41 protein-coding genes and 11 pseudogenes (2 of these 52 running past the window's edge) are annotated in these 57,671 nt (G+C 71.0%); 16 read left to right on the plus strand and 36 right to left on the minus strand.

Annotated elements, in window-relative coordinates:
• From sufU to Pflav_RS23415, 7 genes and pseudogenes are all read right to left on the minus strand, one after another.
• Window positions 1-245 (minus strand): annotated as a pseudogene (gene sufU, locus Pflav_RS23385) (Fe-S cluster assembly sulfur transfer protein SufU); it reaches 225 nt to the left of the window's first position.
• Window positions 245-1,537 (minus strand): cysteine desulfurase, encoded by a 1,293-nt coding sequence (locus Pflav_RS23390; protein WP_173038212.1) that lies wholly within the window; start codon window positions 1,535-1,537, stop codon window positions 245-247. The pseudogene sufU and the gene Pflav_RS23390 overlap by 1 nt, the downstream one beginning before the upstream one ends.
• An 11-nt stretch (window positions 1,538-1,548) precedes the next feature.
• Entirely contained in the window at window positions 1,549-2,322 is a 774-nt protein-coding gene (gene sufC, locus Pflav_RS23395; protein WP_173038214.1) for a Fe-S cluster assembly ATPase SufC, read from the minus strand.
• Window positions 2,319-2,648, minus strand: coding sequence for a non-heme iron oxygenase ferredoxin subunit (locus Pflav_RS23400; RefSeq protein WP_173038216.1), 330 nt, complete (start codon window positions 2,646-2,648; stop codon window positions 2,319-2,321). Before Pflav_RS23400 ends, sufC begins: the two co-directional genes overlap by 4 nt.
• A pseudogene (gene sufD, locus Pflav_RS23405) lies at window positions 2,645-3,818 on the minus strand (Fe-S cluster assembly protein SufD). The gene Pflav_RS23400 and the pseudogene sufD overlap by 4 nt, the downstream one beginning before the upstream one ends.
• Entirely contained in the window at window positions 3,819-5,285 is a 1,467-nt protein-coding gene (gene sufB / locus Pflav_RS23410) for a Fe-S cluster assembly protein SufB (RefSeq protein WP_415624332.1), read from the minus strand.
• Window positions 5,237-5,931, minus strand: a pseudogene (locus Pflav_RS23415) (helix-turn-helix transcriptional regulator). The gene sufB and the pseudogene Pflav_RS23415 overlap by 49 nt, the downstream one beginning before the upstream one ends.
• A 188-nt stretch (window positions 5,932-6,119) precedes the next feature.
• On the opposite strand from Pflav_RS23415, the gene Pflav_RS23420 reads away from it, so the two are divergent.
• Window positions 6,120-6,638, plus strand: coding sequence for a hypothetical protein (locus tag Pflav_RS23420; RefSeq protein ID WP_173038218.1), 519 nt, complete (start codon window positions 6,120-6,122; stop codon window positions 6,636-6,638).
• On the opposite strand, the gene Pflav_RS23425 is transcribed toward Pflav_RS23420, so the two are convergent.
• The 4 genes from Pflav_RS23425 to Pflav_RS23440 form a co-directional block, all read right to left on the minus strand.
• Window positions 6,603-7,526 (minus strand): COX15/CtaA family protein, encoded by a 924-nt coding sequence (locus tag Pflav_RS23425; RefSeq protein WP_232071808.1) that lies wholly within the window; start codon window positions 7,524-7,526, stop codon window positions 6,603-6,605. The two genes, Pflav_RS23420 and Pflav_RS23425, sit on opposite strands and share 36 nt — an antisense overlap.
• Before the next feature lie 44 nt (window positions 7,527-7,570).
• On the minus strand, window positions 7,571-8,482 hold the full coding sequence (locus tag Pflav_RS23430) for an ATP-grasp domain-containing protein (protein ID WP_173038222.1): 912 nt from the start codon (window positions 8,480-8,482) through the stop codon (window positions 7,571-7,573).
• An 8-nt stretch (window positions 8,483-8,490) separates the two neighbouring features.
• Window positions 8,491-8,826: a hypothetical protein gene (locus tag Pflav_RS23435; protein ID WP_173038224.1), complete on the minus strand. Its 336-nt coding sequence runs from the start codon at window positions 8,824-8,826 to the stop codon at window positions 8,491-8,493.
• Window positions 8,827-9,091: 265 nt separating this feature from the next.
• Complete coding sequence (locus Pflav_RS23440) at window positions 9,092-10,006, minus strand: heme o synthase (protein ID WP_232072727.1); 915 nt, start codon at window positions 10,004-10,006, stop codon at window positions 9,092-9,094.
• 413 nt (window positions 10,007-10,419) lie between these two features.
• Here Pflav_RS23440 and tkt point away from each other — a divergent pair.
• The 6 genes and pseudogenes from tkt (at window position 10,420) to pgl (ending at window position 18,586) form a co-directional block, all read left to right on the plus strand.
• Window positions 10,420-12,476, plus strand: a pseudogene (tkt, locus tag Pflav_RS23445) (transketolase).
• A 15-nt stretch (window positions 12,477-12,491) separates the two neighbouring features.
• Window positions 12,492-13,604: a transaldolase gene (gene tal / locus Pflav_RS23450; protein WP_173038228.1), complete on the plus strand. Its 1,113-nt coding sequence runs from the start codon at window positions 12,492-12,494 to the stop codon at window positions 13,602-13,604.
• A complete protein-coding gene (locus Pflav_RS23455) occupies window positions 13,597-15,210 on the plus strand; it encodes a glucose-6-phosphate isomerase (RefSeq protein ID WP_232071810.1) in 1,614 nt (537 codons plus the stop codon). The genes tal and Pflav_RS23455 overlap by 8 nt, the downstream gene beginning before the upstream one ends.
• Before the next feature lie 12 nt (window positions 15,211-15,222).
• Window positions 15,223-16,739: pseudogene (zwf, locus tag Pflav_RS23460) on the plus strand (glucose-6-phosphate dehydrogenase).
• Window positions 16,736-17,698, plus strand: a pseudogene (locus tag Pflav_RS23465) (glucose-6-phosphate dehydrogenase assembly protein OpcA); the annotation flags it as partial. The pseudogenes zwf and Pflav_RS23465, both read left to right, overlap by 4 nt.
• 117 nt (window positions 17,699-17,815) lie before the next feature.
• On the plus strand, window positions 17,816-18,586 hold the full coding sequence (gene pgl, locus Pflav_RS23470) for a 6-phosphogluconolactonase (RefSeq protein WP_173042598.1): 771 nt from the start codon (window positions 17,816-17,818) through the stop codon (window positions 18,584-18,586).
• A gap of 88 nt (window positions 18,587-18,674) precedes the next feature.
• On the opposite strand, the pseudogene Pflav_RS48080 reads toward pgl, so the two are convergent.
• Window positions 18,675-18,952, minus strand: a pseudogene (locus Pflav_RS48080) (RNA polymerase-binding protein RbpA).
• Window positions 18,953-19,180: 228 nt separating this feature from the next.
• Window positions 19,181-19,435: a preprotein translocase subunit SecG gene (gene secG, locus Pflav_RS23480; protein WP_173038233.1), complete on the minus strand. Its 255-nt coding sequence runs from the start codon at window positions 19,433-19,435 to the stop codon at window positions 19,181-19,183.
• Between the two features lie 345 nt (window positions 19,436-19,780).
• Between secG and Pflav_RS23485 the strand changes: the two genes are divergently transcribed.
• A complete protein-coding gene (locus Pflav_RS23485; protein WP_173038234.1) occupies window positions 19,781-22,816 on the plus strand; it encodes a tetratricopeptide repeat protein in 3,036 nt (1,011 codons plus the stop codon).
• 43 nt (window positions 22,817-22,859) lie between these two features.
• On the opposite strand, the gene tpiA is transcribed toward Pflav_RS23485, so the two are convergent.
• From tpiA to rsgA, 10 genes and pseudogenes are all read right to left on the minus strand, one after another.
• Complete coding sequence (gene tpiA / locus Pflav_RS23490) at window positions 22,860-23,660, minus strand: triose-phosphate isomerase (RefSeq protein ID WP_173038235.1); 801 nt, start codon at window positions 23,658-23,660, stop codon at window positions 22,860-22,862.
• Complete coding sequence (locus Pflav_RS23495; RefSeq protein ID WP_173038236.1) at window positions 23,660-24,847, minus strand: phosphoglycerate kinase; 1,188 nt, start codon at window positions 24,845-24,847, stop codon at window positions 23,660-23,662. Before Pflav_RS23495 ends, tpiA begins: the two co-directional genes overlap by 1 nt.
• Window positions 24,847-25,851, minus strand: a complete 1,005-nt coding sequence (gene gap, locus Pflav_RS23500) for a type I glyceraldehyde-3-phosphate dehydrogenase (protein WP_173038237.1) — start codon at window positions 25,849-25,851, stop codon at window positions 24,847-24,849. Before gap ends, Pflav_RS23495 begins: the two co-directional genes overlap by 1 nt.
• 204 nt (window positions 25,852-26,055) lie before the next feature.
• A complete protein-coding gene (whiA, locus tag Pflav_RS23505; RefSeq protein ID WP_173038238.1) occupies window positions 26,056-27,036 on the minus strand; it encodes a DNA-binding protein WhiA in 981 nt (326 codons plus the stop codon).
• Window positions 27,037-27,079: 43 nt separating this feature from the next.
• A pseudogene (locus Pflav_RS23510) lies at window positions 27,080-28,068 on the minus strand (gluconeogenesis factor YvcK family protein).
• On the minus strand, window positions 28,065-28,955 hold the full coding sequence (gene rapZ, locus Pflav_RS23515; RefSeq protein ID WP_232071812.1) for an RNase adapter RapZ: 891 nt from the start codon (window positions 28,953-28,955) through the stop codon (window positions 28,065-28,067). The pseudogene Pflav_RS23510 and the gene rapZ overlap by 4 nt, the downstream one beginning before the upstream one ends.
• Before the next feature lie 923 nt (window positions 28,956-29,878).
• Window positions 29,879-31,900: an excinuclease ABC subunit UvrC gene (uvrC, locus tag Pflav_RS23520; protein ID WP_173038239.1), complete on the minus strand. Its 2,022-nt coding sequence runs from the start codon at window positions 31,898-31,900 to the stop codon at window positions 29,879-29,881.
• Window positions 31,901-31,960: 60 nt separating this feature from the next.
• Window positions 31,961-32,452 (minus strand): Rieske (2Fe-2S) protein, encoded by a 492-nt coding sequence (locus Pflav_RS23525; RefSeq protein ID WP_173038240.1) that lies wholly within the window; start codon window positions 32,450-32,452, stop codon window positions 31,961-31,963.
• A 447-nt stretch (window positions 32,453-32,899) separates the two neighbouring features.
• Window positions 32,900-35,845, minus strand: a pseudogene (gene uvrA / locus Pflav_RS23530) (excinuclease ABC subunit UvrA); the annotation flags it as partial.
• A 99-nt stretch (window positions 35,846-35,944) separates the two neighbouring features.
• Complete coding sequence (gene rsgA, locus Pflav_RS23535; protein WP_173038244.1) at window positions 35,945-36,997, minus strand: ribosome small subunit-dependent GTPase A; 1,053 nt, start codon at window positions 36,995-36,997, stop codon at window positions 35,945-35,947.
• Window positions 36,998-37,170: 173 nt separating this feature from the next.
• Here rsgA and Pflav_RS23540 point away from each other — a divergent pair, with 173 nt between their 5' ends.
• From Pflav_RS23540 to Pflav_RS23565, 6 genes and pseudogenes are all read left to right on the plus strand, one after another.
• Window positions 37,171-37,893 carry a maleylpyruvate isomerase family mycothiol-dependent enzyme gene (locus tag Pflav_RS23540; protein WP_173038246.1) on the plus strand — a complete coding sequence of 241 codons (723 nt, stop codon included), beginning with the start codon at window positions 37,171-37,173 and terminating at the stop codon, window positions 37,891-37,893.
• An 8-nt stretch (window positions 37,894-37,901) separates the two neighbouring features.
• A pseudogene (locus Pflav_RS23545) lies at window positions 37,902-38,554 on the plus strand (MBL fold metallo-hydrolase).
• A gap of 43 nt (window positions 38,555-38,597) precedes the next feature.
• The gene (locus tag Pflav_RS23550; RefSeq protein WP_173038248.1) at window positions 38,598-38,846 is read left to right on the plus strand and encodes a hypothetical protein; all 249 of its coding nucleotides are present in this window, start codon (window positions 38,598-38,600) and stop codon (window positions 38,844-38,846) included.
• On the plus strand, window positions 38,843-39,256 hold the full coding sequence (locus Pflav_RS23555) for a type II toxin-antitoxin system VapC family toxin (RefSeq protein ID WP_173038249.1): 414 nt from the start codon (window positions 38,843-38,845) through the stop codon (window positions 39,254-39,256). Before Pflav_RS23550 ends, Pflav_RS23555 begins: the two co-directional genes overlap by 4 nt.
• A gap of 121 nt (window positions 39,257-39,377) precedes the next feature.
• On the plus strand, window positions 39,378-40,736 hold the full coding sequence (locus Pflav_RS23560) for a Fic family protein (protein WP_173038250.1): 1,359 nt from the start codon (window positions 39,378-39,380) through the stop codon (window positions 40,734-40,736).
• Between the two features lie 112 nt (window positions 40,737-40,848).
• A complete protein-coding gene (locus Pflav_RS23565; protein ID WP_173038251.1) occupies window positions 40,849-41,226 on the plus strand; it encodes a DUF4180 domain-containing protein in 378 nt (125 codons plus the stop codon).
• Here Pflav_RS23565 and Pflav_RS23570 read toward each other — a convergent pair.
• Window positions 41,164-42,384, minus strand: coding sequence for an MFS transporter (locus Pflav_RS23570; protein ID WP_173038252.1), 1,221 nt, complete (start codon window positions 42,382-42,384; stop codon window positions 41,164-41,166). The genes Pflav_RS23565 and Pflav_RS23570 overlap by 63 nt on opposite strands.
• 42 nt (window positions 42,385-42,426) lie before the next feature.
• On the opposite strand from Pflav_RS23570, the gene Pflav_RS23575 reads away from it, so the two are divergent.
• Window positions 42,427-43,077: a CGNR zinc finger domain-containing protein gene (locus Pflav_RS23575; RefSeq protein ID WP_173038253.1), complete on the plus strand. Its 651-nt coding sequence runs from the start codon at window positions 42,427-42,429 to the stop codon at window positions 43,075-43,077.
• A 348-nt stretch (window positions 43,078-43,425) separates the two neighbouring features.
• Window positions 43,426-44,460 (plus strand): LacI family DNA-binding transcriptional regulator, encoded by a 1,035-nt coding sequence (locus Pflav_RS23580; protein ID WP_173038254.1) that lies wholly within the window; start codon window positions 43,426-43,428, stop codon window positions 44,458-44,460.
• Window positions 44,461-44,482: 22 nt separating this feature from the next.
• Here Pflav_RS23580 and Pflav_RS23585 read toward each other — a convergent pair whose 3' ends face one another.
• The 12 genes and pseudogenes from Pflav_RS23585 to Pflav_RS23640 form a co-directional block, all read right to left on the minus strand.
• Entirely contained in the window at window positions 44,483-45,166 is a 684-nt protein-coding gene (locus Pflav_RS23585; RefSeq protein WP_173038256.1) for a putative quinol monooxygenase, read from the minus strand.
• Between the two features lie 469 nt (window positions 45,167-45,635).
• Window positions 45,636-46,502, minus strand: coding sequence for an FAD:protein FMN transferase (locus tag Pflav_RS23590; protein WP_173038258.1), 867 nt, complete (start codon window positions 46,500-46,502; stop codon window positions 45,636-45,638).
• A gap of 80 nt (window positions 46,503-46,582) precedes the next feature.
• Window positions 46,583-47,812, minus strand: coding sequence for a bifunctional glycosyltransferase family 2/GtrA family protein (locus Pflav_RS23595; protein ID WP_173038260.1), 1,230 nt, complete (start codon window positions 47,810-47,812; stop codon window positions 46,583-46,585).
• Window positions 47,813-47,838: 26 nt separating this feature from the next.
• The gene (locus Pflav_RS23600; protein WP_173038262.1) at window positions 47,839-49,905 is read right to left on the minus strand and encodes an ArnT family glycosyltransferase; all 2,067 of its coding nucleotides are present in this window, start codon (window positions 49,903-49,905) and stop codon (window positions 47,839-47,841) included.
• 90 nt (window positions 49,906-49,995) lie between these two features.
• Window positions 49,996-50,952 (minus strand): DNA topoisomerase IB, encoded by a 957-nt coding sequence (locus Pflav_RS23605; protein WP_173038264.1) that lies wholly within the window; start codon window positions 50,950-50,952, stop codon window positions 49,996-49,998.
• Window positions 50,936-51,823, minus strand: coding sequence for a glycosyltransferase family 9 protein (locus tag Pflav_RS23610; protein ID WP_173038266.1), 888 nt, complete (start codon window positions 51,821-51,823; stop codon window positions 50,936-50,938). Before Pflav_RS23610 ends, Pflav_RS23605 begins: the two co-directional genes overlap by 17 nt.
• Window positions 51,820-52,506, minus strand: a complete 687-nt coding sequence (locus Pflav_RS23615; protein ID WP_173038268.1) for an SDR family oxidoreductase — start codon at window positions 52,504-52,506, stop codon at window positions 51,820-51,822. Before Pflav_RS23615 ends, Pflav_RS23610 begins: the two co-directional genes overlap by 4 nt.
• Window positions 52,506-53,879, minus strand: coding sequence for a PfkB family carbohydrate kinase (locus Pflav_RS23620; protein WP_173038270.1), 1,374 nt, complete (start codon window positions 53,877-53,879; stop codon window positions 52,506-52,508). Before Pflav_RS23620 ends, Pflav_RS23615 begins: the two co-directional genes overlap by 1 nt.
• A complete protein-coding gene (locus Pflav_RS23625; protein ID WP_173038272.1) occupies window positions 53,876-54,499 on the minus strand; it encodes a D-sedoheptulose-7-phosphate isomerase in 624 nt (207 codons plus the stop codon). The genes Pflav_RS23620 and Pflav_RS23625 overlap by 4 nt, the downstream gene beginning before the upstream one ends.
• Window positions 54,499-55,711: pseudogene (locus Pflav_RS23630) on the minus strand (glycosyltransferase). The gene Pflav_RS23625 and the pseudogene Pflav_RS23630 overlap by 1 nt, the downstream one beginning before the upstream one ends.
• Window positions 55,712-55,721: 10 nt before the next feature.
• Window positions 55,722-56,669 (minus strand): glycosyltransferase, encoded by a 948-nt coding sequence (locus Pflav_RS23635; protein WP_173038274.1) that lies wholly within the window; start codon window positions 56,667-56,669, stop codon window positions 55,722-55,724.
• Window positions 56,666-57,671, minus strand: the 3' portion of a protein-coding gene (locus tag Pflav_RS23640; protein WP_232071816.1) for an HAD-IIIA family hydrolase. It continues 551 nt past the right edge of the window; the window shows 1,006 of its 1,557 coding nt (coding positions 552-1,557); the start codon falls outside the window, past its right edge; the stop codon is at window positions 56,666-56,668. The genes Pflav_RS23635 and Pflav_RS23640 overlap by 4 nt, the downstream gene beginning before the upstream one ends.

Below are 57,671 nucleotides of genomic sequence, written 5' to 3' on the forward strand. Positions count from 1 at the left end.
GGCATCCTGGCCGCGCAGCAGCTCGTGCAGCACGCTCGCCGAGGCCTGGCTGATCGAGCAGCCCATGCCGTCGTACGAGATGTCGGAGAGCACATCACCCTCGGCCTTCACCCGGATGGTGACTTCGTCCCGCAGGTGGGGTTGACGTGGTGCGCCTCGCCCGAGAAAGGCTCCCGCAGGCCGCGGCCGTGCGGGTGCTTGTAGTGGTCCAGGATGATCTCCTGGTACAACTGCTCGAACTCCATCAGCCGAAAACCTTCCGCACCTGATCGAGGCCGCGCACGAGCGCGTCGACCTCGCCAGGGGTCGTGTAGAGGTAGAACGATGCCCGGGTCATCGCCGGCACCCCGTACCGCACGCAGAGCGGGCGGGCGCAGTGGTGGCCAACCCTCACCTCAACGCCGAATGAGTCGAGGATCTGCCCGACGTCGTGGGGATGAATCCCGTCGAGCGCGAACGAAATCGTGCCGCCCCGGCCCACCGGCGTCGTGGGGCCGAAGATGCGCAGGCCGGGCACGGTGGTGAGGGCGTCCAGGGCGTACGCCGCCAGCTCCTTCTCGTGCCAGCGGATGGCCTCCATACCGATGCCGGTGAGGTAGTCGACAGCGGCACCCAGCCCCACGGCCTCGGCGATCGGCGGGGTACCCGCCTCGAACCGGGCCGGCGGCGCGGCGAACGTCGACCTCTCCATCGAGACCGTCTCGATCATCGAACCACCGCCGAGCACGGGCGGCATCTGCTCCAGCAGCTCGTACCGCCCCCACAGCACGCCGATGCCGGTCGGCCCGCACATCTTGTGCCCGGTGAACGCCAGGAAGTCGGCGTCGAGGTCGGCCACGTCGACCGGGATGTGCGGCGCGGCCTGGGACGCGTCGAGCAGTACCAGCGCGCCGACCTCGTGCGCCCGGGTGGTGATGGCCGAGGTGGGGTTGATGGTGCCGAGCACGTTGGAGACCAGCGCGTACGACACGAGCTTGGTGCGCTCGTTGACCAGCTCGTCGAGGTTTTCCAGGTCGAGGCGGCCGGCGTCGGTCACCCGGAACCACCGCAGCGTCGCGCCGGTGCGCTCGCAGAGCAGCTGCCACGGAACGATGTTGGAGTGGTGCTCCATCTCGGTGATGACGATCTCGTCGCCGGGGCCGAGCGCGAGGCGCGAACCGGCCGGCGAGTTCGAGATCGCGTACGCCACCAGGTTGATCGCCTCGGTGGCGTTCTTGACGAAGACGATCTCCTCGGGGCGGGCGGCGTTGACGAAGCGGGCGACCTTGTCGCGGGCCCCCTCGTACGCCTCCGTCGCCTCGGTGCCCACCTGGTGCACCGAGCGGGCCACGTTGCCGTTGTGCCGCTCGAAGTGCTCCCGCATCGCGTCGATTACCTGGCGCGGCTTCTGCGACGTGTTGCCGCTGTCCAGGTACACCATCGGGTGGCCGTTGACCTCCCGACCCAGGATCGGGAAGTCGGCACGCACCTTCTCCACGTCGAAGCGCGGCACGTCGCCGTACTGCGGCATGCCCTCCGGGATCGTGATCGTCGTCATCGGTTAACCCCTCAGGCGGTGGCCGGTCCGGCCCCTGCCAGGTAACGCTCATAGCCTTCGGCTTCGAGCTTTTCGGCGAGCTCCGGGCCGCCCTCCTCGACGATCCGCCCGGCCACGAAGACGTGGACGAAGTCGGGCTGGATGTACCGGAGGATGCGGGTGTAGTGGGTGATCAGCAGCAAGCCGGTCTCGCCGGTGGCGCGGACCCGGTTGACGCCCTCGCTCACCACGCGCAGCGCGTCGATGTCGAGGCCGGAGTCGGTCTCGTCGAGCACCGCCACCTTCGGCTTGAGCAGCTCCAGCTGGACGATCTCGTGGCGCTTCTTCTCACCGCCGGAGAAGCCCTCGTTGACGTTGCGCTGGGCGAACGCCGGGTCCATCTGGAGCCGCTCCATCGCGCCGCGCAGCTCGCCGGCCCAGGTGCGCAGCTTCGGCGCCTCGCCGTCGACCGCGGTCTTGGCGGTGCGCAGGAAGTTGGCCACCGAGACGCCCGGGACCTCCACCGGGTACTGCATCGCGAGGAAGAGCCCGGCGCGGGCCCGCTCGTCGACGGTCATGGACAGTACGTCGGCGCCGTCGAGCGTGACCGAGCCGTTGGTGACCTCGTACTTGGGGTGGCCGGCGATCGAGTACGCCAGCGTGGACTTGCCCGAGCCATTCGGCCCCATGATCGCGTGCGTCTCGCCCGCCCGCACGGTCAGGTTGACCCCGGCGAGGATCGGCTTGAGCTCACCCTCGGGCAGCTTGACCGACACCTGTAGGTCGCGGATCTCCAAGGTGCTCATGACGGCTGTACTCCATTGCTAGGCGTGAGCGAAATGTAGACGTCGCCGTCGCGGACCTCGACGGGGAAGACCGGTACGGGCTCGGTGGCCGGCAGGCCGGTGGGCTCGCCGGTACGCAGGTCGAAGCGGGAGCCGTGCAGCCAGCACTCGAGCGTGCAGCCGTCGACCTCGCCCTCCGACAGCGGCACCTCGGCGTGCGAGCACACGTCGTGTACCGCGTAGAAGTTGTCGTCCTCCGCGTGCACCACGGCGATCTCGGTGCCGTCGACGTCGGCGCTCAGGACGGTGCCCTTGGGGATGTCGTCCGCGGAGCAGACCCGGATCATGCGCCCGCCTTCGCCAACCGGTCCTCGATCGACGCGCCGAGCCGCTCGCGCAGCTCCTCGACCGGGATCTTGTTGATCAGCTCCGCGAAGAAGCCGCGCACGACGAGCTTGCGCGCCTCGCCCTCCGGGATACCCGGGCCATCAGGTAAAAGAGCTGCTCGTCATCGAAGCGGCCGGTCGCGCTCGCGTGGCCGGCGCCGGCGACCTCGCCGGTCTCGATCTCCAGATTGGGTACGGAGTCGGCCCGCGCGCCGTCGGTGAGGACGAGGTTGCGATTGATCTCGTACGTATCGGTGCCGGTCGCCTGGACCTGGATCAGCACGTCGCCGACCCACACGGTGTGCGCGCCCTCGCCCTGGAGCGCCCCTCGGTACCCCACGTAGCTGCGGCAGTCGGGCACGCTGTGATCGACAAGCTGGCGGTGCTCGAGGTGCTGGCCCGCGGGAGCCCGCTTGCGGGATCCGCCGGCAGCTCAGTCGCGAAGTACAGCCCGTAGAGCTCGGCCTCGCCGCCCCGCCCGGTGTACTCGACGCTGGTGAACTGCCGCACCAGGTCGCCGCCGAGCGTCACCTGGATGTGCGTGACGCGCGCGTCGCGGCCCAGCCGGAAGCGGATGTGCTGCGCCTGCACCGCGTCGGCCGCCCAGTCGGCGAGCGTGACGAGCGTGAGCTTGGCGCCGTCGGCGACCGCGACCTCGACGTTGTCGGCGAGCGTGACCGAACCGGTCTGCTCCAGCACGATCGTGGCCTCGGCGAACCGCCCGACCTCCAGGAACGTGTGCCCGAAGCTCGGCGTCTCCGCGCCGGTGCCGGCCAGCGTGAGCACCGCCGCCTGCTCCAGCACCGTCTCGGGCTCCACCGAGATCAGCGACGCTGCCGCGCTGCGGCCATACGCCAAGGCGCTGATCCGGTCGAACGGCGTGAGCACGCTGCCCACCCGAGGGTCACTCTTGTCCAGGGCGGACACTGCGACGCCGGCCGGCAGCTCGCGGTACCCGATGGTGGGAGCGGAACCACCGACCAGCTCGCCGGTCAGGCCGCGGAGGCGCTTGAGTGGCGTGAAGCGCCACTCCTCCTCGAGACCGGTGAGATTGGGAAAGTCGGCGACATCATACGACCGCAGCGCCTGGGACTTCGTCTTGGGAGGCGGTGCGGCGAGGGTGTCGGTCATTTAACCGACGGCTCCTTCCATCTGAAGTTCGATGAGGCGGTTGAGCTCCAGCGCGTACTCCATCGGGAGCTCCTTGGCGATCGGCTCGATGAAGCCGCGCACGATCATCGCCATCGCCTCGTCCTCGCTCAGGCCCCGGCTCATCAGGTAGAAGAGCTGGTCCTCGCTGACCTTGGAGACGGTCGCCTCGTGGCCCATCGCGACGTCGTCCTCGCGGATGTCCACGTACGGGTACGTGTCGGACCGCGAGATCGTGTCGACGAGCAGCGCGTCGCACTTCACCGTGCTCTTGCTGTGGTGCGAGCCCTCGAGCACCTGGACCAGGCCCCGGTACGAGGTGCGGCCGCCGCCCCGCGCGATCGACTTGCTGATGATGGTGGAGGAAGTGTTGGGCGCCGCGTGCACCATCTTGGCGCCGGCGTCCTGGTGCTGACCCTCGCCGGCCATCGCGACCGAGAGCACCTCGCCCTTGGCGTGGTCGCCGGTCATGTACACGGCGGGGTACTTCATCGTGACCTTGGAGCCGATGTTGCCGTCGATCCACTCCATGGTCGCGCCCTCGTGCGCCACCGCGCGCTTGGTGACCAGGTTGTAGACGTTGTTCGACCAGTTCTGGATCGTCGTGTACCGGCAGCGCGCGTTCTTCTTGACCACGATCTCGACGACCGCGCTGTGCAGCGAGTCGGAGGAGTAGATCGGCGCGGTGCAGCCCTCGACGTAGTGCACATACGCACCCTCGTCGACGATGATCAGCGTCCGCTCGAACTGGCCCATGTTTTCCGTGTTGATCCGGAAGTAGGCCTGGAGCGGGATCTCCACCTGCACGCCCTTCGGCACGTAGATGAACGAGCCACCGGACCACACAGAGGTGTTCAGCGCGGCGAACTTGTTGTCGCCGACCGGGATCACCGTGCCGAAGTACTCCTTGAAGAGGTCCTCGTGCTCCTTGAGCGCGGTGTCGGTGTCGAGGAAGACGACGCCCTGCTCCTCAAGGTCCTCGCGGATCTTGTGGTAGACCACCTCGGACTCGTACTGCGCGGCGACACCGGCCACGAGGCGCTGCTTCTCCGCCTCGGGGATGCCCAGCTTGTCGTACGTGTTCTTGATGTCGGCGGGCAGGTCGTCCCAGGTCGCGGCCTGCTTCTCGGTCGAACGCACGAAGTACTTGATGTTGTCGAAGTCGATGCCGGTGAGGTCGGCACCCCAGGCGGGCATCGGCTTGCGGCCGAACAGCCGCAGGCCCTTGAGCCGCAGGTCGAGCATCCACTCCGGCTCGTTCTTCTTCGCCGAGATGTCGCGGACGACCGCCTCGTTGAGACCCGCTGGGCGGCGGAACCGGCGACGTCTGAGTCGGCCCAGCCGTACTCGTAGTTGCCGAGGACGGCAAGCTGCTCCGCTTGGGTCATCTGCTCGGTCATCTATTCGGTCCTCACCGTGGTTGGTTGGGCCGGGATGTGCGTGGTGCACACCCCATCCCCGTGCGCGATGGTGGCTAGGCGCTGCACGTGGCTGCCGATCAGGCGGGAGATCACCGCGGTCTCGGCCTCGCACAGCTGGGGGAACTCGGCGGCCACGTGCGCCACCGGGCAGTGGTGCTGGCAGAGCTGGCCGCCGGACGCGATCGTCGACGCGTTGGCAGCGTAGCCCTCGGCGGTCAGGGCCGCGGCGAGCGCCTCCGACCGCGCGAGCGGGTCGTCACCGGCCCCTCCAGCGCGGCCTGGCAGCGCGCCTCCAGCCCGGAGACCTGCTCGGCGGCGAACTCCGCCACCGCGGCCGCCCCGGCGTTACGGGAGATCCAACGCAGTGCGGCGGTGGCGATGCCGTCGTAGAAGTGGGTGCCGCAGTCCTGCTTGCCGGCGTCGGTCAGCACGAACACTCGGGCGGGCCGCCCACGGCCCCGCTGGCCCTGGACCGGGCGCTCACGCGAGACCACGACGCCGTCGGCCACCATGGCGTCGAGATGCTTGCGGATCGCGGCGGAGCCGAGCCCCAGCTCGGCGCCGAGCTCGGCGGCGGTGGCGGAGCCGTGCGCCAGCAGCAGCCGGGCGACGCGGTCACGGGTGCGCCCGTCGACCGCGGCCGGCTGCTCAGGGAGCGCCGCCGCGTTTTTCACAACGCCCACGTTACGTATTTCGCGTACCGCCCGCAAACCCGGGTTTGAGTGATCCACCCCACCGGGGTGACCTGTTTTCGCCCGATCGTGCGGGGCCGTCACCCGCTCTGCGCCGGCAGCGATCCTACGTCGGAGCCGGTGCCGCCCACCGGCTGGGCTGCTGGCGGCCGGCCCGTACCCTCGGCGCCGTGCCCGACATCGATGGACCGCGACTGCTGCGGGTAGCCGGCGTCTTCCTGGCCGTGGGGAGCCTGGCCTGGTTTGTCGTCGGCCTGGTCTTGGCGATCACCTTCGACCCTCCCGACCAGCCGCACTGGCTGGCCCTGCTCGGTGTGTCGCTCGGGCTGGTTGTCGCGATCTTCGGCGGTGTCGTGGTGGCGATCGGCGAGCACCTTACGGTGGAGCGCCGGTGGCGCGAGGATGTCCGCCGCGGCATGGCCACCCTCAGCGACCTGCGCCCCGGTGACGCCAACGAGGCCGCGCAGGTCCTGACCTGCCGCCTGGAGATAGAGGTGGACGGGCAGGACTCCCGGCACGGCGAGCACCGCACCTCGGTCGGGCCACTGGACGCGGCCCGGATGGTCGAGGGCGCCACGTTTCCCTGCCAGACCAGCCCGTCGGTCCCGAAGCGCATCCGCGTCTGGCTCTACGCCGACCCGGAGGCGACCGAGCTAACCGGCCGCTACCTGGACTTCCGCCCGCTCTGAGGCGTCCGGCACGGCTGCCTCGGCCGCCGACGCGGGCGGGTCGGCGGGTGGTGCGGTGGGCCGCAGTGCCCAGACGACCGCGAGGGTAGCCAGCCAGACCAGGCAGGCGCCGAGCATGTGGGCGCCGACAAGCAACACCGGCAGGTCGGTGAAGTACTGGACGAAGCCGATCAGCCCCTGGCCCAGCTCGACCACGAGCAGCACCGCCGCCGCGCGTGCCGCCACCCGCAGGCCCATCGCGCGCAGGGCCAGCCAGGCGGCCAACGTCAGGCCGATCAGCAGGAACACGAGGTCGGCGTGGACCTGGGAGATGGTCTCCGGGTCGAGCCCGTTGCGGGCGGCGCCGTGGTCACCCGAGTGCGGGCCGCTGCCGGTGACCCACGTACCCACGACGAGGACAGCCGCGCTGGCCACGGCGAGCACCCAGCCCAGCAGCCGCAGGGGCGGCGGTGGCGAAAAGACGGCGGCCGGTGGTGGGCCGGTGGCTCGCCAGAAGGCATACGCCAGGGCGATCACCGCGATCGACGCGAGGAAGTGCAGGCCGACGACCCACGGGTTGAGGTCGGTCAGGACCGTGATGCCGCCGATCACGCCCTGCGCGGGGATGCCCAGGAAGACCGCGATCGAGAGCCACCGCAGGCGGCCTCGGTGCCGCCAGGCGGCCAGCACGCCGGCGACGGCCACCGCCGCGACCGCGAAGGTCAGCAGCCGGTTGCCGAACTCGATGACGCCGTGGATGCCCATCGCGGCGGTCGCCGTATACGACTCGTCGGTGCAGCGCGGCCACGTCGGGCAGCCCAGGCCGGAGTCGGTAAGCCGCACGGCGCCGCCCGTCACCACGATCGCGACGTTGGCGACGACGGAAGCCAGGGCTAGGCGGCGCAACACGACAACTATGTTACGTAGTAGCGGCGGCTCGGGAGACGGCGGGTTCACGAGAGGCGCTTGACGATGGCCTCGGCGAAGCGTTCCGGCGCTCCGCCGGCCGTGCCCAGGAAGAGCGACGGCTCGGTGAGCTCCAGCTCGACGAGTACCGGCAGGTCGTCCGGGCCGGGTATCAGGTCGACCCGGGCGTACAGCAGGCGGTCGGCGCCACCCGGTACGGCCGCGAGCGCCTTCCGTGCGATCTCAATCTCGGCGTCGAGCGGCGTGCGGGGCCGGATCGTCTCCTCTTTGTACAGCCCTTCGACGGCCTCGTCCGGCCCGGTCAGCATCGCGCCCTTGCGGATCGCGTGGCTGAACGCGAGATCTCCCTCGGCCGGAAAGAAGAGCAGCGCGGTCTCGCCGTACGTGTCGATGGCCGCCAGGTACGGCTGCACCATCACCAGCCGCCCGGCCAGCCCCAGCCGCGCCACGTGCGCGACGGCGAGCTCGCGGTGCTCGGCCCGGTCGAGGTCGTACCGCCCGGTGTCGAGGCTGCCCGCGCCGACGGCCTGCTTGACCACGAACTCACCGCCCGGCGGCGGCTCCCACACCTCGCCCGGCTCGACCCAGATGGTGGGCACGACGGGCACGCCGGCGGCGGCGAGCTCGCGCAGGTAGCGCTTGTCGGTGTTCCAGGCGACGACGTCGGCCGGGTTGGCCAGGCGGGGCACGTTGGCGGCCCACGCGATGAACTCCTCGCGCCGGGCCACGTAGTCCCACGGCGAGCGGATCACCGCGAGGGCGAACGAATCCCAGTCGACGGTTGGTGCGTCCCACACGACGGGCACTGCCTCGATGCCGCGCTCGCGCAGCGCCGGTACGACGAGCTTGTCGTCGGTGTCCAGCTCGGGGATCTGGTCGCAGGTAACGAGAGCGACCCGGGATCGCTCCCGGGTCGCTTGGACAGAATTTTCGTTCAACACAACTGTCAACGAGCGAGCGATCGCCGGCCCATCGACCTCCACAGGTCGTTGCTCGGGCGCATCTGGTCCATGAGATCGCGCTCCCACTCGTTTTCCACCTCGACGCCTGCCTTGGCGCACGCCTGGCGCGCCACGTCGGTGGCGTCGGCGAACTGGTCCGCCCACTCACCGTCCCCACCAACGAGGACGATGCGGGCACCCCGCTTGCCGACGTACTCGATGACCGCCTTCGCGCCGCCGTGGCCGGCGGCAAATGCCCGGATGCCCGCGACGAGGCCGTTGGAGGCCTGCGCCGTGGCTGTCGGGCCAGCGGTCATGTTGGTATCGGAACCATCTGCCATGCGACCGAGCGTAAGCAGAGTTGCGCGGCGTCAACGCCCCCCTCATGTTTTTTTGTGATGCCAATTACCCGACGTTTAACCTGCGTATCCCTGAGGTTTTGCCCGATTTATGGCATTAAATCAGCCCAATTGGTCTGGACAAAAGCGACACTATTCCGGCCTGGAATCGGGCACGCGACTATTCCGGCGTTTCACGGTCGAAACGGACGCTCGTGCTGTCCACGCTCCGCGACATTGTTCTTGGGCTTGTGCCCTCGGCGGAACGTCAGACGAGGGCGTCGACGGCGACCGCGACGAAGAGAATCGTCAGGTACGTGATGGTCCAGTGGAACAGCCGCATGGGGCGCATCTGCTCCCCACGCTTGGCCCGGCCCACGAGCGCGTACGCCTCGCGGAGCAGCAGCACGCCGGTGACCAGCGCGGTCAGCCCGTAGATGGGGCTGAGGCCGATCGCGCGGCCGAGCGGCCATGCGGCGAGCGACGCGGCCACGGTCAGCCAGGAGAAGAGCAGTATCTCCACGTTGACCCGGCGCTGCGAGGCGACCACCGGCAGCATCGGGATGCCGGCGCGGGCGTAGTCGGCCTTGAACCGGATCGCCAGCGCGTAGAAGTGCGGCATCTGCCAGAAGAACACGACGGCGAAGAGAGCCCACGCGGTTACGGAGAGTCCACCAGTCACCGCGGCCCAGCCGATCAGCACCGGCGCGGCGCCGCAGACGCCACCCCAGAACGTGTTCGCCGGGGTGCTCCGCTTGAGCCAGAGCGTGTAGATCACGTCGTAGTAGAAGATCGCGGCGAGCGTGAGCCCGGTGGCCAGCCAGTTGGTGAACGCGGCCATCAGCGACACCGACACCACACCGAGCACGAGGCCGAACGCCAGCGCGCTGCGCGGCGAGACCCGGTGCGCCGGCAGCGGGCGCCGGGACGTGCGCTTCATGACCTGGTCGATGTCGCGGTCGATGTAGCAGTTGAGCGCGTTCGCCGCGCCGGCCGCGAGCGAGCCGCCGACCAGCACCACGGCCACGAGCCACAGCGACGGGATGCCACCGGCCGCGAGCATCATCGCCGGCACGGTGGTGACGAGCAGCAGCTCGACGATGCGCGGCTTGGTCAGCGCCACATACGCCTTGATCACGGCGAGCACGTCGCCCCCGCGCAGGCGCTGCCGGGGCGGTACCAGGTCGCGCGGGGCGACCGGCACCAGCGGCCGGGCGGCGGCCGGCGGGTGTGGGCGCTCGGTGATCGTACTCACGTGATGGGTCACCTTCCGGGCGTCGGCGCTGTGGCGCGCGGCTGAGGCGGTCGGCTCGCGACGCGGCGATCCGGCAAGGTCAACGCGCCGAGCGTCAGGGTACGCGCTGGCAGAACGCGACCTACTACGACCCCACGTAGAAGAGCGGAGCGTGCCGCCGGTCACAGCTTGTTGTCCCACACGTCGGCCGGTCACCCGGCGCACGTTTAGCACGGGTAGATAGGGTCATCGCAAGAGGGTTGCCGCATTGCCGAGGAGCACACAACGTGACCGCGAACGAAGCTTCATTGCCCTGGTCTGACCTCGACCGTAAAGCGGTCGATACTGCCCGCATCCTGGCCATGGACGCGGTGGAGAAGGCCGGCAACGGCCACCCCGGCACGGCGATGAGCCTGGCGCCGGCGGCCTACCTGCTCTTCAACAAGCTCCTCCGGCACGACCCGACCGATCCACAGTGGCCTGGCCGGGACCGGTTCGTCCTGTCGATGGGACATTCCAGCCTCACCCTCTACGTCCAGCTGTACCTGTCCGGCTACGGGCTGAGCCTCGACGACCTCAAGTCGCTGCGGCAGTGGGGCTCCGCCACGCCGGGTCACCCCGAGCACGGGCACACGGTGGGTGTCGAGACCACCACCGGGCCGCTCGGGCAGGGCGTCGGCAACGCGGTCGGGATGGCTTTCGCGGCGCGGCGCGAGCGGGGTCTGTTCGACCCGGACGCCGAGCCCGGCCAGTCCCCGTTCGACCACTACATCTGGTCCTTCGCCTCGGACGGCGACCTCGAAGAGGGCATCAGCCACGAGGCGAGCGCGCTCGCCGGGCACCAGAAGCTGGGCAACCTCATCCTGCTGTGGGACGACAACGAGATCTCGATCGAAGACGACACCCGGATCGCGAAGAGCGAGGACATCGCCAAGCGGTACGAGGCGTACGGCTGGCACGTGCAGACCGTCGACTGGCGGGGCGGCCACCACGCCGACGAGGGTGAGTACCACGAGGACGTCGAGGCGCTGTACGCCGCGTTCGAGGCGGCGAAGGCGGAGACCGAGCGCCCCTCGTTCATCGCGCTCCGCACGATCATCGCGTGGCCCGCGCCGACCAAGCAGAACACCGGCAAGGCGCACGGCTCGGCCCTCGGTGCCGAGGAGGTCGGCGCGACCAAGAAGCTGCTCGGCTTCGACCCGGAGGGGTCGTTCGCCGTGGACGAGAAGGTGCTCGCCCACGCCCGCGAGGTGGTCGACCGCGGTCGGTCCGCGCGCGCCGACTGGCAGAAGGCGTTCGACGCCTGGGCCGCCGCCAACCCCGAGCGCAAGGCGCTCTTCGACCGGCTCGCCACCCGTTCGCTGCCGGCTGGCTGGACCGAGGCGCTGCCGGAGTTTCCGGCGGACTCCAAGGGGGTCGCGACCCGGGCCGCCTCTGGCAAGGTCCTCTCGGCGCTCGCGCCGGTGCTCCCCGAGCTGTGGGCGGCTCGGCCGACCTCGCGGAGAGCAACAACACGACGATGAAGGGCGAGCCGTCCTTCGTCCCGCCGGAGCACGCGACCAAGGAGTTCCCCGGCAACCTCTACGGCCGCACGCTGCACTTCGGCATCCGCGAGCACGCGATGGGCGCGATCCTCAACGGCATCCTGCTGCACGGCGGCACCCGGCCGTACGGCGGCACGTTCCTTGTCTTCAGCGATTACATGCGCCCGGCGGTCCGGCTGGCCGCGCTGATGAAGCTGCCGGCGATCTACGTCTGGACGCACGACTCGATCGGCCTCGGCGAGGACGGCCCGACGCACCAGCCGATCGAGCACCTCTCCGCGCTGCGCGCGATCCCCGGCCTCGACGTGGTGCGCCCGGCCGACGCCAACGAGACCTCGGTCGCGTGGCGCCTCGCGCTGGAGCACAAGGACCGCCCGACCGCGCTGGCGCTCACCCGGCAGGCGCTGCCGGTCCTGGACCGGAGCGAGGTGGCGAGCGCCGAGGGCGTGGCCAAGGGCGGGTACACGCTCGCCGACGCGGCCAACGGCCAGCCCAAGGTGATCATCATCGCCAGCGGCTCGGAGGTGCAGCTCGCGCTGACCGCCCGCGAGCGGCTGGAGGCCGAGGGCACCCCCACCCGCGTCGTCTCGATGCCTTGCCAGGAGTGGTACCGCGAGCAGGACGAGGCCTACCGCGAGTTGGTCATCCCGCGCGGCGTGCGGGCGCGGGTGAGCGTCGAGGCCGCGATCGCGATGTCCTGGCGCGACCTGATCGGTGACTGCGGCGAGGCCGTGAGCATCGAGCACTACGGAGCGAGCGCGCCGTACAAGGTGCTGTTCGAGCAGTTCGGCTTCACCGCCGACCGTGTGGTGGCTGCCGCGCACGCGTCGCTGGCGAGGGTCGGCGACATCACTGGGTCCACAACGGGTAACTGAGGGAGATTGGTACTCATGACTGACCGGCTTGGTGAGCTGTCGGCCGCCGGTGTGGCGGTGTGGCTCGACGACCTGTCCCGCCCGCGGCTGGAGTCCGGTGGACTCGACCAGCTGCGCCGCGAGAAGCACGTGGTGGGTGTGACCACCAACCCGACGATCTTCGCGAAGGCGCTCAGCGACGCCGCCTCGTACGACTGGCAGCTGCGCGACCTGGCCCTGCGCGGCGTCTCCGTCGAAGAGGCGGTACGCCTGCTGACCACGTACGACGTGCGGTGGGCGACCGACGTGATGAAGCCGGCGTACGACGCGTCGGCGGGTGTCGACGGGCGGGTGTCGATCGAGGTCGACCCGCGCCTGGCGCACGAGACCGAGAAGACGATCGCGGAGGCCAAGTCGCTGTGGTGGCTTGTCGACCGCCCCAACCTGTTCATCAAGATCCCGGCGACCCGGGCGGGCCTGCCGGCGATCACCGCGACCCTCGCGCAGGGCATCAGCGTCAACGTCACGCTGATCTTCTCGCTGGAGCGGTACGGCGAGGTCATGGAGGCGTTCCTGGCCGGCCTGGAGCAGGCGAAGCTCAACGGTCACGACCTCACCAAGATCGGTTCGGTGGCGTCGTTCTTCGTGTCGCGTGTGGACACCGAGGTCGACAAGCGCCTCGACAAGATCGGCAGCGAGGAGGCCAAGGCGCTCAAGGGCAAAGCGGCGATCGCCAACGCCCGCCTGGCCTACGAGCGGTACACCAAGGTCTTCAGCTCCGCCCGGTGGCAGGCGCTCGCCGACTCGGGCGCGCACCCGCAGCGTCCACTGTGGGCGTCCACTTCGACCAAGAACCCGGCCTTCCGCGACGTCATCTACGTCGAGGAGATGATCGCCCCGGGCGTGGTCAACACGATGCCCGAGCCGACCATCCACGCGTACGCCGACCACGGCGAGACCCGTGGTGACACGGTGACCGGCTACTACGACGACGCCCGCAAGGTGCTCGACGACCTCGCCGGGCTCGGCGTCGAGTACGACGACGTGGTCGAGACGCTGGAGCGCGAGGGCGTCGAGAAGTTCGAGGCGAGCTGGGTGGAGCTTCTGCAGACCGTGGAGAACCAGCTGTCAAATGCCACCAATGCGTGAAGTTGAGGCGGCCGCGGGACTTGCCGTCTGGGGCGCGGATGCCATTGGCTCCGCGGCCCGGGCGGCCCTCGTCAGAGACGGGATCCCGGGGCTCCTCGTGCGGAAGGACCCGACGCTCTGGGGTCCCGACGCGGAGGCCGAGGCCAAGATCCGGCTGGGCTGGATCGACACCCATCGGCGCAGCTGGGAGCTGCTCCCGCTGCTCGCCGAGCTGAAGGAGGAGCTGGCCGACCTCGACCGCGTGGTGCTCGCCGGCATGGGCGGCTCGTCGTTCGCCGCCGAGGTGATCGCGCGCACGCTCGGCCGGCCGCTGACCGTGCTCGACACGACCGATCCGGGCCAGATCGCGCGTGCCATCGCCGACCGCCTCCACCGCACTGTCGTCGTCGTGTCCAGCAAGTCGGGTACCACCATCGAGACCGACAGCGTGCGCCGGGCGTACCTGGGCGCGTTCCTCGACGCCGGGCTGACCCCGGCCGAGGCCGGGCGGCACTTCGTGATCGTGACCGACCCCGGCTCGCCGCTGGAAGATGTCGCCCGTGACATGGGCGCCACCGTGGTGCTCGCCGACCCCGAGGTGGGCGGGCGGTACGCGGCGCTGACCGCGTTCGGCCTCGTGCCCGCGGCGCTGGCCGGGGTCGACGTGGCCGAGCTGCTCGACCAGGCCGAGGAGCTGCTGCCCGCGCTCTCCGCCGGCGGCGACAACCCCGCGCTCGCGCTGGGGGCCGCGCTCGGCGCGGCGACGACCACGGGCAAGGACAAGATCGCGCTGGTACCGGACGGTACCGGCATCGTCGGCCTGGACGAGTGGGCCGAGCAGCTGCTCGCCGAGTCCACAGGCAAGGAGGGCACCGGCATGCTGCCGGTCGTGCTCGAGTCGCCGGACGCACCGGTCGACGGCGCCGACGTGCTCACCGTGACGCTCGGCGGCTCGCTGCCGGCCGGCGCGGTGCCCGGCGGCGGCGTACGCCCCGACGTCGCGGTCAACGGCCCGCTCGGCGCCCAGTTTCTGACCTGGGAGTTCGCCACAGCGCTGGCCGGCCGGGTGATCGGGATCGACCCACTCGGCATGCCCAGCAAGAGCGAATCCAAGGAGAACATGGCGGCGATCCTCGCCGCCGGCCCGCCCGCCGAGGAGCCGTCCTTTGTAGATGGCGCCATCGCGGTGTACGGCGCGGCCACTTCTACGCTCGCCGGCACGCTCAGCGCCGTCCTGCTGGAGGCGCGCCCGAATGGTTACCTCGCGGTGATGGCCTACCTCGACCGGCACGCCGACGCCGACGCCGCGGAGCTGCGGCCGATCCTCGCCGCGATCGCCCGCCGCCCGGTGACCTTCGGGTGGGGCCCGCGCTTCTTGCACTCCACGTCGCTCTACCACAAGGACGGGCCACCCCTCGGCGCGTTCCTCCAGATCACCGGCGCGGTCGCCACCGACCTGGCGGTGCCCGGCCGTCCATTCACGTTCGGCCAGCTCCAGGCCGCCCAAGCGGCCGGTGACCGGCAGGCGCTGGTGCGCCGGGGCCGCCCCGTGGTACGCCTGCACCTGACGGACCGGGCGTCGGGCATCGTTCAGCTGCTGGACGCTGCCCGGTCCCTAGGGAACTGAAAGGATAGTCCCGTGGGTAATGCGTTGCGCGATCCCCAGGACCGGCGGCTGCCGCGGATCCCCGAGCCCTGCGCTCTGGTGATCTTCGGAGTGACCGGCGACCTGGCTCGCAAGAAGCTTCTACCGGCCGTCTACGACCTGGCCAACCGTGGCCTCCTGCCGCCCGGTTTCGTGGTGCTCGGGTTCGCCCGCCGCGACTGGGACCACGGCACGTTCGAGCAGATGGCGTATGAGGCGGCGAAAGCACACGCGCGCACCCCGTGGCGCGAGGAGGTGTGGGCGCGGCTGTCCGGCAATCTGAAGTTCGTCGGTGGCGCGTTCGACGACGACGCGGCGTTCGACACGCTCGACCGCACGCTCGACGAGCTGCGCGACACGCACGGCATCGGCGGCAACGCGGCCTTCTACTTCTCCATCCCGCCATCCGCCTTCCCGACCGTGCTCAAGCAGCTCGCCCGCACCGGCATGGCCGACAACGAAAAGTGCGGCGGCTGGCGGCGCGTGGTCGTGGAGAAGCCCTTCGGCACCGATCTCTCCTCGGCCAAGGCGCTGAACGAGCTTGTCGACGACGTGTTCACCGGCCAGGACGTGTTCCGCATCGACCACTACCTGGGCAAGGAGACAGTGCAGAACATCATGGCGCTGCGCTTCGCCAACTCCCTGTTCGAGCCGGTGTGGAATTCCAAGTACGTCGACTCGGTGCAGATCACGATGGCCGAGGACGTGGGCATCGGCACCCGCGCGGGCTTCTACGACGCCACCGGTACCGCCCGCGACGTGCTTCAGAACCACCTGCTCCAGCTGCTCGCCCTGGTCGCGATGGAGGAGCCGACGAGCTTCGACGCCTCCGAGATCCGCGCCGAGAAGCTCAAGGTGCTGCGCGCGATCAGCCTGCCCAAGGACATCCACGAAGGTACGGTCCGGGGCCAGTACCTCCAGGGCTGGGTCGGCGGCGAGCGGGCCAAGGCGTACCTGGACGAGGATGGCGTGCCGCAGGACTCCAACACGGAGACGTACGTGGCGGTCCGCCTCGGCATCCAAAACAGGCGCTGGGCCGGTGTCCCCTTCTACATTCGGGCCGGCAAGCGGCTGCCGCGGCGGGTGACCGAGGTGGCGGTGCTGTTCAAGATGGCGCCGCACCTGCCGTTCTACCCGACCGACGTCGAGGCGCTCGGGCACAACCAGCTGGTGATCCGGGTGCAGCCGGACGAGGGCGTGGTGCTCAAGTTCGGCTCGAAGGTGCCCGGCACCACGATGGAGCTGCGCGACATCGCGATGGACTTCCAGTACGGCGAGGCGTTCACCGAGCAGAGCCCCGAGGCGTACGAGCGGCTGGTCCTCGACGTGTTGATCGGTGACCGCACCCTCTTCCCGGACGCCGCCGAGGTCGAGCAGAGCTGGCAGGTCATCGACCCGCTGGAGGAAGCCTGGCAGGGCCACAAGCCGGAGCCGTACCGCTCTGGCGAGTGGGGCCGCGGGCGTCCGACGAGATGCTGGCCCACGAGGGCCGTCACTGGAGGCGTGCATGATCGGCTTGTGGGACACCACAGGAAACGAGGTCGTCAAGGCTCTCGCCGCTGAGCGGCGCAGCGCCGGCGGCGTCGCCAGCGGCATGGCGCTGTCGCTCATCGTCGTGGTCGACGAGAAGCGGGTGCGCGAGGCCGAGGCGGCCGCCACGATCGCCACGTCCCAGCACCCGTGCCGCCTGCTGATGGTGGTCCGCTCCGACTTCGAGCGGCCGATCAACCGCCTCGACGCGGAGATCGTGGTCGGTGGCCGGCTCGGCCCGTGCGAGGCGGTGGTCATGCGCATGTATGGCCGGCTCGCGCTGCACGCCGAGTCGGTGGTGATGCCGCTGCTCGTACCGGACGTGCCGGTGGTCACCTGGTGGCACGGCGAGCCGCCGGAGCTGATCGCCAACGACTTCCTCGGTGTCGTGGCCGACCGCCGGATCACCGACACCGGGCAGGCCGACGACCGGATCGCGGCGCTGCGGCAGCGGGCCAGCGACTACGCGCCGGGCGACACCGACCTGGCGTGGACCCGCATCACCCCGTGGCGCACGCTGCTGGCCGGTGCCTTCGACACGATCGACGCGCAGGTCACCGGGGCGACGATCGTGGCGCCCGCCTCCGACCCGACGGCTGCGCTGATGAGCGGCTGGCTCACCGCCCGCCTGGGGATCCAGCCCAAGCTGGAGGCGACCGAGGACTTCCCGCGCATGCGCTCGGTCACGCTCCACTGCTCCACCGGCGACGTGCTGTCGCTGACCCGCGAGGACAGCATGGCCACGTTCTCCCGTACCGGCCACGCGGTGCGCAACCTGCCGCTGGTCCGCCGCCCCACCGGTGAGGAGCTCGCGGAGGAGCTGCGCCGCCTGGACGCCGACCAGATCTACGGTGACGCGTTGGGCGCGTACGCCGGTGTGTCTGGTCTGGAAGGTCGGGCGCACAAGCGGGTGCACATCTGGAAGGACCCGGTGTTGGCCCCCGCCAGGAGGTTACGTCCGTCCCCGCTCCCGCGCCGGCCGCCGTCTCGGCCGCGGCTCCCACCAGCGAGAGCGTGCCCTCGGCCCCGGCCGCAGCTACCGAGAGTGAGTCCATTGATGGGTGAGACAAGCGTCATCGTCCACTCGGACGCGAAGGTGCTCGCCCAGGCCGCCGCGGCGAGGCTTGTCGTCAAGCTCATCGACGCCCAGGCCGCCCGCGGCTTCGCCAGCGTCGTGCTGACCGGCGGTCGGATGGCGGCGACGGTCTACGAGGCCGTCGCCGGCATGCCCGCCCGCGACGCCGTCGACTGGTCGCGCGTCGACCTGTGGTGGGGCGACGAGCGCTTCGTCCCCTCCGGCGACCCGGAGCGCAATGAGGTCCTCGCCCGCGAGGCCCTGCTCGACGCGCTTCCGCTCGACCCGGCCCGGGTGCACCCGATGCCACCCTCGGACGGCCCGGACGGCGACGACCCGGAGGCTGCCGCCGCCCGGTACGCCCAGATGCTCGCCGCCGCCGCCAAGCCCGGCACCGCCCAGCTCCCCCACTTCGACGTGCTGATCCTCGGCGTGGGCGAAGACGGGCACGTGGCGTCGATCTTCCCGGAGCACCCGAGCGCGTATGAGACCCGCCCGGTCAGCGCCGTACGCGGCTCGCCCAAGCCCCCACCGGTCCGCATCACGCTCACCCTCCCGACGATCAACACCGCCGAAGAGGTCTGGCTGATGGCCGCCGGCCCGGAAAAGTCCAGCGCCGTGGGCATGGCCATGGCCGGCGGTGGCCCGGTGCAGGTGCCGGCGTCGGGGGTGCATGGCGTGGAGCGCACGCTGTGGCTCCTGGACCGCGCCGCGGCGGCCGAGGTCGCGCCGAAGCTCCGCAGTCTCCGATAACGCGGTCAGTCGGCCGCCTTCACCGGTAACACTCGGTGGAGGCGGCCTTCGGCTTATCGCGAGCGGAAAACTGTGGCCTTCGCGGCGGTCAGAACTCGCCGCGGCGGCGACGAAGGGCCGCCAGCGCCTCGGCGAGCAACGCCTCGCCGTCAGCGTCGCTGCGCCGCTCCTTCACATACGCCAAGTGGGACTTGTAGGGCTCGGCGCGCGCCGGGCCGGGCGGGTTGAGCTGGTCCAAGCCCCCGGCTGGCCGCAGCGGGGGCAGTCCCACGTGGCCGGCGGCGCGACCTCGGCCGCCAGCAGGACTTCGATCGAGTGGCCCTTGGCGCACCAGTACGTCACGGGCCTGCGGGGGCGGGGTCGCACCGCTCGGTGGGCCGGACAGGGCCCGATCCGACGCGAGTGCCGCGGATGGCGCTGCCATGTGGCACGGCTCTTCGCTCCTGTCGTCGAGTGAGGGTTCGACGTCGCGATTGACGTTCATCCGGCCCGGAGCACCGCCTGGCGGCGCGAAGGGCCGAACTGTCGTCACTTGGGAACCACTGGGTACATCAGACCGCGCAGAGTCTATGACTACGTACGGTGCAGAGGGCCCTAAGAGTTCATCGCGAGTTTGAGCCAAAGGCCCAGGCCGACAATGCAGGCAAACCAGACGATACCCACCAGAATGGTGTAGCGGTCCAGGTTTTTCTCCGCCACCGACGAACCGGCGAGGCTGGTGCTCACACCGCCACCGAACATGCTCGACAGACCACCGCCCTTGCCGCGGTGCAGCAGGATCAGCAGCATCAGCAGGAAGCTGGTGATGACAAGCAACACGATCAACGTGTACGCGAACGCGATCGGCATGGTGGCGGTCAGTCCTCTCGACGCAAAGCCCGTCGTCGTGCCAAACCCGCTGGCGGGCTGTATCGACGGTGGACACCGTAGGCTCACCAAGGATAGCGGAAGCGGATCCGGCAGGGCCGGCCCGTACCGCCCCCATATCCGGTGCGAACCGGCCCCGACCGGCCAGCATGACGATATGAATCACCGCCCGCCGTTGACACAACGCGCAACAACCGGTTGGGCGGGCGCCCCCACCTCGCTGACCAGCGCAAACGTCCTCAGGCCGAAAAACGTTTTGCGCGGCCGGCAGGAAGCGGCAGGATGGCGCGAGTACCGGCCAGGACCCCTGTGAGGAACAAGTCGGATATGGCGCCCCAGAACGCCGAGGCCACGGTGGGTTCCCTGCTACGCCGGTACCGTCTGGCGGCCGGCCTCTCCCAGCAGGAACTCGCGACCGGCGCGGCGGTAAGCGTCCGGACGATTCGGGACATCGAGCGCGAACGGGTCGACAGCCCACGCGCTCCCTCGTTGCGCCGGCTCGCGCAGGCGCTGGCGCTGGCGCCGTCCGACCGTGACCGGCTGCTCGCCGCGCTGCCCGGCCCTCGGCCCGTGACCCGCACCGACCGGCGGCTGCGGGTGGAGGTGCTGGGACCGCTCTCGGTGCGTACCGGTCCGGCGGAGGTCGACCTCGGTCCTGCACCCCAACGTGATCTCCTCGCGCTGCTCGCGATCCAGCCGGGGCGGGTGGTCAGCCGCGACGAGATCGTCGACGTGCTCTGGGGTGATCAGCCGCCGAAGACCTGCCTGAGCATGGTCCAGACGTACGTGGGGCGGCTGCGCGGGCGCCTCGACCCCGACCGCGAGCCGCGCTCCCCCGGCGACGTCATCCGGCTGGCCGGCGACGGGTACGCGATCGACCTGGACGCCGCGCAGCTCGACCTGGCGCAGTTCCAGGACCTTGTCGAGCTGGGCACCGGTACACCCGACCCGTCCACCGCGGTCGACCTGCTCGACCACGCGCTGCGCTGCTGGCGCGGCCCGGTGCTGGGCAACGCGAGCCCCCGCCTGCGCTCCCACCCGGCCGCCGTGGCCGTGGGCCGGCAGCGGCTGCGGGCCGCCCTGGCGTACGCGGACCTGGCCGCCGACCTCGGACTCCACGAGGCCACCGTGGCCCGGCTCCAGGAGCTGGCGCCCGACGAGCCGCTGCACGAGGGCCTGACCGCCAAGCTCATGGTCGCGCTGGCCGGCTCCGGCGAGCGGGCCGCCGCCCTGTCGCTCTTCGCCGAGGTCAGCCGCCGCCTCGGCGACGAGCTGGGCGTCGAGCCCTCCGCCGAGCTGGGCGACACCCACCTGCGCATCCTCCGGCAGGAGCAGGTCGTCCGGCGTGCGGACCCGCGGCCGCGCCAGCTCCCGGCGGCGGTACCGAGCTTCACCGGACGGGCCACCCAGCTGGAACGGCTCGACGCGCTGCTCGCCCGCGAGCGCTCCGGGCATGGCACCGCCGTGGTGATCGCGACGATCGACGGCAGCGCCGGGGTGGGCAAGACCGCACTAGCCGTGCACTGGGCGCACCGGGCCGCCCACCGCTTCCCCGACGGCCAGCTCTACGTCAACCTGCGGGGATTCGACCCGGCCGGACCGGTGCCGGCGGGCGAGGCGGTACGCGGCTTCCTCGAAGCCCTGCACGTGCCGGCACAGCGGATGCCGGTGGGGCTGGACGCTCAGACCGCGCTCTACCGCAGCCTCCTCGCCGGCCGCCGCATGCTTGTGGTGCTCGACAACGCGCGCGACGCCGACCACGTACGCCCGCTGCTGCCTGGCTCCCCCGGCTGCCTGGTGATCGTGACCAGCCGCGACCAGCTCGCCGGCCTCGTCGCCGCCGAGGGCGCGTACCCCGTACCGCTTGATCTGCTGGACCCCGACGACGCCGCGCAGCTCCTCGCGCGCCGCCTTGGCGCGGACCGTGTGGCCGCCGAGCCGGAGGCGCTGGCCGAGATCACGCGGGCCTGCGCCGGCCTCCCCCTGGCCCTGGTGATCGTGGCCGCGCGGGCCGCGACGCGGCCCATCTCCCTCGCCGCGCTCGCCGACGAGCTACGGAAAGCGCGCGGCGGGCTGGACGCGTTCTCCGGCGCCGACCCGGCCACCGACCTGCGGGCGGTCTTCTCCTGGTCGTACCGGTCGCTGAGCGAGCCCGCCAGCCGCCTCTTCCGGCTGCTCGGCCTGCACCCCGGCGCCGACCTGGCCGTGCCCGCCGCGGCCAGCCTCGCCGGCGTACCGGCCACCGAGGTGCCGCCGCTCCTGGCCGAGCTGGGCCGGGCCCGGCTGCTGGCCGAGCACGCGCCCGGGCGGTACGCGTTCCACGACCTGCTCCGCGCGTACGCCGCCGAACTCGCCGCGGAGACCAACCCGCCGGCGGAACGGCACGCGGCGCTGCACCGCCTGCTTGACCACTACCTGCACACCGCGTACGCGGCGGACGCCCAGCTCAACCCGCACCGCGACAAGATCGCCCGCACGCCGGCCCAGCCCGGATTGACGCTCGACGAGGTGGGCGACCAGCGGCAGGCGCTGGCCTGGTTCACCGCCGAGCACGCCACGCTGCTGGCCGTCATCGAGCGGACCGCCACGGCCGGCTGTGACACCCACACCTGGCAGCTGGCCTGGGCGGTCACCACGTACCTCGAGCGGCAGGGGCACTGGCACGACTGGGTTGGTGTGCAGGACCTCGCGCTCCAGGCCACCCGCCGCCTCGGCCGCCGAGGGGACGTGGCCGACGCCTACCGAAGGCTGGCCCGGGCGTACGCGCGGGTGGGCCGGTACATCGACGCGCACGTGCACTACTGGCGGGCACTCGACATCTTCGGCGAGGTCGGCGATCTGCTGGGCCTGGCCAACACCCACCGCAACCTCGCCTACATGTGCGGCACCCAGGGCCACCAGCGGGACGCGCTCTACCACGCGCGCAAGGCGCTCGACCTCTTCCGCGCCGCCGGTCACCGGGTCGGCGAGGCGAACGCGCTCAACAACGTCGGCTGGTACCACGCGCGCAACGGCGAGTACGTGGAGGCGCTGGAGCACTGCGAGCAGGCGCTCGAGCTGCTCCGGGAAATCAACGACCGGCCCGGCGTGGCGGCGACGCTGGACAGCATCGGGTACGCGTACCACCACCTGGGCAGGCCGCCCGAGGCGGTAGCGAGCTTCGAGCGGGCGCTGGCGATGTTTCGGACGGCGGGTGACCGGTCACACGAGGCCGGCACGCTCACCCACCTCGGCGACGCGTACCGCGCGGCCGGTGAACGCGAACGGGCCCGCCGCGCGTGGCGGCAGGCCCTCGTACTGCTGGAGGAGCTTGACCAACCCGAGGCGGACGAGGTCCGCGCCAAGCTGGCCGGCCTGGGATGAGCCGTCGCCAGCGCCGCTCTCGCGGCGCTGGCAATAACAAAACTCAGCGGGCGATGTGCTCCGGGAAGCGGCAGATCTGCACGAACTCCTCGGCGTCGATGCTCGCCCCACCGACCAGGGCGCCGTCCACGTCGGGCTGCGCCATGATGCTGGCGACATTGGCCGCCTTGACCGAGCCGCCGTACAGCACGCGCACGACCTCGGCCGTGGACTCGCCGAACTTCTCGGCGATCCGCTGCCGGATGGCCCCGCAGACCTCCTGCGCGTCCTGCGGCGTGGCGGTCTTGCCGGTGCCGATCGCCCACACCGGCTCGTACGCCACCACGACCTTCTCCACCTGCGCGGGAGTGAGGCCGGCCAGACCCGCGTCGAGCTGAGCGATCACGAACGGCACGTGCTCGCCCGCCTCGCGGATCTCCAGCCCTTCACCGATGCACATGATGGGCGCGAGCTCGTGCGTGAACGCGGCCTTCACCTTGATGTTGACCAGCGCGTCGTCCTCGTTGTGGTACTGCCTGCGCTCCGAGTGCCCCACGACCACGTACTGGCAGCCGAGCTTGGCCAGCATCGTCCCGGAGATGTCGCCGGTGTAGGCGCCCTTCGGGTGCGGTGAGAGGTCCTGCGCGCCGTACCCGAGCAGGAGCTTGTCGCCGTCGACAAGCGTCTGCACCGTGCGGATGTCGGTGAACGGCGGGAGCACCACCACCTCGACGTCGCTCAGCTGCTGCTCGTTGAGGCTCGCGGCGAGCTTCTGGACGAGCAGGTTGGCCTCGAGGTGGTTGAGGTTCATCTTCCAGTTGCCGGCCATCAGCGGCCGGCGCGCGGGCTGCGCCTTCCCTGCCATCACTGCTCCAACGCGGCGACACCGGGGAGGGTCTTGCCCTCCAGGTACTCCAGCGAGGCGCCCCCGCCGGTCGAGATGTGCCCGAACGCCGCCTCGTCGAGGCCGAGCGTGCGCACAGCAGCGGCCGAGTCGCCGCCACCCACCACGGTGAAGCCGTCGACCTTGGTGATCGCCTCGGCCACGCCCCGGGTCCCGGCCGCGAACGGCGCGAGCTCGAAGACGCCCATCGGACCATTCCAGAACACGGTCCTGGCCGAGGCGAGCGCCTCGGTGAAGAGCGCGACGCTGGCCGGGCCGATGTCGAGGCCGAGCCGGTCGGCCGGGATCGCGCCCGCCTCGACCACCTCGTGCTCGGCGTCGGCCGCGAACGCCGTCGCCGCCACCACGTCGACCGGCAGGACGATCCGGCCGGCGGCGCGGTCGAGCAGGTCACGGCAGGTGTCGACCATGTCCTCTTCGAGCAGCGACTTGCCGACCTCGTGGCCCTGGGCCTTGAGGAACGTGAAGCACATGCCGCCGCCGACGAGCAGCTTGTCGACCTTGGGCAGCAGCGCCTCGATCACCGCGAGCTTGTCGGAGACCTTCGAACCGCCGAGGACCACAACGTACGGCCGCTCGGTCTGCCCAGTCAGCTTGCTGAGCACCTCGACCTCGCGCAGCACCAGCCCACCGGCGAAGTGCGGCAGGCGGGCCGGCACGTCATACACACTGGCGTGCTTGCGGTGGACGGCGCCGAACGCGTCGTCGACATACGCCTCGGCGAGCGCGGCCAGCTCGTCCGCGAACGCGCCCCGCTCGGCCGTGTCCTTGCTCGTCTCGCCGGCGTTGAAGCGCAGGTTTTCCAGCAGCGCCACGTCGCCGGAGGCCAGGCTCGCGGTCACCGACTTCGCCGACTCGCCGACCGTGTCGGTGGCGAACGCGATGGGCCGGTCGAGCAGCTCACCCAGACGCTGGGCGACCGGCTCGAGCGAGTACTTGGGGTCGGGCGCGCCCTTGGGGCGGCCCAGGTGGGAGGCGACGACGACCCGGGCGCCCGCGTCGCTGAGCGCGCGCACCGTCGGCAGCACCGCGCGGATGCGGCCGTCGTCCGTGATCGTCGTGCCATCCAGAGGGACGTTGAGGTCGGCGCGCACGAACACGCGCCGACCCTCGACTCCCTCGGCGAGGAGGTCGTCCAGCGTCTTCATCAGAGCGAGGAACCCACCAGCTTGACGAGGTCCACGAGCCGGTTGGAGTAGCCCCACTCGTTGTCGTACCAACCGACGACCTTGACCTGGTTGCCGATCACCTTGGTGAGGCCCGAGTCGAAGATGCACGAGGCCGGGTCGGTGACGATGTCCGACGAGACGATGGCGTCCTCGGTGTAGGTGAGGATGCCCTTGAGCGGGCCCTCGGCGGCCGCCTTGAGCAGGCCGTTGACCTCGTCGACCGAGGTCTCGCGGCCGGCGGTGAAGGTCAGGTCGGTGGCCGAGCCGGTCGGGATCGGCACGCGCAGCGCAAACCCGTCGAGCTTGCCCTTGAGGTCCGGCAGCACCAGGCCGATCGCCTTGGCGGCGCCGGTCGAGGTCGGCACGATGTTGAGCGCGGCGGCGCGGGCCCGGCGGAGGTCCTTGTGCGGGCCGTCCTGGAGGTTCTGGTCCTGCGTGTACGCGTGGATGGTGGTCATCAGACCGCGCTCGATCGTGAGCTCGTCGTGCAGCACCTTGGCCATCGGAGCGAGACAGTTGGTGGTGCAGGACGCGTTCGAGATGACCGTGTGCTGGGCCGGGTCGTACTGGTCGTGGTTGACGCCCATGACGATGGTCACGTCTTCGTTCTTCGCCGGGGCGGAGATGATGACCTTCTTGGCGCCGGCCTCGACGTGGGCCTTGGCCTTGGTCGCGTCGGTGAAGAAGCCGGTCGACTCGATCACGACGTCGGCACCGAGGTCGCCCCACGGCAGCTTGGCCGGGTCGCGCTCGGCGAGCGCCTTGAACGTCTTGCCGTTGACGGTGATCTCGTCGCCGGTGGCCTTGACCTCGAACGGCAGGCGGCCCAGGATGCTGTCGTACTTCAGCAGGTGGGCGAGCGTCGCGTTGTCGGTGAGGTCGTTGGCGCCGACAAGCTCGATGTCGGCATCGGACGCCAGCACCGCCCGGAAGAAGTTGCGGCCGATCCGGCCGAAGCCGTTAATCCCAACGCGGATGGTCACGGTCCATCTCCTCGTTTTTTGTGATTTTGTCTCTTATCGGCCTCGTCGCCGTAGCTCTCTGACAGTAGCTGAGTAGGTGTTTCGGATTTGGCCCGGGGTGACCGGCTCGGGGCCGTCATCCTGACCTGTCCGCCTGCGTGCGGACACGTTCCGCCGGGTGTCGTCACACCCAGCGATTGGTTACCCGCTTTTCGGCTCTTGTGGTTACCCGACGAGCATTTCGGGTGTGACGGCCGCCTCAGTATCCGGAATTCCGAGGTCTCTCGCGCGCTTGTCGGCCAATGCGAGGAGGCGACGGATTCGTCCCGCGATCGCGTCCTTTGTCAGGGGCGGGTCGGCGAGCGCGCCCAGCTCCTCCAGGCTGGCCTGGCGGTGCTCCAAGCGGAGGTGGCCAGCGCTGGTGAGGTGGTTTGGCGCGTCGTCGGCCAGGATTTCCAGCGCGCGGGTCACCCTCGCCGCGGCGGCCACCGCGGCCCGGGCGCTGCGCCGCAGGTTGGCGTCGTCGAAGTTGGCCAGGCGGTTGGCGGTGGCGCGCACCTCCCGGCGTACCCGCCGCTCCTCCCACGCGAGCACGCTGGAGTGCGCGCCGATGCGGGTGAGCAGCGCGGCGATCGCGTCGCCGTCCTTGACCACGACCCGGTCGACGCCACGGACCTCGCGCTGCTTGGCGCTGACCCCGATCCGCCGCGCGGCGCCGACCAGCGCGAGCGCCGACTCCGGCCCGGGGCTGGTGATCTCCAGGGCGCACGAGCGGCCGGGCTCGGTCAGCGAGCCGTGTGCCATGAACGCCCCCCGCCACGCGGAGACCGCGCAGCACACGCCGGCCGAGACCACGTGCGGCGGGAGGCCGCGGACCGGGCGTCCGCGCACGTCGAGCAGGCCCGTCTGGCGGGCCAGCGCCTCGCCCTCCCTGGCTATCCGGACGATGTAGTGGCTGCCCTTGCGCAGCCCGCCCGAGGCCAGAATGTGCACCTCGCTCGCATACCCGTACACCTCTGCCACGTCCCGCCGCAGGCGCCGGGCGACCGCGCCGGTGTCCAGCTCGGCCTCCACCACGACCCGGCCGGAGGCGATGTGCAGGCCGCCCGCGAAACGGAGCAGCGCGGCCATCTCCGATCGGCGGCAGCAAGGCTTCGGCACGTCGACCCGGCTCAGCTCGTCCTTGACCGCCGCCGTCATAGCCATCTCGTAGTCATCTCCTGGACAGTTGCGGGTGCTTCAGTTGTGACTAACGACCGGCGCCCAAGACAGGCACCAGTGCGGCGCCAAGCGCCGCCGGATCGTGTCGAGCGCTGCCGTCAGACATCGCCACTGGGGCGAGAGTGAGCCGTGCACCCAGCGATTCTGCCGCATGCCGCACGGGTTCGGGGTCGCCTACGGCCTTCTCGTCCGCGATGACCGTGTCGATTTTCAGTTCGGGCAGGTACCAGCGCAGGGCCGCCAGGTGGCCGGCCACCGACAGCCCGAGGGTCTCCTTCTCCTCCGCGAGGTTGAGGGTCACCAGGCGGCGGGCGGGGCTGGCGACGATCGCGGCGGCCAAGCCGGGCATGAGCAGGTGCGGGATCACGCTCGTGTACCAGCTGCCCGGCCCGAAGATCAACCAGTCGGCCTCGGCGATGGCGGCGACCGCCTCGTCGCACGCCGCCGCGCGCGCCGGCGTCAACCGCACCGACAGGACGCGACCCCGGGTCACCGCGACCGCGTGCTGTCCGCGGACCGTCAGCACATCATCGGGTACCGCCGGGTCGGCGCCCTGCACCTCGGCCTCGATGCCGAGCGGCTCGCACGACATGGGCAGCACCCGCCCTGCCGCGCCCACCATCCTGGCGGCGTTGTCGAGGGCGGCCACCGGGTCGCCGAGCAGCTCCATCAGGCCGAGCAGCACGAGGTTGCCCACGGTGTGCCCGGTCAGCGGCCCCGGCGGGCGGAAGCGGTGCTGGAAGAGGTCGGCCGTGGCCACCGAGTCGGGCGCGGCGAGCGCGGCCAGCGCCTGCCGCAGGTCGCCCGGGGCAGCGCCCCGCGCTCCGCCCGCAGCCGCCCGCTGGAGCCGCCGTCGTCACCTACGGTCACGATCGCGGTGATGTCCAGGTCGAGTTCGGCCTGGCAGTGGCGCAAAGCCCGAAGAGAGGCGGCGAGCCCGTGGCCCCCGCCGAACGCGACAACCCGCTGAGGCCGCTTGGCGCCGCTGGCGCCAACTGCCGAGTCGAGCTCGCTCACTCGCGCCCCAGGTCCCGGTGCTGGGCGTGAGCCGAGATGCGTGCCTGTCGCAACCGGTCGGCCAGCTCCTCGGCGATCGCGACGCTGCGGTGCTTCCCACCCGTACAGCCGACGGCCACGGTGAGATAGCGCTTGCCCTCGCGCTCGAAGCCGGGCGCGGTGGTCCCGATCAGGTTTGCGTACGTACCGACGAACTCACCGGCGCCCGGCTGCCCCAGCACGTAGCTGCTGACGCCTTCCTCCTGGCCGTTGTGCTCGCGCAGCTCGGGCACCCAGTACGGGTTGGGCAGGAAGCGCGCGTCCAGCACGAAGTCGGCGTCCTGGGGCAGCCCGTACTTGAAGCCGAACGAGAGCACCGTCACCCGCAGCCGCCGCGCGTCCTCGCCGCCGAAGAGCTCCTCCACCCGGCGCCGCAGCTGGTTGACGTTGAGGTGGCTGGTGTCGATGATCACATCGGCGTGGTCACGCGCCTCTTCGAGCAGCTTGCGCTCGGCCGCGATGCCGTCCGCGAGCCGCCCGTCACCCTGGAGCGGGTGCGACCGCCGCACGCTCTCGAAGCGCCGGATCAGCACCTCGTCATCCGCGTCGACGAAGACCACCCGCGGGTGGAAGCCGCGGTCCTTGAGCGCCTTGATCGCTCCCACCAGGTCCGTCGAGAACGCACGGCTGCGCACGTCGAGCACCATCGCGGTGTGCTGGGCCGCGCCGCCCGCTTTCTGCGCCAGCTCAGCCATGTCGAGCATGAGCGCCTGGGGCAGGTTGTCGACCACGTAGAAGCCGACGTTTTCCAGGGCCCGGGCCACGGTGCTGCGGCCGCCGCCAGAGACGCCGGTCACCACCACCAGGTCGGTATCGTCTTCGGGCGGCGCGCTGGAATCGTCGTGCACCAGAGAATCCTAGGCGCTCCGGCCGCCGTCTGCCCCGCCGGCATGGCCGGCACTGCCCACCCGATCGTCACCTTCCGCACCTTGGCACTCTTTGTTCCAGGCCAGCACCAATCGGGCCGCGCTGGGAGATCCTGGGGCCTCCGCCCCATCCCCGGCGCCTCGGAAATGAGAGAAGAAACGCCTAGATGCTCTAAGGGCGGCCGCCCTCCCCGCGTCCCGACCCGTGGTGCCCCGCGATCTTGCTCTGGAGACCAGATCCGTCCAGATTGGTGGCCGCAGATCGACGCCGGATGGAGATTTTGAGCTACCGCGATGTCCACGGTGGTCCGGACCGCTGCTCCCGCGGCCTCACCCTCCGCTGTTCACAACCCGAAGGCCCCCTCGGCCAGCATCCGCCGGCGCAGCGGCTACGGCCCGCCCATCCCGCACGCTGATCCAAGCTGGCCGCATCATGAAGCCCTCGACATGCGGCTAAATCACCCAAAGCACCCTGGCCGGGTGCCGTTGTCGCCAAGCCCGAGAGATCTAGTCGACTTTTTGTCGTCCTGACGGCAGAAAGTCGACTAGATCCAGCATTCTTCCGGATCTGCCCGCGCGACTCGGCCGCGAGGCCGGTGGTGGAGCGGCGGTCCGGAACCAATGCCCACTCGGCCCAATTTGATCAAGGCTCAGAGCTGGGCATGCTCTGAGGCCGCGCCGAGCGCCGGGTCCGCCGATTCCCTGGGCGCGGCGTCGATTTCCCTGCTCGAGTAGGGCAGCCCAGGATGGGCCTGACTTCATGATCAAGTGGCGTTGGGGCTGGACCACCGCGGACATCGCGGTAGCTCAGATCGATCTATGTCCTGGAAGTGTGCATGCGGGTCGAGGGGCTTAGCGCGACGAATACGCCGCTGCGAAAGCCGGTCGAGTCCCGTCCTGTATCTCTACTCCGGAGGGCCAGACCCGCCCGCCTGCCCGTCCGGGGCCGAGCCGACAGCGGCCGTCGAACCCGCGACGGTGGCCGTAGCGGGGCCGGGATCTGGGGAATCGGAGCCGCCGAGCGCCTCTACGATGGCCTCCGCCGTGCGGCGGCCGATGCCGGGCACCTCGGCGATCTCTTCGGCGCTCGCCCCGCCAAGCCGCTTCAGGGAGCCGAAGTGGCGCAGCAGTGCCTTGCGGCGTACCTCGCCCAGACCGGGGATCGCGTCCAAACTGGACACTGTCATCCGCTTTGATCGGCGCTCCCGGTGGAACGCGATCGCGAACCGGTGAGCCTCGTCGCGCAGGCGCTGCAACATATACAAGCCCTCGGAGGCGCGCGGCATGATGACCGGGAAGTTGTCGGCGGGCAGCCACACCTCCTCCAGCCGCTTCGCCAGGCCGCACAGTGCCACGTCGTCGATGCCCAGGTCGGCCAGGACGGCGGCAGCGGCATTCACCTGGGGCTGGCCGCCGTCGACGACGACAAGCTGCGGCGGATACGCGAACTTGCGCGGCCGCCCCGTCGTCGGGTCGATGCCCGGCCGCTCCGGGTCCTCCGCCTCCTCGGCGTCGAGCTCGCCGACCGACGCACGCGCCTCCAGGTACCGTGCGAATCTCCGCCGCAGCACCTCCGACAAGGCCGACAGGTCGTCGGTCGCGCCGCGCACCGCGAAACGTCGATATTCGCTCTTGCGCGGCAGCCCGTCCTCGAAGACCACCATGCTGGCCACCACGTCCGTGCCCTGGATCTGCGAGACGTCGTAGCACTCGACGCGCAGCGGCGCGGTCTCCATCCCCAGCGCCTCGGCGATCTCCTCCAGCGCCTTGCTGCGCATGGTGAGGTCGCCCGAGCGCCGCAGCTTGTGGCGGGTAAGCGCCTCGGCGGCGTTGCGCGCGACGGTCTCCAGCAGCGCCTTCTTGTCGCCCCGCTGCGGCACCCGCAGGTGCACCCGGCTCCCGCGGTGCTGGCTCAGCCAGTCGGCGAGCGCGTCCTCGTCCGGCGGGAGTGCGGGCACGAGCAGCTCGCGGGGGACGTCGCCCTCGCCCTGCTCACCGCCATAGACCTGGCTACAGAAGTGGTGCACGAGGTCGCCGGTGGTCAGGTCCTCGGTCTTCTCGACCACCCAGCCGCGCTGGCCGCGCACCCGCCCGCCGCGCACGTGGAAGACCTGGACCGCGGCCTCCAGCGGGTCCTCGGCGAACGCCACCACGTCCGCGTCCGTCCCGTCGCCGAACACCACGGCCTGCTTCTCCAGCGCGCGCCGCAGCGCCACCACGTCGTCCCGCAGGCGGGCGGCGAGCTCGAACTCCAGCCGCTCCGACGCGGCCATCATCTCCCGCTCCAGCCGCTTGACCATCATCTCGGTGCGGCCGGCCATGAAGTCGCAGAACTCCTCGACGGTCGCCCGGTGCTCGTCCGCGCTCACCCGTCCCACACAGGGCGCCGAGCACTTGCCGATGTCGCCGAGCAGGCAGGGGCGGCCGATCTGGCCGGCCCGCTTGAAAACCCCGGAAGAACAGGTCCGCGCCGGGAAGACGCGCAAGAGAAGGTCGAGCGTCTCGCGGATCGCCCAGGCATGCGAATACGGCCCGAAGTAGCGCACGCCCTTGCGCTTGGCACCCCGCATGACCTGAAGTCGGGGGTACTCCTCGTCGAGCGTGACGGCAAGATAGGGGTACGACTTGTCGTCGCGGTACTTCACGTTGAAGCGCGGGTCGTACTCCTTGATCCAGGAATACTCCAGCTGGAGCGCCTCGACCTCGCTCCCCACCGTGACCCAGTCGACGGCCGCCGCCGTGGTGACCATCTGCTGGGTGCGCTGGTGCAGGTGCCACAGGTCGCCAAAGTACGAATTCAGCCGGCTGCGGAGGCTCTTCGCCTTGCCGACGTAGACGACCCGACCACTCGCGTCGCGAAAACGGTAGACCCCCGGGGCGTCCGGGATCGTGCCCGGCGCCGGACGGTAAGTAGAGGGGTCTGCCACTCCGAAAGCCTAGCCCGCGCCTCTGTCAATAACGGGAGGCGCGGGCCGGCCGGCGCCGTGTCAGGCGAGCGTGATGCTGTCCCCGTCGACCTTGACCTGCTTCTCGCTCAGCGGCTTGGTGGCCGGACCACCCTTCACCGAGCCATCCGTGATCGAAAACTTACTGCCGTGGCAGCTGCAGTTGATCGTCCCGCCCTCGACGCCCGTCACCGGGCACCCCTGGTGGGTACATTGCGAATCGAAGCACTTGAACTCACCCGCGGTCGGCTGGGTCACCACGACACTGGACGCCGCGATGATCGTCCCGCCCCCGACCGGCACCTCGCTGGTCTTGATCAGCGCGCCGCCGCCCGAGCCGTTGCCCGTGTCACCGGCGCCCGCGGAGGGGTCGGTCCCGCCGTTCGACTGGGTGCCGCCGGAGGAAGAGGAGTCCTCGTCGGGGTCCGTGCCGCACGCGACCAGCACCGCGGTCGTGCCGATGGCTCCCGCGCCCGCCAGTAGCGCCCGTCGGGTGGTCACCCCCGAGTGCGTCACCGCCTGTTCCTCGCTCATGCCTCACCTTTTCTGTCTCGGCCAGCCACGGTCGGGGCGACCACGGCCACGTCTGTACACACGAAGCGGCAGCGCATCCGGTTCACCCGTGGGCCGATGGCGTCCCCTCCGCAGGCCGCGCGTACCCACGTTGCGGCTGTTCAGAGTGGGTGGACACCACTGGTCAAAAGCTCAACATCCGCCGCGAAGGAAGCCACGCCCTTCGATACAAGGGCGCCGCCGCAGATTGGCACTTAAGCGCAGCGATGATCGAAACGGCGCGGTAACTCTACGTGACGCTACGTCAGCCGCGCGACTTGGCCGTGGCGCGCGGTGCCTTGGCCGGGGCGGCCTTCGCCGTCTCCTTGGCGGGGCGGCCTTCGCCGTGCGTGCCGAGCTCGTCGCCTTGGTGGCCTTGGTCGCCTTCGCACCCTTGCTCGCGGGAGCAGCCGGCGCCTCCGCGCCACGCTTGGCGGGTGCCGCGCGCTTGGCGGCCGTGCCGGAGCCCGCCCGCCCGTTTCCATTGGCGATCGCCGCTCGGGAGGTCGCCGCCGCGGCCCCGGCCGCCTCGCCCTCCAGCCCCAGCACGTGCCGCAGGAAGTAGCCGGTCGCGCTCTCCGCCACCTCGGCGATCTCCTCGGGCGTGCCGGTGGCCACCACCGTGCCGCCCTTGTGACCGCCGTCGGGTCCCATCTCGATCAGCCAGTCGGCGGTCTTGATGAGGTCGAGGTTGTGCTCGATCACGATGACCGTATTGCCCTTGTCGACCAGGCTCTCCAGCACCCGCAGCAGCTTGCGGATGTCTTCGAAGTGGAGGCCGGTGGTCGGCTCGTCCAGCACATACACCGTCCTGCCGGTCGAGCGCTTCTGCAGCTCGGACGCGAGCTTCACGCGCTGCGCCTCGCCACCGGAGAGGGTGGGTGCCGGCTGCCCCAGGCGCACATACCCCAAGCCGACGTCGACGAGCGTCTTGAGGTGGCGGTGGATCGCCGGGATCGCCTCGAAGAAGGTGGACGCCTCCTCGATCGGCATCTCCAGCACCTCGGAGATCGTGCGCCCCTTGTAGTGCACCTCGAGCGTCTCCCGGTTGTACCGCGCGCCCTTGCACACCTCACACGGGACATACACGTCCGGCAGGAAGTTCATCTCGATCTTGATGGTGCCGTCGCCCGCGCAGTTTTCGCAGCGGCCGCCCTTCACGTTGAACGAGAACCGGCCCGGCCCATACCCCCGGACCTTGGCCTCGGTCGTCTCCGCGAAGAGCTTCCGGACGTGGTCGAACACCCCCGTGTACGTAGCCGGGTTTGACCGCGGGGTACGGCCGATGGGCGACTGGTCGACGCCCACTACCTTGTCGACCTCGTCGATGCCGGTGACCCGCGTGTGTCGCCCCGGCACCATCCGGGCGCCGTTGATCTGGTTGGCCAGCACCGCGTACAGGATGTCGTTGACAAGCGTCGACTTGCCCGAGCCCGAGACCCCGGTGACCGCGACGAACTGCCCCAGCGGGAAGGACACCGTAAGGTTTTTCAGGTTGTGCTCGCGCGCGCCCTGCACCACAAGCTCGCGCCCGGGGATCTGCATCCGCCGCACACCCGGCGTGGGGATCTGCCGGCGGCCGGAGAGGTAGGCGCCGGTCAGCGACTCCTTGTTTTTCAGCAGCCCATCGACCGAGCCGCTGTGCACGATGCGGCCACCGTGCTCGCCCGCGCCCGGGCCGATGTCGACCACCCAGTCGGCGGTACGGATGGTGTCCTCGTCGTGCTCGACGACGATCAGCGTGTTGCCGAGGTTCTTAAGGCGGACCAGTGTCTCGATCAGCCGGTGGTTGTCGCGCTGGTGGAGGCCGATCGACGGCTCGTCCAGCACATACAGCACGCCGACAAGCCCCGAGCCGATCTGCGTGGCGAGCCGGATCCGCTGTGCCTCACCGCCGGACAGCGTGCCCGCGGGCCGGTCGAGCGACAGGTAGTCGAGCCCCACGTCGACAAGGAAGCGCAGCCGAGCGTTGATCTCCTTGAGCACCCGCTCGGCGATCATCTTCTGCCGGTCGTTGAGCGTCATCGCGCCCAGCAGGTCGGCGCACTCCCCCACCGACAGGCCACACACCTCGGCGATGCTCCGGCCGTCGATCGTGACCGCCAGCACCTCGGGCTTGAGCCGCGCGCCGCCGCAGGTGGGGCAGGGCACGTCCCGCATGTACCCCTCGTACTTGTCCCGCGACCAGTCGGACTCGGTGTCGGAGTGCCGCCGCTCGATCCACTGCACCACGCCCTCGAAGCCGGTGTAGTAGGAGCGCTCCCGCCCGTACTTATTCCGGTAGCGGACGTGCACCTGGTCTTCCGCGCCGTGCAGGATCGTCTTCTGCGCCCGCGAGGGCAGCGCCCGCCACGGCGTGTCGATGTCGAAGTGCTCCTGGTCGCCGAGTGCCTCGAGCAGCCGTATGAAGTACTCCAGGGTGGTGCCGCCGGCCCAGGGCTGGATCGCGCCCTCCCGCAGCGTGCGCTCCGGGTCGGGCACGACGAGCTCGGGGTCGACCTCCTTCTTGGTGCCGAGGCCGGTGCAGTCGGGGCAGGCGCCGTAGGGCGAGTTGAAGGAGAAGGAGCGCGGCTCCATCGCCTCGAACGACAGATCGTCATAGGGACACGCGAGGTGCTCCGAGAACGTCCGCTCGCGGTGCTCGTCATCCTCCGGCAGGTCGACGAAGTCGAGCAGCACCACGCCGGCCGCGAGCCGCAGCGCGGTCTCCACCGAGTCGGTGAGCCGCTGCTTGGCGCTGGCCTTGACGGTGAGGCGGTCGACGACCACCTCGATCGTGTGCTTCTCCTGCTTCTTCAGCTTGGGCGGCTCGGTCAGCGGGTAGACCACCCCGTCGATGCGGACCCGCGCATACCCTTTCGCCTGGAGCTCGGCGAACAGGTCGACATACTCACCCTTGCGCCCCCGCACCACCGGCGCGAGCACCTGGAAGCGGGTGCCCTCGTCCATCGCGAGCACCCGGTCGACGATCTGCTGCGGCGTCTGTCGGGAGATCGGCCGGCCGCACTTGGGGCAGTGCGGCTCACCCACCCGGGCGAAGAGGAGCCGCAGGTAGTCGTAGACCTCGGTGATCGTGCCGACCGTGGAGCGCGGGTTGCGGGACGTCGACTTCTGGTCGATCGAGACGGCTGGGCTGAGGCCCTCGATGAAGTCGACGTCGGGCTTGTCCATCTGCCCGAGGAACTGCCGCGCATACGACGACAGCGACTCCACGTACCTCCGCTGGCCCTCGGCGAAGATCGTGTCGAACGCGAGGCTGGACTTGCCCGAGCCGGAGAGCCCGGTGAAGACGATCATGGCGTCGCGAGGCAGGTCGAGGCTGACGTCGCGCAGGTTGTGCTCGCGCGCGCCACGAATGATCAAACGATCCGCCACTCTTGCCCCCGGGGATAACGTCCAGACTGCCGCAACGACTCTAGACCCCCGGTATGACACTTTGCCGCGCCGCCGCATTCCCGCAGCTCAAGACCACAATCAAGGGCGGTTGCGACCGCGTACCTCCTTGTGGATCCGCTTCCACATCGCCCGCTGTTCGGCCTGCAGCCGCGCGTCCTTGCGCCGCGTCTCGTACGCGATCTCGCGCTGCAGCCGCTGCCAGCTCTCGTACCGCCGCGGTGTCAGGTCCCCGGCCTCCAACGCCGCGCGTACCGCGCAGCCCGGCTCGCCGTCGTGCCGGCAGTCCCCGAACCGGCAGGTCGCGGCCAGGTCGGCGACGTCGGCGAAGGCCCGGTCCAACCCCTCCTCCGCGTCCAGGAGGCCGACCGCCCGGATGCCCGGCGTGTCCAGTACCGCACCGCCGTCCGGAATCGGAATCAACGCCCGGTAGGTGGTCGTGTGCCGCCCCTTGCCGTCCACCCGCCGGATCGCCTGCGTGCCCATCACGACCGCCCCGGCGAGCGCGTTGACCAGCGTCGACTTGCCCGCGCCGGACGGCCCGAGCAGCGCCAGCGTGCGCCCCGGCGCCACGAACGGCGCGAGCGCCGCCAGCCCGTCCCCGCGCTCCGCGCTGACCGCGAAGACATCCACACCGGGCGCGACCTGCGCGATCTCCGCGACGACCGCGTCCGGCTGTGGCACGAGGTCACATTTCGTCAGTACGACCACGGGTTGCGCGCCGGACTCCCAGGCGAGCGCCAGCAGCCGTTCGATGCGGCCCACCTCGGTCTCCGGGTGCATCGGCTCGACCACGGCGGCCGCGTCGACGTTGGCGGCGAGCACCTGGCCCACCGAGTCCTTGTCCGAGGTACGGCGCACGATCGCCGTACGCCGAGGCAGCACCGCCTCGACCGTGACCCGGTCGTCGGGCCAGGTCCGTACGGACACCCAGTCGCCCGCGCAGGGCAGGCTTACCGGGTCGGCGGCTGCCGCCACCAGGATGGCACCGGCGAGGCTGGCCCGTACGGTGCCGCCGGCGCACAGCACCGTGCAGACCCCACGATCGACCCGCACCACCCGGCCGGGCTCGCACTCGTCGTCGGGCAGCGTGTAGCTGGCGTCCCACCCAAGAGACGCAAGATTGAACGTCATCGGTATAACCCTTTGTGAGGAAGAAAGAATGAGGCTGGCTTAGAAATCCGCGCAGCGTGAGGCGGGGACAGTCATAACTCCCCACCTCCTCCTCGGGCCGTTAATGACGCGTCTGTCCCAGACCGTAAGGTCAAAGCCCGTGCGGCGAAAGCCATTTCTGTAGGGTCAGGAGTGTGACGGCTGACCCGCTCGTACTGCTGCCCGAGCTCGACCGCGCCACCGAGCGCCTGATTCGCACAGCGGAGGCCTTGGACGACGCCGCCCTCGCCGGCCCGTCCCTGCTGCCCAGCTGGACCCGCGGCCACGTGCTCACCCACCTGGCGCGCAATGCCGACTCGTACCGCAACCTGCTCACCTGGGCACGCACCGGAGAGCGCACCCCCGGGTACGCGAACGCCGAGGCCCGCGAGGCCGGCATCCAGGAAGGCGCCGCCCGCCCGCTGGCCGAGCAGCTGGAGGACCTGCGCGCGGCGTCCGCCCGACTCGCCGAGGCGGCCGCGGCGATGCCCACCGACGCCTGGGGCGCCATTATCGAACGCACCGGCGGTCGCAAGACCCCGGCGGCCACCTGCGTCTGGGGCAGGCTGCGCGAGGTCGAGGTGCACCACGTGGACCTCAACGCCGGGTACCACCCGAACGACTGGCCCGACGCGTTCAGCCAGCACCTCCTGCGCGAGGTGGTGAGCGACCTGAACGCCGCGACCGGCATCACCCCGCTCGTGCTCCGCCCCACCGAGCTTGAGCACGACCTCACGATCGGCGAGACCGACACTGATACACCGGTGGTCGCCGGCCCCGCGTTCGAGCTGGCCGCCTGGCTGGCCGGTCGATCGTCCGGTGTGGACCTCAACGCCACGCCCGAAGGCCCGCTGCCCACACCGCCCGACTGGATGTGAGGACCGCCATGCCCTACAGCGGAGACGTAACCCCCGGCGGCCCACCCGACGTCCGCGAGCTTGACGCACTCACCATCACGAAGGTGTCGGTGGGCCCGATGGACAACAACGCGTACGTGCTGCGCTGCACGGCGACCGGCTCGCTCCTGCTTATCGACGCCGCCAACGAGGCCCCACGCCTGCTCCAGCTTGCCAGCATCGGGCGATTGTCCACTGTGGTCACCACCCACCGGCACATGGACCACTGGGTGGCACTGGAGGAAGTGGTAGCGGCGACCGGCGCCAGGTCGGTAGCCCACGCGGCCGACGCGGGCGAGCTCCCCGTCAAGTCCGACACCGTCCACGGTGGAGACGTCATCACCGTGGGCGCCTGCCCGCTGGAGGTCATCCACCTGGTCGGCCACACGCCCGGGTCGATCGCCCTGCTCTACAACGACCCGGCGGGCATCCCCCACTTGTTCACCGGCGACTCGCTCTTTCCGGGCGGCGTCGGCAACACGAGGGCAACAAGGAAAACTTCACCTCGCTGATCGACGACGTCGAGCGCAAGCTCTTCGACCGCCTGCCGGACGAGACCTGGTTCTATCCCGGCCACGGCAAGGACTCAACGCTAGGCACCGAACGCGGGTCACTCCCGGAGTGGCGCGCCCGCGGCTGGTAACGCAGGCAACACGTGTCCGCAGGCAGGCGATAAGATGACCGGTATGACCGCCGCCTTCGGCAACGAGTACGAGGAGCTGCACCGGCTGGTTGACCAGCTCCCGGTCGAGCGCGTTCGCGCCCTTCGGGCAGTGGTCATTCACCTGCTGGAAGGTGCCCCGCGGGTGTCCCCTGACAGCGACGATGATCGGCCACGTCGCTTGTCTTTCGTTGGGATCATGGATGCAGAGCCCGACCTCGCTGCTCGGTCCGAGGAGATCCTGCGCGAGGAGCTGAGGCGACGGGCCGCGTGATTATCTGCGACACAGGGCCCCTCGTCGCGGCGCTGAACCGTAAAGACGCCGATCACACCCGCTGTGTCGACCTTCTGGAGAAACATCCTGGCCCGCTTCTCGTGCCCGGTCCGGTTCTGACCGAAGTTTGCTACCTCTTGGAGAGCCGGGTCGGGGCGCATGGTGAGGCGGCCTTCTTAGCCGCCGTCGCCGACGGTGAGTTGCAGCTCGTCGGGCTAACGCAACCTGATCTTCGTCGGATGGTCGAGCTGGTAAAGGCGTACGCGGACTTCCCGCTTGGAGCCGTCGACGCCTCTGTGGTAGCCATCGCCGAGCGCTACGGCTGCGCGGATATCGCCACTCTCGACATCCGCCACTTCTCGACCGTACGCCCTCGCCACGTCCCCAACCTCAACCTGCTGCCGACCTAGATTCCCCACAGGGCATGCTGCCGAGTGCTCGGCAGGCACTAAAGATCCGCCGATCGGAGCCAGCCAAGCGCATGGTTGCCCACCTGTATTGATAACCACCGGTCTCATCGATCCAAACGAGTTGAGCTTCAGCGCGGCTACCGCAGCCGATATCGCGGAGGCCGAGGCTGCGATCGCGGTGGCCGATCACGGGCAGCGCCTCGTCGCGATGGAGACCCTGGCGCGCCTGCTGCTGCGAAGCGAGTCGGTGGCATCCAGCCGGATCGAGGGTCTGGAGTGCAGCCAGCGCCGCCTCGCCGAGGCCGCCTTCGCGCCGGAGCACGCCGGCGAGACCGCCCGCCAGGTGCTTGCCAACATCGACGCGATGCGACAAGCCATCCAGCTCGGCGCCGGCGGACACGAGCTGACGGTCGACGGCATCAAGAGCATGCATGAGTTGCTCATGCGGGAAGACCGCGCCACGGGCCGTTTCGCCGGCGCGTTTCGTACACAGCAGAACTGGATCGGTGGGCGGAGCGACAGCCCCCGCGACGCCGTCTTCGTCCCACCACCGCCCGAGCACGTCGAGCCGCTCATGGCCGACCTGGTGTCGTTCGTCAACCGGGACGACCTGCCCACGCTGGCGCAGGCCGCGATCGCGCACGCACAGTTCGAGACGATCCATCCGTTCCTCGACGGCAACGGTCGGGTGGGACGCTGCCTGATCCACACCGTGCTCGCCCGGCGTGGCCTCGCCTCCCGCATGTTGGTGCCGGTGAGCCTGGTCCTCGCGGCGTACGGCGACCACTACATCCAGGGGCTTGTCGACTTCAGGGAGGGTGCGGTCGACCAGTGGTGCGGCACCTTCGCATCGGCATCCCGCTTGGCGATCGAGGGCGCCGGGCAGTTCGAGGAGCATCTCGCCACGATGATCAGTCGCTGGCGGCTGGAGACGGAGGCAAGGCCTGACTCGCACCTTTGGCACGCATGCGAGCAGACCACCATCACGCCGGTCTTCACCGTCACCTCGTTGCGCGATGCGCTCGGCGCCTCCACCACGGCCGCGACCGAGGTCATCGAGCGGCTGGAGGGCATCGGCGTCGTGGCCCAGGTCAGCCTGGGCCGGCGCAACCGCGTGTATCTCAACCGCGCCGTGCTGCGCCTGCTGGACGACTTCGAGCGCGACCTGCTCTCCTCGGTCGACGGCGCGCCCGGACGCCTGCGGACCTCGGCACGGGCAAGGACGGCGATCCCGCCAGCCGTGCTCCCCTCGGTCGAGCACGCGCTACTGGAGTCGTTCCCGCTTGGCACCGATTCGCCGCCGACCGCCACCACGCTCGCGGCCGTCTCCGGGTACCGCCCCGACCAGGTCCGCCAGGTGCTCGATCGCCTCGCGGCCGAAGGTGTGGTGGAGAAGGCCGACGCACACGGTTGGACGCTTACGGCAAAGGGGCGCCGCCTGCGCGCGATGCTCCGGGCCAACGAGGATCTCCAAAGCTGAGGCTCAGTGGCCCACCGCCGCCCGGTGGATGACCTCTTCCGGTGAGAGGGGAGCCTTCGGGTGGTACGAGAGGCACAGTGGCGTTCGTACCTTCACGCCGTACGATCGGCGCATGGTCGAAGAGGTCCACGGCGTGCGCGTGCTCACCGTCCCCGGCGCGGGTCCGGCTCTGCGGAGCGGCGATGATGCCCTCGATCTCATCGCCGCCACCTACGAGCACCAGGCAGACTTCATCGCCATCCCGGTCGAGCGGTTCGACCCCGAGTTCTTCACGCTCAGCAATGGCCTTGCCGGCGAGTTTCTCCAGAAGCTGGCCAACTACCGCCTGCGGGTGGCCATCATCGGCGACCTGTCCGAGCGGACCTCGGCCAGCAACGCGCTGCGTGACTTCGTCTGGGAGAGCAACCGCCGCAGGCAGAGCTGGTTTCTAGCCACGCGGGCCGAGCTCGACGACCGGCTCGCGAGCGAGGGCGCCAGCGCCGGGGCCTGACCGCGCGGAGCGCGTCAAGCGTGGCTCGGCCAGCAGCAGGGCGAGAGCGGCAGCCGCGAGCCCGGCACCGGCGAGCGCGACACTTCGTACCCCCTCGGTTTGGATCAAACCACCGCCCAAGAGTGAGCCGGCCGCGATGCCCAGATTGAACGCGGTGCCGCTGCCTGCCCCCGCGAGGTCGGTGCTGCCAGGCGCGACCTGGAGTGTGCGGTTTTGCACCGCGGCCGCGAAGGCCGCGTAGGCCATGAGGGTGAGCGCCGACGCCGTCACCGCCGCGGCCTTTGTCCCGCCGAGCGTGTAGAGCGCGAGCAGCGCGACGACGCTCACGGTGAGTGGCACGACAAGCGCGCCCCACGGGCTGCGGTCGAGGAACGGGCCGACCATCAGCGTGCCGGCCACGCCCGCCACTCCGCAGACCAGCAGCAGCGGGCCCAACGCGGCCGGTGTGAAGCCGCTGACGTCAAGGAGGAAGGGCGTCACGTAGGTATACGCCGTCAGGGATCCCGCCACGCCGATCGCGCAGGCCACGACGAGGATCGCGTAGCGGCGGGCATCCGGTGCGGTGCCGCGCGCGGCGCCGCCGTCGGCGGGCGCGAACGTGGGGACCAGCGCGGCCACCGCCACGCATGTCGCCAGCCCGACGGCCGCCATCACCAGGAACGCCACCCGCCAGCCCGCCTGCTGCCCGATCCACGTGCCGATCGGAACGCCGATCACCGGGGAGAGCGAGGCGCCGACAGCGAAGCGGGCGATCGCGCGACCGCGCACCTCGGGCGGGAAGAGGCCGGTGGCGGTCGAACCGACCACCGACCAGAAGAGCGCCTGAGTGAGCGCGACCGCGAGGCGGGCGGCGAGCAGCACCCAGTAGTTGGCGGCGACGGCGGTGACAAGCACCCCGGCGACGAAGACGGCCAGCGTCACGGTCAGCAGCTGGCGCCGCGGGATGTGCCCGGTCAGGCGGGTGAGCGGGATGGAGGCGAGCACCACCACCGCCGCATAGCCGGTGACCAGCAGCCCGATCTGCGAGTCGGAGCGGCCGAGGTCCTCGGCCATCACCGTGAGCAGGCCGATCGGCAGCACCTCGGTCGTCACGAACGTGAACGCGGCCACAGATAGCGCCGCCAGGGCGCCATTCGCACGCCGTTTCGAAACCGTCACGATGTCTCCACTAAAGCTGACTACGGTGGTAGCCTCCCAGGGGTGTCGGTGGAGCGCAAGCCGGATTTGCGGATCGTCGGCGGGCACCCGGTGCTCGACCTGGTCAACACCGTGACCCCACGGCGTCGGGGCGGCCGGGAGCACCTCACCTCACCCACCGCACTGCTCGCCTGGTCACAGCGGGTCGGCCTGGTGGGCGCGGGCGAGGTCCGCGCCATCGGCGCGGCCTGGCGGGCCAGGTCCGGGTCCGCCGGCCAGGCACTGCACGCGACACTCGACGTGCGGGAGTCGGTGTACGGGATTGTGGCCGCCCGCCTCGCGGACCCGACACCCAAGCCCGGGGCGACCGCGGCGGCGCTGGAGCATTTGACGCTCCGCTGGGCGGCCGCCACGGCACGCTCCACATTGGTCGCCGCTGCCCATCAGCCGGCGGACGTTGTGGTCGGCACCGATCCGGCGTTCGTGGTGCCCGACCGGCTCGCGTTCGCGGCGGTGGAGCTGCTGCGCTCGGTGGATCCGGGGCACGTCAAGGAGTGTCCGGTCAGCGAGGGCGGCTGCGGCTGGCTCTTCCTCGACCAGAGCCGCAACGGTTCACGCCGGTGGTGTGCCATGGCCGACTGTGGTGCGCAGGCCAAGGCCCGCAAGCTGACCGCGCGGCGGCGGGCCGCGCGAGCTTCCACCGTCAGGGGCTGAGGAGGTAGCCGGCTGGTGGCCCGACTAGCCGGGCGCAGGTCGGAGCCACCAGCCGGGGACCGTGGGGTGTGGTGCCCTCCCTCCTTTACCGAGCCGGTGATTCGACCGGGAGCCAGACACGCATCGAAGCCGGGCCCCGGTTTGCCCCGCATGGCACATTCCAGACAGCGCCATCTATGTGAACGTGAACTTGGCTGCTACCGGACATGAGCCACCCTCTGACGTATCGAAAATTCTTGGCCGCCCGGTGGCCCGAAAACCTTTTCGGCAATCTAACGATGTCGCTGTGACGCTGTCAAGGGTGTCTTGGTGTACCCTCCCACCGAAACGCCTCGCGAAAGGATTTCGGTGGCCAGGCAGCGTTCTCGACCCGTCACGCTGACCGACGTGGCCCGCCGCGCCGGCGTGTCGGTAGCCACCGCGTCGAAGGCGCTCAACGCGCGCGACGAGGTGGCTCCGGAGACCCGCCGCCGAGTCCTCCAGGCGGCCGACGAGCTCGCCTTCCAGCCCAACGTGCTGGCCCGCGGCCTCCTCACCGGCCGTACCCGCACCATCGGCCTGCTGACCGACGAGCTCGCCGGCCGGTTTTCCATCCCGATCCTGCTCGGCGTCGAGGACGCGCTCGCAAGTGGACAGATGTCCGTGCTGCTCTGCGACGCGCGCGGCGACGCGATCCGGCGGCAGCACTACATCCGCACGCTGCTCGCCCGCCAGGTCGACGGCTTCGTCGTGCTCGGCGACTCCAACGACCTGCGCCCCTCGCTCACCCGGCAGATCCCCGTGCCTGTCGTGTACGTGTACGGCGAGTCCGACCACCCCAAAGACCTCTCCGTCCTCGCCGACGACGAGCACGGCGCCCGCCTCGCCACCGAACACCTTGTGTCGCTTGGCCGCCGGCACATCGCGCACATCACCGGCCCGGAAACCTATCGCGCCGCCCGCGACCGCGCGGCCACCGTCCGAAAGGTACTGACCGACGCCGGCCTCACACTCGTCGGCGGCGACCCGCTTTACGGTGAGTGGTCGCAGCGCTGGGGCCGCCACGCCGCCCGTACGCTGCTCACCGCCCACGCCGGCATAGACGCCATCTTCTGCGGCAACGACCAGATCGCCACGGGCGTCGCCAACACCGTCCGCGAGCTCGGCCGCCACATCCCGGACGACGTGTCCATTGTGGGGTATGACAACTGGCACGAGTTCGCCGCCGACTGCCAGCCACCGCTGACCACAGTGGACCTCAACCTCCAGCAGCTCGGGGAGACGGCCGTACACCACCTCTTCGCGGCCCTCGACGGGCAGCCCTCCTCCGGCGTCATCCGCCAGCCGTGCCGCCTCGTCGTGCGCGACTCCACCGGCCCACCACCACCCCGCCTGACCGCCTAGCGCGGCTTGCGGGTGACGAAGGCTACCGCGCGGGCTGACTGACCATCGTCATGGTGTGCGTGGTCCACGGGGCGACAAGCCGGGCGTCGACCTCGCCGCGCAGGTGCCGGTAGAAGTTCGCCGTGTTCATGTGGCGGGTGAGCGCGTCCTGGTCGGTCCAGTTCTCGTAGAAGAACATCAGCGAGGGGTCTTCACGCGACTGGTACAGGTCGTAGTCGAGGCAGCCGGGCTCGCCCCGGGTCGGTTCCACCATGGCCAGGTGGGCCTGACGCACCGCCTCGACTTCGCCGGGCTTGATGGTGAAGAACGGAAAGAGGGTCACCTGCGCCGGTGCGCTCGCCTTCGGGCGGGGGCGATCCTGCCTCGTGTCGGGAGTGGACAGTGGTCGCGCGAAGGACTGCATGGGCGCGGCCACCAGGTCGGGCATCGCCTGCTCGTTGATCTGCGTACGCACGTGCCCGGTAGCCATGTGCCCGTCGTATGCCGCCCAGTCAGCCCAGTTGGCCATGAGGTAGATCGCCGCGGGATTGTTCTTCAGCCGGTGGAGGTCATAGCTGATGTTGCCCGGATCCGCGCGGGACGGCTCGACCAGCTGAAGCAGCGTGTCACAGACGTCGTCGACTCGATCGGGTTTGGCGATGAACTGGGCCAGCACCGTCACCTGTTCCGGTGCGGGCGACGGCGACACCTCACCTGCGGCTTCCATCCGCGACCCCCTTTCGGGCGGCCCGCCGCCCGCGCCAGGCGGCGCCGAGGGCGGTGCAGGCCTGACTGGCTTGACCGTAGCCCGCACCAGTCAACCCACGGGCGGATTCGCCGGCTTTCCGGGACAGGCGCCCGCCGACCCGACGCCGGCTCACCCACAGGTGGCGATGTCTAGAGAGCATCTGGGGTCAGGGTGGTCTCGGCGACCTGCAGCGAAGAAAGGTCCAAAACCGAAAGAATTGAGCTACCGCGACGTCCGTCGTGGTCCAGACCGTCGCTCCCGCCGCCTCACCCTTCACGGTTGGCAAGCTCACCCCCGAGGCCGCGGTCGGCGTCCACGACCTTCACTGCGGGTCCGCGCTTCGGGCCAACCTTGACCTAGCCCGGCGGTTGGGCACAGGTCCATCCAAGACAGACACCTGGTCTGACAGCGGTCCGAGGTCGATGCGTCCCGGGCCCTGGGGGTTGGGCTAGGGCCTGAAGTCTGCGTCGGGCGGGAGCGTGAGGTCGGTGCGGATGGCCGTCGCCGTCGCGAACGTGCTCGCGACCAAGCAGCTGCGTGCCTCCACCGTCACCACAGTGCGGACGCGCTCGGCGGGCCAGCCGGTCCGTGGCTCGATCAGCGGTGCGCCGGAGGTGCCCAGCGCCCTGCCTGCGCCAAGCCGCGGCGGCCACCCGCCTCGTACCGCGTCACCGGCGGGGCTCAAAAGGTGCAGGGGCCAGCCTCCGGGCGGGGCCGGGCCGGCTGTGGCGACGTCACCACCGATCGCGATCGAGGCGCCCACTTCATAACGGGAGGCGACCGACGTGGCACAGCGGTCGGCGACGCGGGCGGGGCTTGTGGCATTGAGGTCGAGCAGGACTCGTGGCGGCACGGTGAGCAACGAGCCGTCGAGGTGAACGTCGCGCCAGTCGTGCGGCGGATGGTCGAGCACACCGACCGCGGAGCCACACGCCGGGAGCCACGGGTGTGCGGCAGCGTATCGGGAGCGGTGCACGGCGGTGCCGATCACCGGGTCGACCGCGCCATCGGTCAGGCGGGCGGCCTCGATCGCGGCGGCGACGAGGTCGGCGAGGACCGGGCTGACCCGGATCGGACGACCGGCGGCCAATGCGACGCGGGGCAGCTCGCGCGCCAGCGCCGCCCGCGCGGCGGCGACCTGGCCGGCCACCAGGCGGCGGGCCCGCCACGCGAGAAGGACGTGGCGCGCGGCCATCCGCTCGCGGCCTACTGGACCACCGATCCGGCCGGCGAGCACCAGATGGGGAAGGGCGAGCATGACCACGGGGTCGGCCGCGGTAAGGGCGACAGCGGCGGTGGCATGCGCGGTAGGCATGCCCCTGAGCCTGGCCCGCGGAGCTTTGCGGCGGTTAGGGGGTGGCTGTGTGCCAGCTGAGGAAGCCATGTCCGACCTCGCTACCGGGCGCGGTGGGAGCCGAAGACCCAGGTGCGCATTAACAGGAAGCGCAGCACGGTCGCGGCGAGGTTGGCGAGAATCACCACGGTCAGCTCGACGAATCGGCCGGCCTGCGGCGCCACCGCCGTGAGCGCCGCGAGCGAGCCGCTGGTCAGCGCGAGGCCCAGGACGAACACCGAGAGGCCCTGAGCCTGGTGCCGGACCGCACCCCGCCGCCCGGCGATGCCGAAGGTGAGCCGACGGTTGGCGGCCGTGTTGCCTACCGCTGTGACGAGCAGGGCCAGCAGGTTGGCCGCCTGCGCGCCGGTGACCGTGCGGAGCAGCGCGAAGATCACGATGTACGCGAGCGTGCTCGCCAGACCGACCCCGGCGAACCGGACCAGCTGCCCGGCAAGCCCGACGGGTACGCCAGCGGCGGGTGTGGCGTCCCGGCCGAGCTGCCGGCGCAGATCGCCGATCGGCAGCGCGCCGGTGGCCAGCCCTCGGCCGAGCCGCCAGATGCCCCTGAGGTCCGCGATGGCGGTGGCCACGATGTCGACGCGGCTGTCCGGGTCGTCGACCCAGTCCACCGGGACCTCGTGGATGCGCAGCCCAGCCCGCTCGGCCAGCACGAGCAGCTCGGTGTCGAAGAACCAGGCGGTGTCCTGCACCAGCGGCAGGATGCGCTCGGCCACGTCCTTGCGGATCGCCTTGAACCCGCACTGCGCATCGGAGAACCGGGCCGCGAGCGCACCGCGCAGCAGCACGTTGTAGCAGCGCGAGATGATCTCCCGCTTCGGGCCGCGCACCACCCTCGCGCCGCGCGACAGGCGGCTGCCGATCGCCAGGTCCGAGTGGCCGGAGATCAGCGGGGCCACCAGGGGCAGCAGCGCGGCCAGGTCGGTGGAGAGGTCGACGTCCATGTAGGCGAGGACGGGCGCGTCCGATGTGGACCACACCGCCGCCAGCGCGCGCCCCCGGCCCTTCTGCTCCAGCCGAACGGCCCGCACCCCGGGCAGCTGCTGGCTCAGGGCGGCTGCCACATACGGCGTCTTGTCGGTGCTGGCGTTGTCCGCGATCGTGATGCGAAAGGGGTACGGGAGGCTCCCGGTGAGGTATGCGTGCAGCCTGCGCACGCAAGGCTCCAGATCGATCTCCTCGTTGTAGACCGGGATCACCACGTCGAGGACCGGGACCGGCCGGAATGTGGCGCCACCGCCGGCAGCGTCGGAAAGCGTCGTGGTCGTCATGGGGTGGAAGGCTGCCTCTCCTGCGGTCACTTGGCGGTGAGGTCGTAGAGGGTCACGTTGCCGACGGTCGTGGCGGTGAAGTTGGCCTCGACCCACTGCGTGATCTGCTGGCCGGTACTGTCGCCAAAGCCCGGCCCGCCCATGCCGCCCGCGCCGCCGACGAAGTAGTGGATCTTCCCGCTCGCGACGTACTGCTGAAACTGCTCGAGGGTCGGCCACGGGTCGGCGCCGAAGCCGCCGATGGCAAGGACCGGCCGCCGCGTGGCGAGCTGGTAGCCGGCGGCACTGCTGGCGCGCAGCGTGGCCGCCACCCAGGTGTAGGTGTCGGCGTCCCGCGTCAGCGTCACGGCCAGCGCGGAGTCGACGGACGGCGCGTCATCTCCCCCGCCTCTGCCGGGGAACCCGCCCGGCGGCTGGCCGCCACCCGCTGGACCGCCTTGCCCGCCGCCGGGGAAGGCACCACCCGGCAGGTCCGGCGGTGAACCGCCGGGGAAGCCCGGCAGCGAGCCGTTCGCCCGGGGCACGCTGCCGGGGAAGCCGCCGCCCGGACCGCCGGCGAACTCCACGGCGGGACCGGCGGTGGGTATCGACCCGCGGTGCGCGGTGGCGGCGGTGTCCAGCGCGTACGCGAACGGCGCGACAAGGGCGACGGTGACCGCGGCCACCGCGGCCGGGGTGAACACCCGCCGGGAGAGTCTGCCGGCGAGTAGCGCGACCGTGGCGGCCAGGCCTAGTGCCAGCGCCACCCACCGCAGCCAAGGCAGCCAGTCCGGGGTACGCCCCAGCAGGCGCCAGGCCCACGCGGCGGTAGCCGCCACGGTGAGGGCAAGCACCGCGAGCGCCACGAGGTTGTCCCGCCGCTGCCAGAGCGCCGAGGCGCCCACCGCCACGACGGCAGCGACAGCCGGTGCGAGCGCGACCGCGTAGTACTCGTGGTAGATGCCCTCCATGAAGCTGAAGACCAGGCCGGTGACCAGCAGCCAGCCACCCCACAGGACGAGGCTGGCGCGCGTCCGGTCGGTCCGGGGCGCTCGCCACCCCAGCACCAGCGCGGCGACCAGGAGCATCAGCGCCGCCGGCAGCAGCCAGGCGATCTGACCGCCATTCTGCGCGTCGAAGAGCCGGAGGGCGCCGGTGCCGCCGAACCCACCTCCGGGGAAGCCACCACCCTCGGGGCCACCGCCGCCACCAGGGCCGCCGGGCCCGCCCGTGTTACCGAAGATGCGGCCGAGCCCGTTGTAGCCCCAGATCAGCTCCCACACGCTGTTGCCCTCCGAGCCGCCGACGTAGGGGCGGTGCCGTGCCGGCACCAGCTCCACGATCGCGACCCACCACCCGGCGGACACCACCATCGCCAGGCCGGCCCACAACAGCTGGACGATCCGCCGGACCACGGAGACGGGTGCGGCGAGGAGGTACACAAGCGCGAAGGCCGGCACGACAAGCAGGGCCTGCAACATCTTGGTGAGGAAACCCAAGCCGACCAGCACGCCGACCAGGACAAGCCATCTGGTACTCGCCGTCTCGATCGCCCGGACGGTGGCATAGGCGCCGGCAACCATCAGCAGCACCAGCAGAGCGTCCGGATTGTTGAACCGGAACATCAGCACAGCCACCGGGGTAATGGCCAGGACCGCCCCGGCGAGCAGCCCGGCAAGCGCTCCCGACCAGCGGCGCACCGTCGCGTACAGCAGGGCGACGGACGCCACGCCGAGCAGCGCCTGCGGCACCAGGATGCTCCACGAGCTCAGCCCGAAGATCCGGACCGACATCGCCATCACCCAGAGCGACGCTGGCGGCTTGTCGACCGTGATCCCACTGGCCGCGTCGAACGAGCCGAAGAACCATGCCTTCCAGCTCTGCGAACCTGCCTGCGCGGCGCCCGAGTAGTAGGCGTTGGCCCAGCCCGACGCGCCGAGGCCCCACACGTACAGCACGGCGGTCGCCACCAGAAGAGCCAGAAGCGCGGGACGCACCCACCCTGGGTCCTCTGGACGGCCACGCCACACGCGGGCACCGAGAGACAGGTGACGAGCTGTCGCGAGCGGCGGTGCGGCAACGGCCGCGACGCCTCCAGACGAGGTCGAAGTCACGACCGATATGGTCCAGGGCGTACCTCTTAAACCGCTTCATGCCACCTCGACGTAGGCTGGGAATGCAGCGACAAACGTCGCTGCCTATGTCTAGGTGAGGAGGTCGCGGACGGCGCGTTCCGTGGCGGCGGTCGCCACCCGGCCGTCGTTGTAGCGGTCGACCACCCGCGGGTCCACGTACGAGGCCCGGGCCACCGCGGGTGTGTTGCCCAGCAGCTCGGCCACCTCGCGCATCACCGCGGCGACCGCGCGCTTGCGCCGGGTCGCCGAGCCCTGCGGGCCCTCGGCCGCCAGCTTCGCGGCGGCCAGCAGCGTCGCATGCCAGGTACGCAGGTCCTTCGCGGTCATGTCGGCGCCGCTCGCCGCGCGCAGGTACTCGTTGACCTCGTCGCTGCGCACGTCGTGCCAGCCGCGCTCTTTCCAGTACCCGAACAGCCGGTCGCTGCCCTTCCGCCGGCGGCGCAACGCACGCAGCACCTCGCACACCCGCTTGTCGGTCACCTCGCACGCCTGCTCGACGCCGCCCTTGGCCGGAAACTCCAGCACCAGCACCCCGTTGCGGCCGCGTACGTGCTCGGGGCGGAGTGTCGCCACACCGTACGTCGGGTCGTCGCCGCCCGCGTACTCGTCGCCGCCGACCCGGAACGCACCCGAGTCCAGGAGCGCGGCGATCGCCGCCAGCACCCGCTCCCGCCGCAGCCCGCGCCCGCCCAGGTCGGCGTTGATCTGGCGGCGTAGCGCGGGTAGCCGGGCGGCTACGTCGAGTACGTGCTCGTGCTTCTCCGCGTCACGATCGGCTCTCCACTGTGGATGGTAGAGGTACTGCTTGCGTCCGGCCGCGTCGATGCCCGTAGCCTGGATGTGGCCATGCGGGTCCGGTGAGATCCAGACGCTCTTCCAGGCGGGCGGGATGACCAGCGCACGGAGCCGCTGGATGGTCTCTTGATCGGAGACCTTCCCGCCCTGGTCGTCCACAAAGGAAACACCACGCCCGCGCCGCCGCCGCCCGTACCCAGGTGCGGCCAGGTCGCTACGCCGCAGCCGCACACGTCACCTCGTCCACGGCGGCGAGCACCTCCTCGACACCGATCGACGCGACGGTCGGACCGCGCCACAGTGCGCGGTGTTGGGTCCGCTCCGGCGGTGGACCCCACAGCTCCGGAGTCACCGGCCCGAAGAGGACGACCGACGGTATCCGATACGCGGTCGCCAGGTGCCCGACGCCGGTGTCGCCGCTCACCACGAGCCGCGCCCCGGCGACAAGTCCAGCCAGCTCGGCGGGGTCGGTATCCCCGGCCAGGACGGCTTCCCCCGGCAGGTCGGCGAGCCCGGCCACGCACTCGGCGACCGGCCGTTCCGCCGGCGACCCGGTGACCACCACTTCATACCCGCGAGCGGCCAGGCCCCGGACCACGGCCGCGAACCGCTGCGGCGGCCACCGCCGGTCGGCGGCCTTCGCGCCCGGGTGGACGACCGCGATCCCCTCGCGCGGCGGTGTGGGCGGCGGGAGCAGCGCGAGGTCCGTCGGGTCGGTGGGTACGCCGTACCACTCCAGCAGCCGGCACCAGCGGCGCACCTCGTGCTCGTCGTCGGTCCACTCCGGACCGTCCACGTGCTCCACCTCGGGGCAGGCGAACGCGACCAGGGTGGCGGGGCCGGAGCGGCGCAGCAGCCGGTGCGACCTCGGTCCCTTGCCGTGCAGGTTGACCGCCCACGAGGCTTTCGGCAGCGTACGGGACTCCACGCCGTCGCACGGCACCAGCGCGTCGACGCCACCGACCAGCTCGACCATCGGGCTCAGCCAGGCCGGGGCGGCCAGCGCGAGCGTCTGCTCCGGAAACGCCCGGCGCAGCGCGCGCAGCGCCGGCACGACGGTGACCAGGTCGCCGATCCCCAGCGCCCGCAACACAAGGATCATGGGTACGACGACTCCTTCTCGGCGCAGACAACGATCTCGCGCACCGAGGAGCCGGGCGGCTGGTTGAGCGCGAACATGACGGCGGCGGCCGCGTTGGCCGGGTCGTTGAGCTGCGCGTCGGGGCCCGGCTTGTACTGCTCGTCCCGCCCGTCGAAGAACGGCGTCCGCATCCCACCCGGCACCAGCAGCGTCACCCCCACGGAGCCGGCCAGCTCGGCGGCGAGCGCGCGGGTGAAGCCCACGACGCCGAACTTGGCCGCGCAGTACGCGGTCGCGTCGCTGACCGCCTTGACGCCGAGCGTGGAGGCGACCGTGACGACCGCGCCGTGCGCCCGCTCGAGCGACGGCAGCGCGGCCCGGATGACCGCCGCGGTGGCGAGCAGGTCGATGGTGATTGTCCGCTCCCACACCTCGGCCGGTACGTCGGCCAGCCGGCCCGGCACGTCCACACCGGCCGCGGTCACCACCGCGTCCAGCTGCCCCGCCTCGTTCGCAGCGCGCCGCGTGGCGTCCTCGGCGGCCGCGGTGTCGGCCAGGTCACACTCCACCCAGGTCGCTCCGTCCACAGGGGACACCGGCGCCTGTCTGTCCAGGATGATCGGCCGCCAACCCTCTTTCGCCGCGGCTGTCACCACCGAGGCACCAAGCCCGCTCGACCCGCCGCTGACCAGCACGACCTTCATCAGACTCCCTCCAGATGCCGGGCCGCCGCGATCATCCGCGTCGTCGAGCGACCGTCCAGGTACGGCACGATCACGCATTCGCCACCCCACCTCTGCACGAGGTCGGCTTCCGGCAACAGCCCCCCGTCGCTACCGTAGTCGCCGCCCTTGACCCACACGTCGGGGCGGAGCCACGAGAGGACAGCGTCCGGTGTGGACTCGTCGAACACCACGACGGCGTCCACAGCGGACAGTGCGGCGAGCAGTCGGGCACGGTCATCCTGCCGTACGACCGGCCGCTCCGGTCCCTTGAGTCCGGTGACGCTGCTGTCGGAGTTGAGGCACACCACGAGGCAGTCGCCCAGCCGGCGAGCCGCCTCCAGCGTGGCGATGTGCCCGGCGTGCAGCAGGTCGAAGCAGCCACCTGTCGCGACCACCCGGCCGCCCCGGGCCCGTACCCGCGCGATGAGCTCGCCCGCCGCCTCCCGGCCGACGCCCGCCGCGCCCAGCGGCAGCTCCTCCGGGGCTAGCGCGGCACGTACTCCCCCGCTCGCCACGTACGCGGTCGCCTCCCGCACGGCGGCCTGTACCGCCTCGGAGACCAGCGCACCGCCGGCCAGGGCGAGCGCGGCCGTGGCGGCGAACCGGTCGCCGGCACCGCACGTGTCTCCGTCGACCCGCCCCGGAGTCGGTACGACCAGGGGCGTCGGGCCGTGGCAGAGCAGCGCGCCGTCGCCGCCCATCGTGACCGCGACGGCACCGGTGCGCCACCGGCTGCGTAGCTCCTGGCCACCCCGGGCGGCGGTGGCGACCCGGTTGCCGCCGGCGTCACCGGTCAGGTGGCGGACCTCGGCCTCGTTGGGGGTGGCCAGCCGTACCCCGCGCACGGGTGCCGGCCCGCGCGGGTGCGGGTCCCACACCACGGGTGCGGTCGCCTGGGCGAGCGCGGCCCGCAGCGCCGGCTGCCTGGCCACACCGCGCCCGTAGTCGCTGACCAGGATCGCGTCCGCCTCGGCGATGGCCATCAGCGCGGCCTCGGTCGGGTCACCGTCCATCTCGGAATCGCCGCGGTCCAGCCGCAGTAGCACCTGGCCGCGCGAGCGGAGCCGGACCTTCTCCGGGGTGGTGCCGCTCATGCGCATGGGGTAGATCCGCACGCCGGCCTCGGCGAGCTGCGTGCTCAGCCGGGCCCCGCCGGTGTCGTCGGCGAGGCCGGTGACAAGTGCGACGTACTCGCCCCTTCTGGCGGCCAGCAGTGCGGCAAGGCCAGCACCACCGGGCCGGTCCGATGTGGACTCCTCGGCCAGCACCGGCACCGGCGCGTCCGGGCTGACCCGGGCGACCGAGCCGTCGACATCCCGGTCCAACAGCGTGTCACCGACTATGACGATCATAAAAGCCCTCCCACCGGTATGGCGCGCCGCGCGGGCGTGGGGAGTGACGGCAGCGCGAGATCGACGTACTCGCAGAGCACGTGTACCGAAACGAGGTGCAGCTCCTGTACGACCTGTGCGTCGGGCGACGGGACCGCGAGCACGTCGGAGCAGAGCTCGGCGAGCGGGTTGGGCGTGGGGCCCGTGAGCCCGAGCACGTGCAGCCCCCGCTCGATCCCGGCCTCCGCGGCCGTGAGCAGGTTGGTGCTCCGCCCGCTGGTCGAGAGCAACAACAGGACGTCGCCCTCCCGGCCGTGCGCGCGCACCTGGCGGGCGAACACATCCGCGTACCCGAAGTCGTTGCTGACCGCCGTGAGCGACGACGTCTCGGCGGTGAGCGCGATCGCCGACAGCGGTGGCCGGTCGTCGCGCAGCTTGCCCACCAGCTCGGCGGTGAGGTGCTGGGCCTCGGCGGCACTGCCACCGTTTCCGGCCGTGAGCAGCCGCCCGCCGCCGGTCAGCAGCCGGGCCAGGTCGGCGCCCCAGCGGGAGAGCTTGTGGGCGGCCTCGCGGTACGGCACGAGCGCCGACGCCAGGCCCGCCAGGTGACTGTCCAGCACCGACGCCTGGCTGTCCCCCATCACGCCACCGCCCCGGTCGGGCTGCGCAGGCCGCTGACCGTCGCGTAGACCGCGCTGAGCTGCTCGGCCGCCCGCTTCCACGAGTAGCACTGCCGAGCGCGGTCCAGCGCCGCGGTGGCATACGCGAAGCGCCGCACCGGGTCGCCGAGCACGCGGCGCAGCGCCATGCCGAGCAAGCGGGGGTCACGCGGCGCCACGAGGTCGCCGGTGAGCCCGTCCACCACCGTGTCGGCGAGGCCGCCCACGGAGGAGGCGACCACCGGTACACCGCAAGCCATCGCCTCCAGCGGTGTGAGCCCGAACGGCTCGTACCAGGGTGCGGCGGCCAGGATGTCCGCCGAGCGGTACCAGCGGGGCATCTCCTGGGCCGGCACGGCGCCCACGAGCCGTACGCGGTCGGCGACCTTTGTGGACTCGGCGAGGCGGCGCAGGCTACTGGCGAACGCGTCGGTCTCGATGTTGGCGCCCGGCGGCCCACCCACGACGACACATTCAGCCCCGGGCACGATCTTCAGCGCCCGGATGAGGTCGGCGTAGCCTTTGCGCTCCACGAACCGGCCCACGGTCAGGATCCTCGGCCGGTCGGGGTCACGCGGCTCCGCCGGGCCCTCGGGGTGAACCGCTCGCTGTCCACTCCGGACGGGATAAGCGCCATTCGGGTCCGCGGCACGCCCATCCGGACAAGCTCGCGCACCTCGTCCTGGCACTGCGCGACGACCTTGTCGACAGCACGTCCCAGCGCCCGTTCGTATCCGATCCGGCGCGGTGGGCTTGTGTCGGCCGCGCCCTGGTGCCGCTTCTTGACCGTCCCGAGCGCGTGGTACGTCTGCACCACCGGCACGCCCGTCTGACGGCCCGCGGTGACCGCGGCCAGCCCGCTCATCCAGAAGTGCGCGTGCGCCACGCTCGGTACCCAGTCGTCGCGCCACTGGTCGACGAGCCAACGGCTGAAGTCCTTCATGTACGGCAGCAGCTCGTCCTTGGGCAGCGGCTCGGCCGGCCCGGCCGGCACGTGCGCGACCGTGACACCGTCCTGCATCGGCACGAGGACCGGCTGGTCAGCGGAGTCCCGGCGCGTGTACACGCGCACGTCGTGCCCCTCGGCGGCCAGCGCGATGGCCAGCTCGGCGACGTGGGTGTTCTGCCCGCCGGCGTCGACTCCCCGAGCGCGGCCAGCGGGCTGGCGTGTTCCGAGATCATCGCGATACGCATGCGAACCTCCTCATCCCCCAGGACCACAGACTGTCTCCAACAACCTGTCCCAGTCGGCCAGGAACCGGTCGAGGCCGTAACGTTCGTTGGCCGCCAACCGGGCGCGGGCGCCCAGCCGGAGCGCTTCCTCAGGCTCCTCCAGCAGCCACCGCGCCGCCTCGACGAGCGTCTCCACGCGCGTGGAGAGCACGCCAGCGTCGGGTGGTACGGCTCGTACCGCCTCGGTGGTGGCGAGCGCGAGGACGGGCATCCCCATCGCCATCGCCTCCACGAGGCTCAGCCCGAGCGACGTCCACCGGCACAGGTGCAGGTAGGCGCGGCGCCGGGCGAGTTCGGCGTGCATCCGCGGCTGCGGCAGGTCCTCGTACGCGTCCACATCGGACAGCGCATTCAGGTCCTGCACGCCCATGCCGTAGACGTCGAGGGGTGCCACGGCGGCGAACCGGGGGAACAGGTCCGTGCCGGTGACCCGGCCGCGGCGCACCGGATCGTTCGTGGCGATGGCCAGGCGCGGCAGGTCGCCGGAGTAGCGGGCGGTCGGCGGCACGATGCCGTGCTCGATGACGGCGGTAGGGGTGCCGCCGGTGTCCCAGAAGAGGTCGTTGAAGTGCGTCACGTGCACGACCAGGACGTCGTCCCGGTCGGCCATCGGGTGGCGGGAGTTGGGTACGTCTCCCTTCGGCGTGTTGTGTTCCACGAAGACAAGGGGCGGCCGCCAGCCCAGCCAGCGGTCCACCAGGGCCAGCTCCTCGGGGCGCTGGAGCACGACGACGTCCACGTCCGCTTCCGCCAGGCGCTCCAGCGGGACTTCCTCGGCGGTGTCCGGCCAGGCGTAGGTGCGGGCGCGGCCGAGGCCGTACGGTCCACGGTCCGGGGTCACCGGCACCAGGTAGCGGTGCTTCCCGTGCACGAACGCGGTCGTCCACGACCCGTGCACGTGCCAGAGCAGGATGTTCATGGCGCACCGACCCGGCGTACCGCCTCCACGACCGCGAGCGGGTCCACTGTGGACAGGCACGGGTGGCCGGCAACGGGGCAGACCGCCGCGCGGGTGTTGCGGCAGGGCGCGGTCGCGTCGCCGAGCCGCACCCACGGGACCCGGTACGGCCCCCACTGTCCGAACGGGACGGTCGGCGCGAAGAGGCTCACCACCGGCGTACCGACCGCGGCGGCCAGGTGCGCCGGCCCGGTGTTGGCTACCACCAGGCACGCCGCCCGCGCGATGACCGCGGCCAGCGCGCCGAGCGAGGTCCGGCCGCCGAGGTCGAGCGCGGAGGCGCCGGCGATCCGGGCGCTGAGCGGTACCTCGTCCGGCCCGCCGGTGACCACGACCCGGTGCCCGGCGTCGGTGAGCGCGGCGACGATCGCGGCGTACTGCTCGGGCGGGCAGGCGCGGGCCGGCACCGAGGCGCCGGGGTGCACGACGACGTACCCGGGCGCGAGGTCGGGTGCGTCCTCGACGCCGCGCAGCCGCAGCTCGGGTACGTCCTCGGGAGGCAGTGGGAAGCCGGCCGCGGCGGCGAGCGACAGAGCCCGCTCAGGCTCGGGGATGCCGAGCGGCACGCGGTGCCGTACGTCCAGAAGGGAGCCCGGGTAATCGTCGCTGATCGCGGCGATCCGGCGCACACCGGCCATCCGCAGCACCAGGGCCAGTGGGAGGGCCGACTGGTGGAACGAGGTGAACAGCACGGCCTCGTCCGGCGCCATCGCGACGATCCGGTCCACCATGGAGTCCACTTCGGACCGGGCCAGGGGCTCGGGGCTGGGGTCGATCCAGGGCAGCCGCCACTCGATCAGCTCGTCGACGCCGGGCAGCAGCTCGGCGGCGCGGCGGCCGCGCGGCCCGCAGAGCAGGACAACGCGTTCGGCGCCGGCCGCGATGGCGCGGATCGCCGGCCCGGTGAGCAGGACGTCGCCGGCCGAGTCGGGGCGGGCTACGAGCACGGTGCCGCGGCGCGGG

The organism is Phytohabitans flavus, assembly GCF_011764545.1.
Classification (GTDB): domain Bacteria; phylum Actinomycetota; class Actinomycetes; order Mycobacteriales; family Micromonosporaceae; genus Phytohabitans; species Phytohabitans flavus.

What these genes read in the sequence shown, in the direction of transcription:
- Pflav_RS23390 (WP_173038212.1), bottom strand. Translation starts at nt 1,537, where the DNA reads ATGACGACGATCACGATCCCGGAGGGCATGCCGCAGTACGGCGACGTG.
- sufC (WP_173038214.1), bottom strand. Translation starts at nt 2,322, where the DNA reads ATGAGCACCTTGGAGATCCGCGACCTACAGGTGTCGGTCAAGCTGCCC.
- Pflav_RS23400 (WP_173038216.1), bottom strand. Translation starts at nt 2,648, where the DNA reads ATGATCCGGGTCTGCTCCGCGGACGACATCCCCAAGGGCACCGTCCTG.
- Pflav_RS23435 (WP_173038224.1), bottom strand. Translation starts at nt 8,826, where the DNA reads ATGGCAGATGGTTCCGATACCAACATGACCGCTGGCCCGACAGCCACG.
- tal (WP_173038228.1), top strand. Translation starts at nt 12,492, where the DNA reads ATGACTGACCGGCTTGGTGAGCTGTCGGCCGCCGGTGTGGCGGTGTGG.
- Pflav_RS23455 (WP_232071810.1), top strand. Translation starts at nt 13,597, where the DNA reads ATGCGTGAAGTTGAGGCGGCCGCGGGACTTGCCGTCTGGGGCGCGGAT.
- pgl (WP_173042598.1), top strand. Translation starts at nt 17,816, where the DNA reads ATGGGTGAGACAAGCGTCATCGTCCACTCGGACGCGAAGGTGCTCGCC.
- secG (WP_173038233.1), bottom strand. Translation starts at nt 19,435, where the DNA reads ATGCCGATCGCGTTCGCGTACACGTTGATCGTGTTGCTTGTCATCACC.
- Pflav_RS23485 (WP_173038234.1), top strand. Translation starts at nt 19,781, where the DNA reads ATGGCGCCCCAGAACGCCGAGGCCACGGTGGGTTCCCTGCTACGCCGG.
- tpiA (WP_173038235.1), bottom strand. Translation starts at nt 23,660, where the DNA reads ATGGCAGGGAAGGCGCAGCCCGCGCGCCGGCCGCTGATGGCCGGCAAC.
- Pflav_RS23495 (WP_173038236.1), bottom strand. Translation starts at nt 24,847, where the DNA reads ATGAAGACGCTGGACGACCTCCTCGCCGAGGGAGTCGAGGGTCGGCGC.
- whiA (WP_173038238.1), bottom strand. Translation starts at nt 27,036, where the DNA reads ATGGCTATGACGGCGGCGGTCAAGGACGAGCTGAGCCGGGTCGACGTG.
- Pflav_RS23525 (WP_173038240.1), bottom strand. Translation starts at nt 32,452, where the DNA reads ATGAGCGAGGAACAGGCGGTGACGCACTCGGGGGTGACCACCCGACGG.
- rsgA (WP_173038244.1), bottom strand. Translation starts at nt 36,997, where the DNA reads ATGACGTTCAATCTTGCGTCTCTTGGGTGGGACGCCAGCTACACGCTG.
- Pflav_RS23550 (WP_173038248.1), top strand. Translation starts at nt 38,598, where the DNA reads ATGACCGCCGCCTTCGGCAACGAGTACGAGGAGCTGCACCGGCTGGTT.
- Pflav_RS23565 (WP_173038251.1), top strand. Translation starts at nt 40,849, where the DNA reads ATGGTCGAAGAGGTCCACGGCGTGCGCGTGCTCACCGTCCCCGGCGCG.
- Pflav_RS23585 (WP_173038256.1), bottom strand. Translation starts at nt 45,166, where the DNA reads ATGGAAGCCGCAGGTGAGGTGTCGCCGTCGCCCGCACCGGAACAGGTG.
- Pflav_RS23590 (WP_173038258.1), bottom strand. Translation starts at nt 46,502, where the DNA reads ATGCCTACCGCGCATGCCACCGCCGCTGTCGCCCTTACCGCGGCCGAC.
- Pflav_RS23595 (WP_173038260.1), bottom strand. Translation starts at nt 47,812, where the DNA reads ATGACGACCACGACGCTTTCCGACGCTGCCGGCGGTGGCGCCACATTC.
- Pflav_RS23610 (WP_173038266.1), bottom strand. Translation starts at nt 51,823, where the DNA reads ATGATCCTTGTGTTGCGGGCGCTGGGGATCGGCGACCTGGTCACCGTC.
- Pflav_RS23615 (WP_173038268.1), bottom strand. Translation starts at nt 52,506, where the DNA reads ATGAAGGTCGTGCTGGTCAGCGGCGGGTCGAGCGGGCTTGGTGCCTCG.
- Pflav_RS23620 (WP_173038270.1), bottom strand. Translation starts at nt 53,879, where the DNA reads ATGATCGTCATAGTCGGTGACACGCTGTTGGACCGGGATGTCGACGGC.
- Pflav_RS23625 (WP_173038272.1), bottom strand. Translation starts at nt 54,499, where the DNA reads ATGGGGGACAGCCAGGCGTCGGTGCTGGACAGTCACCTGGCGGGCCTG.
- Pflav_RS23635 (WP_173038274.1), bottom strand. Translation starts at nt 56,669, where the DNA reads ATGAACATCCTGCTCTGGCACGTGCACGGGTCGTGGACGACCGCGTTC.